Annotated in this window: 55 protein-coding genes (1 of these 55 running past the window's edge); 33 read left to right on the top strand and 22 right to left on the bottom strand. The window is 69.2% G+C overall.

What is annotated here, in order from left to right:
• On the bottom strand, nt 1–242 hold the 5' end (the start) of the coding sequence (locus EOINJALH_RS30280; RefSeq protein ID WP_088287313.1) for a TlpA disulfide reductase family protein. 331 nt of this gene lie to the left of the window's left edge; the window shows 242 of its 573 coding nt (coding positions 1–242); the start codon lies at nt 240–242; its stop codon lies off the left edge, out of view.
• A gap of 207 nt (nt 243–449) precedes the next feature.
• On the opposite strand from EOINJALH_RS30280, the gene EOINJALH_RS30275 reads away from it, so the two are divergent.
• The 8 genes from EOINJALH_RS30275 (at nt 450) to EOINJALH_RS30240 (ending at nt 6,541) form a co-directional block, all read left to right on the top strand.
• Nucleotides 450–2,015, top strand: coding sequence for a DUF4331 domain-containing protein (locus tag EOINJALH_RS30275; protein ID WP_088287311.1), 1,566 nt, complete (start codon nt 450–452; stop codon nt 2,013–2,015).
• 11 nt (nt 2,016–2,026) lie between these two features.
• Entirely contained in the window at nt 2,027–2,656 is a 630-nt protein-coding gene (locus EOINJALH_RS30270; RefSeq protein WP_144290229.1) for a hypothetical protein, read from the top strand.
• Between the two features lie 79 nt (nt 2,657–2,735).
• The gene (locus EOINJALH_RS30265) at nt 2,736–3,044 is read left to right on the top strand and encodes a hypothetical protein (protein ID WP_088287307.1); all 309 of its coding nucleotides are present in this window, start codon (nt 2,736–2,738) and stop codon (nt 3,042–3,044) included.
• A 252-nt stretch (nt 3,045–3,296) separates the two neighbouring features.
• Entirely contained in the window at nt 3,297–3,746 is a 450-nt protein-coding gene (locus tag EOINJALH_RS30260; RefSeq protein ID WP_088287305.1) for a hypothetical protein, read from the top strand.
• A 133-nt stretch (nt 3,747–3,879) separates the two neighbouring features.
• Nucleotides 3,880–4,158 (top strand): TIGR02450 family Trp-rich protein, encoded by a 279-nt coding sequence (locus EOINJALH_RS30255; protein ID WP_088287303.1) that lies wholly within the window; start codon nt 3,880–3,882, stop codon nt 4,156–4,158.
• Nucleotides 4,159–4,172: 14 nt separating this feature from the next.
• Nucleotides 4,173–4,508 (top strand): hypothetical protein, encoded by a 336-nt coding sequence (locus tag EOINJALH_RS30250; RefSeq protein WP_088287301.1) that lies wholly within the window; start codon nt 4,173–4,175, stop codon nt 4,506–4,508.
• A 288-nt stretch (nt 4,509–4,796) separates the two neighbouring features.
• Complete coding sequence (locus EOINJALH_RS30245) at nt 4,797–5,537, top strand: NAD(P)H-dependent oxidoreductase (RefSeq protein WP_088287299.1); 741 nt, start codon at nt 4,797–4,799, stop codon at nt 5,535–5,537.
• 2 nt (nt 5,538–5,539) lie between these two features.
• Nucleotides 5,540–6,541: a C-GCAxxG-C-C family protein gene (locus tag EOINJALH_RS30240; protein WP_088287297.1), complete on the top strand. Its 1,002-nt coding sequence runs from the start codon at nt 5,540–5,542 to the stop codon at nt 6,539–6,541.
• Nucleotides 6,542–6,584: 43 nt separating this feature from the next.
• On the opposite strand, the gene EOINJALH_RS30235 is transcribed toward EOINJALH_RS30240, so the two are convergent.
• Both EOINJALH_RS30235 and EOINJALH_RS32450 read right to left on the bottom strand, forming a co-directional pair.
• Nucleotides 6,585–6,773 (bottom strand): hypothetical protein, encoded by a 189-nt coding sequence (locus EOINJALH_RS30235; protein WP_088287296.1) that lies wholly within the window; start codon nt 6,771–6,773, stop codon nt 6,585–6,587.
• A 232-nt stretch (nt 6,774–7,005) separates the two neighbouring features.
• The gene (locus EOINJALH_RS32450) at nt 7,006–7,647 is read right to left on the bottom strand and encodes a hypothetical protein (protein ID WP_088287294.1); all 642 of its coding nucleotides are present in this window, start codon (nt 7,645–7,647) and stop codon (nt 7,006–7,008) included.
• 124 nt (nt 7,648–7,771) lie between these two features.
• Between EOINJALH_RS32450 and EOINJALH_RS33090 the strand changes: the two genes are divergently transcribed.
• Both EOINJALH_RS33090 and EOINJALH_RS30220 read left to right on the top strand, forming a co-directional pair.
• On the top strand, nt 7,772–10,402 hold the full coding sequence (locus tag EOINJALH_RS33090) for an AAA family ATPase (protein WP_234414112.1): 2,631 nt from the start codon (nt 7,772–7,774) through the stop codon (nt 10,400–10,402).
• Entirely contained in the window at nt 10,399–11,742 is a 1,344-nt protein-coding gene (locus tag EOINJALH_RS30220; RefSeq protein ID WP_088287292.1) for an McrC family protein, read from the top strand. The genes EOINJALH_RS33090 and EOINJALH_RS30220 overlap by 4 nt, the downstream gene beginning before the upstream one ends.
• A gap of 121 nt (nt 11,743–11,863) precedes the next feature.
• Here the strand turns inward: EOINJALH_RS30220 and gyrB are convergent, their stop codons facing one another.
• The 3 genes from gyrB to dnaA all read right to left on the bottom strand — a co-directional run bounded on the left by gyrB (nt 11,864) and on the right by dnaA (nt 17,327).
• Nucleotides 11,864–14,446: a DNA topoisomerase (ATP-hydrolyzing) subunit B gene (gene gyrB, locus EOINJALH_RS30215; protein ID WP_088287290.1), complete on the bottom strand. Its 2,583-nt coding sequence runs from the start codon at nt 14,444–14,446 to the stop codon at nt 11,864–11,866.
• 119 nt (nt 14,447–14,565) lie between these two features.
• Nucleotides 14,566–15,672: a DNA polymerase III subunit beta gene (gene dnaN / locus EOINJALH_RS30210; RefSeq protein ID WP_088287288.1), complete on the bottom strand. Its 1,107-nt coding sequence runs from the start codon at nt 15,670–15,672 to the stop codon at nt 14,566–14,568.
• Between the two features lie 230 nt (nt 15,673–15,902).
• Nucleotides 15,903–17,327 (bottom strand): chromosomal replication initiator protein DnaA, encoded by a 1,425-nt coding sequence (gene dnaA / locus EOINJALH_RS30205; RefSeq protein WP_088287286.1) that lies wholly within the window; start codon nt 17,325–17,327, stop codon nt 15,903–15,905.
• A gap of 267 nt (nt 17,328–17,594) precedes the next feature.
• Between dnaA and rpmH the strand changes: the two genes are divergently transcribed.
• From rpmH to EOINJALH_RS30175, 6 genes are all read left to right on the top strand, one after another.
• On the top strand, nt 17,595–17,732 hold the full coding sequence (rpmH, locus tag EOINJALH_RS30200; RefSeq protein ID WP_088287284.1) for a 50S ribosomal protein L34: 138 nt from the start codon (nt 17,595–17,597) through the stop codon (nt 17,730–17,732).
• 35 nt (nt 17,733–17,767) lie between these two features.
• Complete coding sequence (locus tag EOINJALH_RS30195; protein WP_088287282.1) at nt 17,768–18,241, top strand: ribonuclease P protein component; 474 nt, start codon at nt 17,768–17,770, stop codon at nt 18,239–18,241.
• Complete coding sequence (yidD, locus tag EOINJALH_RS30190) at nt 18,238–18,519, top strand: membrane protein insertion efficiency factor YidD (RefSeq protein ID WP_088287280.1); 282 nt, start codon at nt 18,238–18,240, stop codon at nt 18,517–18,519. Before EOINJALH_RS30195 ends, yidD begins: the two co-directional genes overlap by 4 nt.
• Nucleotides 18,516–20,198: a membrane protein insertase YidC gene (gene yidC / locus EOINJALH_RS30185; RefSeq protein ID WP_088287278.1), complete on the top strand. Its 1,683-nt coding sequence runs from the start codon at nt 18,516–18,518 to the stop codon at nt 20,196–20,198. The genes yidD and yidC overlap by 4 nt, the downstream gene beginning before the upstream one ends.
• Before the next feature lie 271 nt (nt 20,199–20,469).
• Complete coding sequence (mnmE, locus tag EOINJALH_RS30180; protein ID WP_088287276.1) at nt 20,470–21,888, top strand: tRNA uridine-5-carboxymethylaminomethyl(34) synthesis GTPase MnmE; 1,419 nt, start codon at nt 20,470–20,472, stop codon at nt 21,886–21,888.
• A gap of 33 nt (nt 21,889–21,921) precedes the next feature.
• Nucleotides 21,922–22,689, top strand: a complete 768-nt coding sequence (locus tag EOINJALH_RS30175; protein WP_088287274.1) for a hypothetical protein — start codon at nt 21,922–21,924, stop codon at nt 22,687–22,689.
• Between the two features lie 84 nt (nt 22,690–22,773).
• On the opposite strand, the gene EOINJALH_RS30170 is transcribed toward EOINJALH_RS30175, so the two are convergent.
• From EOINJALH_RS30170 to EOINJALH_RS30155, 4 genes are all read right to left on the bottom strand, one after another.
• The gene (locus EOINJALH_RS30170) at nt 22,774–23,310 is read right to left on the bottom strand and encodes a hypothetical protein (protein ID WP_088287272.1); all 537 of its coding nucleotides are present in this window, start codon (nt 23,308–23,310) and stop codon (nt 22,774–22,776) included.
• Between the two features lie 231 nt (nt 23,311–23,541).
• Nucleotides 23,542–24,978, bottom strand: a complete 1,437-nt coding sequence (locus tag EOINJALH_RS30165) for an NAD(P)(+) transhydrogenase (Re/Si-specific) subunit beta (RefSeq protein WP_088287270.1) — start codon at nt 24,976–24,978, stop codon at nt 23,542–23,544.
• Complete coding sequence (locus EOINJALH_RS30160; protein ID WP_088287268.1) at nt 24,975–25,295, bottom strand: NAD(P) transhydrogenase subunit alpha; 321 nt, start codon at nt 25,293–25,295, stop codon at nt 24,975–24,977. Before EOINJALH_RS30160 ends, EOINJALH_RS30165 begins: the two co-directional genes overlap by 4 nt.
• Before the next feature lie 5 nt (nt 25,296–25,300).
• A complete protein-coding gene (locus tag EOINJALH_RS30155) occupies nt 25,301–26,416 on the bottom strand; it encodes a Re/Si-specific NAD(P)(+) transhydrogenase subunit alpha (protein WP_088287266.1) in 1,116 nt (371 codons plus the stop codon).
• A 117-nt stretch (nt 26,417–26,533) separates the two neighbouring features.
• Between EOINJALH_RS30155 and EOINJALH_RS30150 the strand changes: the two genes are divergently transcribed.
• From EOINJALH_RS30150 to mnmA, 3 genes are all read left to right on the top strand, one after another.
• On the top strand, nt 26,534–27,040 hold the full coding sequence (locus EOINJALH_RS30150; RefSeq protein ID WP_088287264.1) for an NUDIX hydrolase: 507 nt from the start codon (nt 26,534–26,536) through the stop codon (nt 27,038–27,040).
• A gap of 70 nt (nt 27,041–27,110) precedes the next feature.
• The gene (locus tag EOINJALH_RS30145; protein WP_088287262.1) at nt 27,111–27,350 is read left to right on the top strand and encodes a CDGSH iron-sulfur domain-containing protein; all 240 of its coding nucleotides are present in this window, start codon (nt 27,111–27,113) and stop codon (nt 27,348–27,350) included.
• An 87-nt stretch (nt 27,351–27,437) separates the two neighbouring features.
• The gene (gene mnmA / locus EOINJALH_RS30140) at nt 27,438–28,541 is read left to right on the top strand and encodes a tRNA 2-thiouridine(34) synthase MnmA (RefSeq protein ID WP_088287260.1); all 1,104 of its coding nucleotides are present in this window, start codon (nt 27,438–27,440) and stop codon (nt 28,539–28,541) included.
• A 9-nt stretch (nt 28,542–28,550) separates the two neighbouring features.
• On the opposite strand, the gene EOINJALH_RS30135 is transcribed toward mnmA, so the two are convergent.
• The 4 genes from EOINJALH_RS30135 to EOINJALH_RS30120 all read right to left on the bottom strand — a co-directional run bounded on the left by EOINJALH_RS30135 (nt 28,551) and on the right by EOINJALH_RS30120 (nt 31,492).
• Complete coding sequence (locus tag EOINJALH_RS30135; protein WP_088287258.1) at nt 28,551–29,264, bottom strand: alpha/beta fold hydrolase; 714 nt, start codon at nt 29,262–29,264, stop codon at nt 28,551–28,553.
• Between the two features lie 67 nt (nt 29,265–29,331).
• A complete protein-coding gene (locus EOINJALH_RS30130; RefSeq protein ID WP_088287256.1) occupies nt 29,332–30,279 on the bottom strand; it encodes a DNA-binding domain-containing protein in 948 nt (315 codons plus the stop codon).
• The gene (locus EOINJALH_RS30125; RefSeq protein WP_234414110.1) at nt 30,276–31,178 is read right to left on the bottom strand and encodes a DUF692 domain-containing protein; all 903 of its coding nucleotides are present in this window, start codon (nt 31,176–31,178) and stop codon (nt 30,276–30,278) included. Before EOINJALH_RS30125 ends, EOINJALH_RS30130 begins: the two co-directional genes overlap by 4 nt.
• 17 nt (nt 31,179–31,195) lie before the next feature.
• A complete protein-coding gene (locus EOINJALH_RS30120) occupies nt 31,196–31,492 on the bottom strand; it encodes a DUF2282 domain-containing protein (RefSeq protein WP_088287252.1) in 297 nt (98 codons plus the stop codon).
• Between the two features lie 141 nt (nt 31,493–31,633).
• Here EOINJALH_RS30120 and EOINJALH_RS30115 point away from each other — a divergent pair, with 141 nt between their 5' ends.
• From EOINJALH_RS30115 to EOINJALH_RS30100, 4 genes are all read left to right on the top strand, one after another.
• A complete protein-coding gene (locus EOINJALH_RS30115) occupies nt 31,634–33,286 on the top strand; it encodes a phospholipase D family protein (protein ID WP_234414109.1) in 1,653 nt (550 codons plus the stop codon).
• Between the two features lie 154 nt (nt 33,287–33,440).
• Entirely contained in the window at nt 33,441–34,397 is a 957-nt protein-coding gene (locus EOINJALH_RS30110) for a CysB family HTH-type transcriptional regulator (RefSeq protein WP_088287250.1), read from the top strand.
• A gap of 255 nt (nt 34,398–34,652) precedes the next feature.
• Nucleotides 34,653–35,267: a cytochrome b gene (locus tag EOINJALH_RS30105; RefSeq protein WP_088287336.1), complete on the top strand. Its 615-nt coding sequence runs from the start codon at nt 34,653–34,655 to the stop codon at nt 35,265–35,267.
• Nucleotides 35,268–35,440: 173 nt separating this feature from the next.
• Nucleotides 35,441–36,418: an NF038132 family protein gene (locus EOINJALH_RS30100; RefSeq protein ID WP_088287248.1), complete on the top strand. Its 978-nt coding sequence runs from the start codon at nt 35,441–35,443 to the stop codon at nt 36,416–36,418.
• 45 nt (nt 36,419–36,463) lie between these two features.
• Here the strand turns inward: EOINJALH_RS30100 and EOINJALH_RS30095 are convergent, their stop codons facing one another.
• From EOINJALH_RS30095 to EOINJALH_RS32080, 5 genes are all read right to left on the bottom strand, one after another.
• On the bottom strand, nt 36,464–37,528 hold the full coding sequence (locus tag EOINJALH_RS30095) for a sulfate/molybdate ABC transporter ATP-binding protein (RefSeq protein ID WP_088287246.1): 1,065 nt from the start codon (nt 37,526–37,528) through the stop codon (nt 36,464–36,466).
• 19 nt (nt 37,529–37,547) lie between these two features.
• Complete coding sequence (gene cysW / locus EOINJALH_RS30090; protein ID WP_199873516.1) at nt 37,548–38,486, bottom strand: sulfate ABC transporter permease subunit CysW; 939 nt, start codon at nt 38,484–38,486, stop codon at nt 37,548–37,550.
• A 5-nt stretch (nt 38,487–38,491) separates the two neighbouring features.
• Nucleotides 38,492–39,325 (bottom strand): sulfate ABC transporter permease subunit CysT, encoded by an 834-nt coding sequence (gene cysT / locus EOINJALH_RS30085; protein WP_088287244.1) that lies wholly within the window; start codon nt 39,323–39,325, stop codon nt 38,492–38,494.
• A gap of 253 nt (nt 39,326–39,578) precedes the next feature.
• Complete coding sequence (locus EOINJALH_RS30080; RefSeq protein WP_088287243.1) at nt 39,579–40,601, bottom strand: sulfate ABC transporter substrate-binding protein; 1,023 nt, start codon at nt 40,599–40,601, stop codon at nt 39,579–39,581.
• Between the two features lie 89 nt (nt 40,602–40,690).
• Complete coding sequence (locus EOINJALH_RS32080; RefSeq protein WP_158219955.1) at nt 40,691–40,846, bottom strand: hypothetical protein; 156 nt, start codon at nt 40,844–40,846, stop codon at nt 40,691–40,693.
• 206 nt (nt 40,847–41,052) lie between these two features.
• Here EOINJALH_RS32080 and EOINJALH_RS33085 point away from each other — a divergent pair, with 206 nt between their 5' ends.
• The 3 genes from EOINJALH_RS33085 to EOINJALH_RS30065 all read left to right on the top strand — a co-directional run bounded on the left by EOINJALH_RS33085 (nt 41,053) and on the right by EOINJALH_RS30065 (nt 42,830).
• A complete protein-coding gene (locus EOINJALH_RS33085) occupies nt 41,053–41,397 on the top strand; it encodes a BON domain-containing protein (protein ID WP_234414108.1) in 345 nt (114 codons plus the stop codon).
• Between the two features lie 141 nt (nt 41,398–41,538).
• Nucleotides 41,539–42,483 (top strand): alpha/beta hydrolase, encoded by a 945-nt coding sequence (locus tag EOINJALH_RS30070; protein WP_158219954.1) that lies wholly within the window; start codon nt 41,539–41,541, stop codon nt 42,481–42,483.
• A gap of 77 nt (nt 42,484–42,560) precedes the next feature.
• On the top strand, nt 42,561–42,830 hold the full coding sequence (locus EOINJALH_RS30065; protein ID WP_088287239.1) for a hypothetical protein: 270 nt from the start codon (nt 42,561–42,563) through the stop codon (nt 42,828–42,830).
• Between the two features lie 29 nt (nt 42,831–42,859).
• Here EOINJALH_RS30065 and EOINJALH_RS30060 read toward each other — a convergent pair whose 3' ends face one another.
• Nucleotides 42,860–43,786: a transglycosylase SLT domain-containing protein gene (locus tag EOINJALH_RS30060; protein ID WP_234414107.1), complete on the bottom strand. Its 927-nt coding sequence runs from the start codon at nt 43,784–43,786 to the stop codon at nt 42,860–42,862.
• A gap of 432 nt (nt 43,787–44,218) precedes the next feature.
• On the opposite strand from EOINJALH_RS30060, the gene EOINJALH_RS30055 reads away from it, so the two are divergent.
• The 5 genes from EOINJALH_RS30055 to EOINJALH_RS30035 all read left to right on the top strand — a co-directional run bounded on the left by EOINJALH_RS30055 (nt 44,219) and on the right by EOINJALH_RS30035 (nt 48,288).
• The gene (locus tag EOINJALH_RS30055) at nt 44,219–45,511 is read left to right on the top strand and encodes an O-acetylhomoserine aminocarboxypropyltransferase/cysteine synthase family protein (RefSeq protein WP_088287236.1); all 1,293 of its coding nucleotides are present in this window, start codon (nt 44,219–44,221) and stop codon (nt 45,509–45,511) included.
• Nucleotides 45,512–45,596: 85 nt separating this feature from the next.
• Nucleotides 45,597–46,256: a histidine phosphatase family protein gene (locus EOINJALH_RS30050; RefSeq protein WP_088287234.1), complete on the top strand. Its 660-nt coding sequence runs from the start codon at nt 45,597–45,599 to the stop codon at nt 46,254–46,256.
• Between the two features lie 115 nt (nt 46,257–46,371).
• Nucleotides 46,372–46,794 carry a CopG family transcriptional regulator gene (locus EOINJALH_RS30045; protein ID WP_088287232.1) on the top strand — a complete coding sequence of 141 codons (423 nt, stop codon included), beginning with the start codon at nt 46,372–46,374 and terminating at the stop codon, nt 46,792–46,794.
• Between the two features lie 19 nt (nt 46,795–46,813).
• Nucleotides 46,814–47,908, top strand: a complete 1,095-nt coding sequence (locus EOINJALH_RS30040; protein ID WP_088287230.1) for a PHB depolymerase family esterase — start codon at nt 46,814–46,816, stop codon at nt 47,906–47,908.
• Between the two features lie 53 nt (nt 47,909–47,961).
• On the top strand, nt 47,962–48,288 hold the full coding sequence (locus EOINJALH_RS30035; protein WP_088287228.1) for an H-NS family nucleoid-associated regulatory protein: 327 nt from the start codon (nt 47,962–47,964) through the stop codon (nt 48,286–48,288).
• Nucleotides 48,289–48,370: 82 nt separating this feature from the next.
• Here EOINJALH_RS30035 and EOINJALH_RS30030 read toward each other — a convergent pair whose 3' ends face one another.
• Together EOINJALH_RS30030 and EOINJALH_RS30025 are read right to left on the bottom strand one after the other, a co-directional pair.
• The gene (locus tag EOINJALH_RS30030; RefSeq protein WP_088287226.1) at nt 48,371–49,714 is read right to left on the bottom strand and encodes a tetratricopeptide repeat protein; all 1,344 of its coding nucleotides are present in this window, start codon (nt 49,712–49,714) and stop codon (nt 48,371–48,373) included.
• Nucleotides 49,715–49,718: 4 nt separating this feature from the next.
• Nucleotides 49,719–51,218, bottom strand: a complete 1,500-nt coding sequence (locus tag EOINJALH_RS30025) for an ABC transporter substrate-binding protein (protein ID WP_088287224.1) — start codon at nt 51,216–51,218, stop codon at nt 49,719–49,721.
• A gap of 112 nt (nt 51,219–51,330) precedes the next feature.
• Between EOINJALH_RS30025 and EOINJALH_RS30020 the strand changes: the two genes are divergently transcribed.
• Nucleotides 51,331–52,689: a DUF3422 family protein gene (locus EOINJALH_RS30020; RefSeq protein WP_088287222.1), complete on the top strand. Its 1,359-nt coding sequence runs from the start codon at nt 51,331–51,333 to the stop codon at nt 52,687–52,689.
• A 10-nt stretch (nt 52,690–52,699) separates the two neighbouring features.
• The gene (locus EOINJALH_RS30015) at nt 52,700–53,566 is read left to right on the top strand and encodes a TlpA disulfide reductase family protein (protein WP_088287220.1); all 867 of its coding nucleotides are present in this window, start codon (nt 52,700–52,702) and stop codon (nt 53,564–53,566) included.
• Nucleotides 53,567–53,579: the final 13 nt, after the last annotated feature.

The following is a 53,579-nucleotide window of genomic DNA, read 5'->3' as shown; positions in this document are numbered from 1 at the left end:
GGGCCGCACCAGCTGGCCCACACGTTGATGATCAGCGGCCGCCCGCGGAAGTCCGACAGGCGTTTGGCCGGCCCGTTCAGGCCCTGCATCGTGGCGTCGCGCAGTACCGCGCCCACCATCACCTCGCCGGGCGTGGCCGCCCGCGCCGCGGGGCCGATGGCGGCGGCGCACAGCAGCGCCACGGCGTGGCGGCGGGTGGGTCGTGCGGTGGCGCAAGGCGGCAGGGCGTTGGCAGTGGGCATGGGGCGGTATCGGCGTGGCGGGGGCAGCACAGGGCGCCAGCGTAACCCAGCCGGCCGCCAACGGCCCGGCCGGCACGGTCGTGCATCCGGTCGCCGGTGCCCTGCGTATGTCGGCCTTGGCGGGTGCCCCGGCGGTCGGGTGCGCTGCGCCGGCCGCACCGCGCCCCGCGGGGTGCCAACACCACATCAACCCTGAGGAACCCGACCATGACCCATCCCTCCGTGCACCGCCGTTGGTGGCCGACGGCCCCGGCCGCCAGCCCCCTGTGCGCCGTCCTGGCGACGCTGGCCCTGCTGGCCGCCGCGCCGGCACAGGCCTCCAGCCACCGGGAGGCGCCGTTCATCACCACCGCGCCCAAGGTCGACGGCACCGACCTCTACCTGTTCAACAGCTACGAGCCCGGCCGCGCCGGCTACGTCACGCTGATCGCCAATTACCAGCCGCTGCAGGCGCCCTACGGCGGGCCCAACTACTTCGCGATGGACCCCAACGCGCTGTACGAGATCCACGTCGACCACAACGGCGACGCGAAGGAAGACCTGACCTTCCAGTTCCGCTTCCAGAACGCGCTGAAGGGCATTTCGCTGCCGATCGACGGCCTGAACGTGCCGATCCCGCTGATCCAGGCCGGCGGCGTCTCGACGCCCAACTCGCCCAGCCTGAACGTCAACGAGCGCTTCACCCTCAACCTGGTGCGTGGCGACCGCCGCACCGGCGCCGTTGCGCCCGTCACCAACGCCGCCAACAGCAGCGCGATGTTCGACAAGCCGGTCGACCACATAGGCGTCAAGACCGTCCCCAACTACGCCACCTACGCAGCGCAACATGTCTACAGCGTCAACATCCCCGGCTGCGCCACGCCGGGCAAGGTGTTCGTCGGCCAGCGCAAGGAGGCGTTCGCGGTGAACCTGGGCGTGATCTTCGACCTGGTCAACGCCCCGGTGTCGGTGATCACCGACCCGGCGCTGATCAACGCCGCGCCCAACACCATCGACGGCGCCAACGTCACCACGCTGGCGCTGGAGGTGCACAAGAGCTGCCTGCTGGCCCCGGGCGCCGCCGACCCGGTGATCGGCGCCTGGACCACCGCCAGCCTGCGCCAGGCCCAGACGCTGCTGCCCGTGCCGCCCAGCGGCCACCAGACGTCGGCCGCCGTCGGCGGCGCCTGGGTGCAGGTGTCGCGGCTGGGCATGCCGCTGGTCAACGAGGTGGTGATCGGCCTGCCCGACAAGGACCGCTTCAACGCGTCGAAGCCCGGCGGCGACGCCCAGTTCATCAACTACGTCACCAACCCCACCCTGCCCAAGCTGCTGGAGATCGCGCTGGCGCTGCCCGGCGTGTCCCCCACCAACTTCCCGCGCAACGACCTCGTCACCACCTTCCTGACCGGCATCCCCGGCGTCAACCGGCCGATCAACGTCACCCCGTCGGAGATGCTGCGGCTGAACACGTCGATCGCCGCGGTGCCCTTCGCGTCGCAGAACCGGCTGGGCATCGTCGGCAGCCTGCTCAGCGGCGGCACCGACTTTGCGGGCTACCCCAACGGCCGCCGGCCCAAGGACGACGTGGTCGACATCTCGCTGGTGGCCATGATGGGCGGCCTGTGCCGCGCCAACGCCGGCAACACGCTGGGCTTCGGTGCCGCCTGCCATCCGGGCGTGGTGCCGCTGGGCGACACCGCCTTCAAGCTGCACGACGCGGTCGACCAGGCGGTGGTGCCGCTGCTGCCGGGCTTCCCGTACCTCTTCACGCCCACCGCGGGCTCCAACTGAGGGACATGGCCATGCACAGGATCCTTTCCACGCTGGCCCTGGCGGCCACGCTCGGGCTGGCCGGCGCGGCCCAGGCCGCGGTCGTCACCTTCGAGCCCGACGACTTCGTGCTGGTGCTCGGCGACGGCGACACCCACTCGGTCGAGGGCTTCGACTTCACCCTGCAAAGCGGCCGCGCCGATGCGTCGTTCTTCGTCTCGGGCCTGCAGGACCCGGCCTACGTGGGCAACGGCAGCCGGACGCTGGTGGCCGCCAACCAGGCCAACCTGCGGGTGGCCACGTCGTCGGGGCAGGGCTTCGACCTGCTGTCGTTCGACCTGGGCGGCAGCTTCGTCGACTTCACCGAGGCCTGGGCCGAGTCGGTCACCGTGATCGGCCACACCGCCGCTGGCGACCTGAGCCTCACCGTCGACCTGCCGGACCTCGCCACGATGGCCACGGTGACGCTGAACTGGCTGGGCCTGAGCTCGTTCGAACTGCGACCCAACGGCACGCCGGTGAACGACTTCGGCCCCGACTTCAGCATCGACAACCTGCGCGTCAACGTGGTGCCCGAGCCGGCCAGCCTGGCTGTGGTGGCGCTGGCCCTGGCGCTGGCCGCCGGGGTCGGTCGACGGGGGGCGCGCCCGCGGTCGGGCTGAGGTGCATCAAGCCCTTCGGCACCCGCGCTGGCGCGCCGGCGCCGAAGGGCGCAAGATGGGCCATGCAAGGAGACCGACCATGACCCCCGACGACACCCCCCGCGAAGGCGAGCTCAGCAAGTTGATCGACGAACAGCTCGAGCTGGCCGCCGCCAAGCTGCCGGCGCTGGAACCCGCCGTGGTGCATCCCTCGCCGGTGGACCACGAGGAGCGACCGGCCCCCCACCCCACCTTCGAGGACGTGATGCTGGGCACCGCCCAGCCCACGCCCGAGATGCTGGAGGAGCTGGCTGCGCTGCAGGCCGCGCCCGAGCTGAGCGAGGAAGAGCTGGCGCGGCAGGCGCTGGCCGATGGCGGGGCGGACGCCGACCCAGGGACGCCGGAATAGTCCGTTAGGGATTAGGGCCCCACCGCACGCGCAGGCGTGCGCGATGTCGCGCGCGCGGTGTCGCGGCTGGACGCTTCGAACGGGTGCCAGGGTTTTCTCGGAGCCCTGTATCTCCGTGCCGGATGGCCCCTCTGTCGGGGCCAAGCCGCAGGGTGGCCGCTCCAACGCGCCGCCAGGTTGCACGAAGTTCGCATGCATCCACACAAGACCCGTCGCGCCCTGCGACGACACGTGGAACCTGGAGGAGCCGTCATGTCCCACCTGTTCACACCCGTCATCTCGTGCCTTGCCGCCGCCTGCCTGGCCGTGCCCATCGGCGCGCTGGCGGCCGACAACACGGCCGTCGCCTGCAGCGTGATGGTCGACTACTCGAAGAACAACGTCCTCGTAGAGCGCTACCTGCGCGACTTCGTGGTCACGCCCGACACGCCCTTCGTCGACGACTTCGGCACCCGGCTGCGGCTGAAGCAGTTCACCGCCACGGTGACCCGCGCGTCGGGCACGGCGGTGGTGTCGTTCGACTACTTCAACGACGTCGGCGTCTTCCATGCCGTCGCCTTCAACGGCAGCCTGAGCGTGCGCGGCGGCGGTGACGCGCAGTCCACATCCGGCAGCCACTCGTTCTTTGCCGCCAACGGCTCGACGGGCCCGGTGGGCGGCGCCCACCTGACGAGCTACACGGTGTCCTGCCGCAAGGCCTGAGGCCGGCGTCGCGGCGGCCGGCCTCGGCGGCCGGCCCCGGCAGGGCCGCCACCCGCGACGGCTGGGCGCCTTGGCCCAGGTGCCAAGGCCCGGGCGCCCGCACGGCGGAACAACCCGGGCATCATCGGGCCCCATGACACGCCCCGCCGATCGCCTTGCGCGCCCACCGGAGCCCGAGGCCAGGGCGCGGCGCAACCCACTGAGCCCGAAGAAGCTGCTGCTCACCAAGTGGACGGCCGCCGCGCCGCGCGACAAGGAAAAGCACTTCGTGGTCGTCCGGGTGGTCGTGCCCGACCCGCCCGCCACGCGCATCGACCAGGTCGAGCTGGAGGCCGTGCACTCGCGGCGGATCGTCGTGCTGCCCTGGCGCGATCTCACCGACGGCCGCCAATGGCGACAAGGCTGGCTCTGACGAAAGCCGGCGCCATGCCGCGCACCCGGCGAGGGCATCACCACCATGTGTACGTGGTGGAACTGTCGGACCGGGTGTGGAACGAAGCCCGCTTCCGCAAGGCCAACCCCGACCACCAGCTGGGCAAGCCCTTCGTCTATGTCGGCATGACCGGGCTCGACCCCGATCTGCGCTTCGACAAGCACAAGGCCGGCATCCAGGCCAATCGCTTCGTCTTCGAGTACGGGCTGCGCCTGCTGCCGGCGCTGTACGAGGTCTACAACCCGATGCCCTACCAGGCCGCCTGCGAGATGGAGGTGGAACTGGCCATCGGCCTGCGCGAGGCGGGGTATGGGGTGTGGCAGGCCTGAACGTCGCGCCGAAAGCGCTGCAAGTCCCGTTCGTGGCACCGACCGAGGCCGAGGTTTCGGTGCTGGCCGCATCGGCCACTTCCGGCCGGCCGTGTCGGGCCCGGTGTCGCCGGCGGTCGGCCCTCGGCCCGAGCTCCTCCCTTGAGTGGAGTCAATCCGACCACGTGGGATCGGTGGACGATGGCACCATCATTTCGCGGCGACCTGGCGTCAGGGGCTGTGCATGGGCATCGGCGATGCCGATCGCCATGACGAGGCCGTCCGCGCGTCGATCGCGAGGATTGGCACATGAGGGTGCTCACCATCTACGCACACCACAACCCGCAGTCGTTCTGCCATGCGGTGCTGGAGCGTTTCACCGAAGGACTGCGCGATGCCGGCCACGAGAACGAGGTGGTCGATCTGCATGCGATCCACTTCGACCCGGTGCTCCACGACCGGGACGGGCCCGGCTGGGTCGACGACAGCGTGCCCGACGACGTGCTGGCGCATTGGCGGTTCGGGACCTCGCTGCTGGCGCGCGAGCGCAATCCGTTGCGCAAGGTGCTGGTCAAGCGCTGGATCGGCAAGTCCGATGACCGCGAGCTGGTTCGCAGGGTGCATGCGCTGGGGCCGCCCCGCGACGTGGCCGAACAGCAGGCCAAGGTGGCACGGGCCGATGCGCTGGCCTTCATCGCGCCGGTCTACTTCGTGGGCTTCCCGGCCATCCTGAAGGGCTGGGTCGAGCGCGTCTTCAGCCTGGGCTTCGCGTTCGGCATGACGGCGGACGCCTGGCGCGGCGACCTCGTAGCCCGCGTCCCGCTGCTCAGGCACCAGAAGGCACTGATCATGCAGACGACGATCTGGGACGAGGCCTCCTACGACGCTGGCCTGAAGGCGGCGATGAAGCTGCTGGTCGACGAGTACGCGTTGCGCTTCCCTGGCATCCAGCGGGTGGAGCACGAGTACTTCCATGCGGTGCACGGGGCGGACGACGCCAGGCGCGCCGCCTACCTGGACCGCGCCTACCAGTTGGGCCGCGAGTTCTGATCATGTCGGCCCGGTCGGGCGGGCCCGCGCCCCCCATCCTGGAGGTGACGGCCCGCACCGCGCGCACATGGCGCAGGAACGGCGCGGCCAACCTGCTGCGCATGGGCCACTGCGCCCCCACGGTGATGCAGACGCTGCTCGACGCGTCCGGAACCGAAGCGCCTTGGCTCGTCAAGCTCACCGCGGGTCTGCCCGGCGGCATCGGCAACACCGGCGGCGAATGCGGCGGTGTCACCGCACCCTTGGTCCTGATCGGCCTTCGCCACGGGCTCGAACCCGATGACGACGGGCTGCCGACGGTCGTTGCCAAGGGCCGCGATCTGCTGCGGCAATTCGCAGCCCTGGAGGGCACCACGGCCTGCCGCGACATCCGCCGCGACGCACGGATTCCGCTGCGTTGCATCGGCGTCGTCCGGGAGGCGCCGGTGCTGTGCGCGAAGTGCCTGTGCGGCGACGGCGCCGGTGCGCTGACCGCCGAGCAACGCCGTGCCCACGGTCGGCTCTTTGCCGACTGGCACGCCAAGGACTTCCACTGTGCGCGGTCGGTGCTTCGCCATCTGGACAGCGCAGTGGCGGTCGACGAGCAGGTGCTGGCCGCCGGCTCCGCATTCATGGGCGGAACCGTCTTCACCGGCATGACCTGCAGTGCCCTGACCGCCGGCGTGATGGCGCTGGGCCTAGCCACGGGCGCGATCGAGAACAGCCGCCTGCGCGTGCTGCGCATGATCGCCACGATGGCCGTCGGCGGAGACGCTTTCGCCGACAGACTCAACGCGTTCAACCGCACGATGAACCTGGGGCACCGGCTATCACAGTGGTTTGCCGCCGAGTTCGGCAGCACGCAGTGCCGCGCCATCACAGGGTGCGACTTCTCCAGGCTGGACGACGTCGACCGCTACCTCGACGGCGGGGGCACCACGCGTTGTCAGGTGCTGGCCCAGCGGGTGGCCACACGGGTGCAAGCCATGGTGACCGGCGTCAACGGTCTTGGCCGGCCACAGTAACTGTCGCCAACCATCAGCAAGCCAGCGTCGTCGGTGCCTCCCTTTAGAAACAAGTCCCGAACACCCGTGACGAGCGCGTGCCTCTTCGGGCGTAGGGCCACGCCAGGCCCTTCAGCTCAGCCAGCTTTCGACCGGCGGTCACGGCCTTCTTCAGCACCGCCGGGGTTTCGAACAGCGCAGGCTGCAGCCGGGTGAGCGGCTGCAGCGGTGGCAGGGCCGGCGCGGCGGTCATGTGCTTTGGACCGGGCGGCCAACTGCCCGGTTGATGTGCATGGGAAATGTCGATGGGCTATGCATGTTGGCCATGACGCGTATAGGATTACAACTTTTTCTATACACGTTGACCGACGTCTGCACAGGCCCGGCCCGTCAGGCTGGCGCTTTGAGTGAGTCGCCCAGACCGGCCAGGTTCTGGCGGATGGCGGCATCCAGTCGGGCGGCCAGCCACCAAGCGTCCACCCGGATCACTTCAGCAGCTCGCGCACGACACCGGCCAGGTCGCCCAACGCCTTGTCTGGCCAGGCAATGCCGACCGTCACGGCGCCGCCCTTGATGTCCAGGCGGATCTCGGTCTTCGCCTGCGGCCCGTCAGGGGGCAGGTCAGTGCAAGCGGCACGAACGCCGCCGGCTGTGCGTCCAATGGCTGCGCGCCCGAGACGGCTTGCAGCGCGAACTGATGCTGCCGCGCCAGTTGCCGCCAGCGGTGCACGACGTTGTCGCTGATGCCGTGCGACATCGCCACCAGCGCCACCGACAGGCACCTGCACGCAACCCACCCACGCCGGCGCGTTCCGCACGATGGCCCTGCCGGCGCTGGCACCGATCCTCGGCCTGGCGTTCATCGTCGCCGCCCCCTTTTCGCCGGCCTGGCCGCCTCGGTCTAGACCGCCCCGCAGGCCCTGGTGCACAGCCCCAAGGCACTGCAAACACTGCGCAACGTCGCCCTGTTCTTCGCGGCGCCCTTCATCGGCCTGGTCTACGCGGTGTTGATGCCCTTCCGTGCCCACCTTGTGCTCGCGCAGGATGCCGATCTCCGCGAGCTCCTTGAGGTAGATGCTCGCGGTCTGGCGCTTGGCCACGCTGCTTTCATCTGGGAGGTCCTCCACCGCGGGTCCTCGTATGAATACATGAACTACCCTCCAGGTAGTCCAAGTAATCGTCCGCACTCCCGACCGGTCAAGATTCGGTCGGCGCCAACAGCCGCAGATCGAAAGTCATAGGATCAATCGCATGAGCTACTCGCCGAACGAGAAGTTTCAGGAACTGCTCAAACTGCTGAAGGGCGGTACCTTCAGCCTGGGCCTACGCACCGGTGACGACGCCAAGCACCAAGCCTTTCTCGAAGCATTTCCTGCCACCAGCTTGGCAGACCTATCGCTTGCGCAGTACGTTGTCGGTTCTAAATCGCAGTCCTTTTGTTGGTGGCTTGAGCGGGGCCTCGAACCAGTCCTGGGCCGATACATGCCGGGCACTTCTCGTGGGCACATCATCTATCAACTCGAAGATGGCAGCTACTATAAGAACCGCCACCTGAAGAACCTGAGCGATGTTGACGCGCTGCGATACACGCTGAAGTTGCAGCAACTCGTCGCTAGCGCGGACCCAAAACAAGACATCTGCTGGATCGACAGTGATGCCGAGCTATACAAGCGCGCCGGCGTGGAACCACGCGTGACAATGGGCGATGGTCGGAAGCTGCGGCTTCTGAGCATGTATCACCCTGACGATGTGATCCCGATATCGTCTTCAGACCACCTTCGGCACTTCTTGCTGCAGTTCGGAATGCCGCCAGAAGACATCGAGCCGAAGCGCAAGCCGGTTGCGCGAATGAGGCAGCTGGATCAGATATACGGTGCCGCCAAGCAGGAAGCGCCGGCCCTGACGCCATACGACTTCATGAGGGCACTTTACGGCCCAGATCTGGCCATCGCACCAGTCAAGGACCCGGAGGCGGATGAGCCCGCCGAGCCCACGGAGGAGGACTTGCCGCCGAACCCGAAGCCAGCCTTGAACACGATCCTCTATGGCCCGCCTGGGACCGGCAAGACGTATCGCACGATCGACAAGGCGCTCGAAGTCCTTGACCCGGACTACCTAGTCAAGCACGCCGACGACAGAGGCGCAATCAAGGCTCGCTTCGATGAATTGGTCGCAGCGGGCAACGTCCGCTTTGTGACCTTCCATCAGAGCTTCAGCTATGAGGACTTCGTCGAGGGTCTACGCGCGACCACAGATGACACCGGTGCGCTGCGATACGAGGTGGTCGACGGCGTATTCAAGTCACTTTGCACCGCTGCTTCTGCGCAGGTCTCCCATGACACACCGGCAGCTGTCGATGTGAAGGGCCGTCGAATTTGGAAGATGTCCCTCGGCAACAGTCAGGGCGTCGATTCGTACATCTACGACGAGTGCATAGAGGCCGGGTACGCGCTGCTGGGCTACGGGGGGTTGATCGACTTCAGCGGCTGCTCGAATCGTGCAGATGTTCGCAAGCGCTTCGAAGAGAACGGGAAGGCCGTCGGCGATGACGACTATGGCGTCACAGCGGTCACCATCTTCCTGACGCGATTGAAGATCGGCGACCTTCTGGTGGTGACCGACGGCAACTTCAAGTTCCGAGCGATCGGTGAAGTGACGGGTGAGTACAAGCGCCTGGGCCGCGAAGAACAAGGCGACGACTACGGTCAGAGCCGCAAGGTCAAGTGGCATCGCGTCTACTCGCCATCTTTGCCCTTCGATCAGCTGATGAACAACCAGTTCAGCCAGATGACGCTCTACGAGCTGAAGTCCGGCTCGATCGATATCACCAAGCTCTCCAGCCTTCTGGGAGCAGCGCCGGGGTCTGTCCCAACCAACGGCGACCCCTTTGTGCCGGGCCAGGCGCTGGGCAACAGCTACAAGATCGGCAAGGTGACAGCGGAAGTCATTGAAGTAGACAAGAAGGGTGGTACTGCCGTACCCATCACTCGAAAGCTGCTCACTGATCTGGTTGCACTTGTGAAGGCGGGCAAGATCACCGTGGAGGACATTTGGGAGAAGCGCGTCTACGACAAGGTGCCCGACTTCAGTGCCGACAAGTACATCGTCAATGGATACCAGAACATCTTGCGGCCGTTGGTCGAGCGCCTGCTGAAAAGTCCGGGCTCATTGCCCAGCGCGGCATTGGCCGCTTCTGGCGCTGTGGGTTCCCCGAAAGTGCTCATCATTGACGAGATCAACCGGGGCAACGTTTCCCGCGTTTTCGGTGAGCTGATTACTTTGATCGAGCCCACAAAGCGGGCCGGAAACGCCGAGGCGTTGCAGGTCACGCTTCCATACTCGAAGAAGCCCTTCACCGTGCCGAACAACGTGTACCTGATTGGCACCATGAACACCGCCGATCGCTCACTGTCCGGTATCGACATCGCGTTGCGTCGACGCTTCACCTTCGTATCCGTGCCTCCTCGTCCTGACCTATTGACGGAAACTGAGGTTGAAGGCATGAGCGTGGGTAACCTCCTTCGTGCGATGAACGACCGAATCGAAGTGCTGCTCGATCGCGACCACTGCATCGGCCACGCGTATTTCCTCCCTCTCAAGAAAACGCCCACACTCACGGCGCTAGCGACCATCTTCCGGCAGGAGGTTCTGCCTTTGCTGCAGGAATACTTCTTCGAGGACTGGGAACGGATTCGCTGGGTGCTAAACGACCACCAAAAGGTTGACCCCGAAGACTGCTTCATTGTTCGCCCTTCGAAGAAGCTTGATGAACTCTTTGGGTCGTCGCCCATGGCGGGCGTACAAGACAACCGGTGGATGATCAACGACGCGGCGTTTAGCGCCATCAGCAGCTTCGCCGGCGTGATCGGGGCGAAGCCGTGATCGACATCGCCGTGCGTGAATTCGCACGGCTGACGACGGCTCAAGTGTTGCCTTCACTTGACCAGCACACAGTCACCCAATCAGCGTTTGAGTACCTCTGCGACTTGGCTGCGCGAACTGGTTCAGGTGGCGCAAAGCTCGTTCAACTGGAGGACCGCGTCTCTCTTCGTTTGGACAACTTTGTTGGCGTAGTCCAAACCCCATGCGGAACCAGGCTTGAGATCTTGCCGAAGCACGTTGACCACGCGCGAGATGCAGAGTGGTCACGTGTCCTTCTCAAGAAGATGCTGCTGTCGGCCCTGAAGCTGACAACACGCGACGTGGGTCAAGCCTCGATTGAACTGTTGAAGAGCCCTCTTTCCGAGTGGGTGATGCATCAGTTCTTACAGCAGTTGGACCGGCTGGTGAAGCGTGGGCTGCGCTTCGACTACCAGCGCATCCAAGAGGAGCAACGCTTCCTCCGTGGCCGTTTGGACGTCGACAAGCAACTTCGGCAGCCTCCAGGACGAAGCCACCTCTTCCAGATCGAGCACGATGTGTTCTTGCCCAACAGGCCAGAGAACCGGCTACTCAGAAGCGCGCTGGCTCGGGTCTGCGAGTCTGCACAGACTCAAGGGAACTGGCGTCTGGCCCATGAACTTGCGGTGGTACTCGCGGAGGTTCCACAGTCCACGCAGATCGAAGCCGACTTCAAGTGCTGGCGCACCGATCGCCTGATGGCCCACTATCAACCTGTTCGTCCGTGGTGCGAACTGGTTCTGGGCGAACACATGCCAACGGCGTTGAAGGGGCTCTCGCTCGGCATCAGCCTCTTGTTCCCCATGGAGAAGCTCTTCCAGGAGCACGTGGCCAACGTCCTGTCGCAGAGACTGCAACCCAAGACACGACTCGATCGACAAGTGGCTTCAAAGCATCTTTGTCTGCACGAGAGCAAAGGTTTCTTCCGTCTTCAGCCCGACTTGGTCATGACACGCGCCAACGAGACCTGGGTGCTCGACACAAAGTGGAAGATCCTGAGCGCTCCATCCACTGTTGACGATGGGTCGAGCCCATCTCGATACGGCTTGAGCCAGTCCGACTTCTACCAGCTGTTCGCCTACGGCCACAAATATCTCAACGGAACCGGGGACCTGTTCCTCGTCTACCCGAAGACGAAAGCATTCGCCGAGGTTTTGCCGCCGTTCCAGTTCACCGACGGACTCACCTTGTGGGTTGTTCCGTTTGATCTGGAACTGGATCTGTTGGTTGCCTCCCCAGGAGGCTTACCGGTTGGTTCGGGCGCAGACGCAATCTGTGGCAACGACGTGACTTTCGCCCTAGTCGAGGAGGCCGCGCCGTAACCAACCTTTTGGTGCTTCGGCTCAGGAAGTCCGTAGCTCGCCTACTTCCGACGCCTCGAAGGGTCTGTTACATATTCTCGAGTTCTGAGAAAGTTCTCAGGACTTCTGAGAACCTACACAGCTACACGTCAATATTCGCCGCCCGCAACGCATTGCTCTCGATGAAATCCCGGCGCGGTTCCACCTCGTCGCCCATCAGCATCGTGAACACGCGGTCGGCCTCGATGGCGTCGTCGATCTGCACGCGCAGCAGGCGGCGCACGGTGGGGTCCATCGTGGTTTCCCACAGCTGCTCGGGGTTCATCTCGCCCAGGCCCTTGTAGCGCTGGCGGCCCACGGCGTTCTCGGCCTGGCCCATCAGCCAGGCCATCGCGGCGCGGAAGTCGGCCACCTTGTGTTCCTTCATGCGCTCGCCTTCGCCTCGGCGCACCACGGCGTCGGGGCCCAGCAGGTCCTTGAAGGTGACGCCGGCCTCCCTCAGCGCAGCGTAGTCGGCGCCGTGCACGAAGTCCTGCGTGATGACGCTGCTCTTCACGTTGCCGTGGTGGCGGCGGCTGATGCGCAGCAGGTGCTTGTCGGTGCGGGTGTCGAACTGCGATTCCACCTGCGCGTCGTGCACCGCGGCCTGCAGCGCGGCGGCGCTGGCCTCGGCCGCGGCGGTGCTGTCCAGGTCCAGCAGCAGGCCATTGGCCAGCGCGCGCAGGGCCTGCAGGTCCATCCAGTTGGCCAGGCGGTCCATCACGTGGTTGGCCACCACGTACTTGCGGGCCAGTTCTTCCAGTGCGCTGCCGGTCAGGGCCGGGCGCGTGGCGCCCGTGGTGGTGGCCACGCCGTCGGGCAGCACCATGGCGCCGTCCAGCGCCACCTTCAGCAAAAAGCCGTCGAGCTCGAGCCCGTCCTTCAGGTACTGCTCGTGCTTGCCCACCTTCACCTTGTACAGCGGCGGCTGCGCGATGTAGATGTGGCCGCGCTCCACCAGCACCGGCATCTGCCGGTAGAAGAAGGTGAGCAGCAGCGTGCGGATGTGGGCGCCGTCCACATCGGCGTCGGTCATGATGATGATGCGGTGGTAGCGCAGCTTGTCGATGTTGAACTCTTCGCTGCCGATGCTGGTGCCCAGCGCAGTGATCAGCGTGACGATGCTGTCGCTGGACAGCAGCTTTTCATAACGCGCTTTCTCCACGTTCAGGATCTTGCCGCGCAGCGGCAGAATGGCCTGGAACTTCCGGTCGCGGCCCTGCTTGGCGCTGCCGCCGGCAGAGTCGCCCTCGACGATGTAGATCTCGCACATCGCCGGGTCTTTCTCCTGGCAATCGGCCAGCTTGCCGGGCAGGCCCATGCCGTCGAGCACGCCCTTGCGGCGCGTCATCTCGCGGGCCTTGCGCGCCGCTTCGCGCGCACGGGCGGCGTCGACGATCTTGCCGCAGATGATCTTGGCGTCGATCGGGTTCTCGAGCAGCCAGTCGGTCAGCAGCTTGGAGACGATCTCTTCCACTGGGCCACGCACTTCGCTCGATACGAGCTTGTCCTTGGTCTGGCTGCTGAACTTGGGCTCGGGCACCTTGACGCTGACGATGCAGGCCAGGCCCTCGCGCATGTCGTCGCCGGCCACTTCTACCTTGGCCTTCTTGGCGATCTCGTTCTCTTCGATGTACTTGTTGATCACCCGCGTCATCGCCGCGCGCAGGCCGGTGAGGTGGGTGCCCCCGTCGCGCTGCGGGATGTTGTTGGTGAAGCACAGCACGTTCTCGCTGTATCCGTCGTTCCACTGCATGGCCACTTCGACACCGACGTTGGTGTTGTTGTCGCTCATCTTGTCGGCCATGGCGTGGAAGATGTTGGGGTGCAGCACCTTCTTGCCCTGGTTGATGAACTCGACGAAGCCCTTCACGCCGCCGGCGTAGGCAAAGTTGTCTTCCTTGGCGTTGCGCTCGTCGACCAGGCGGATCTTCACGCCGTTGTTCAAGAAGCTCAGCTCGCGCAGGCGCTTGGCCAGCACGTCGTAGTGGAAGTCGATGTTGCTGAAGATGGTGTCGTCGGGCAGGAAGTGCACCTCGGTGCCGCGCTTCTCGGTCTCGCCGATGATCTTCATCGGGCTCACCTCGAAGCCGTCGCGCATCTCCAGCAGGCGGTCTTGCGGCACGCCCATCGCAAAGTCGATCGAGTGCACCTTGCCGTCGCGCCGCACGATCAGCCGCAGCCACTTGCTCAGGCCATTGACGCAGCTCACGCCCACGCCGTGCAGGCCGCCCGACACCTTGTAGCTGTTCTGGTTGAACTTGCCGCCGGCGTGCAGTTCGGTCAATGCGATTTCGGCGGCCGAGCGCTTGGGCTCGTGCTTGTCGTCCATCTTCACGCCGGTGGGAATGCCACGGCCGTTGTCGATGACGCTGATGCTGTTGTCGCTGTGGATGGTGACGATGATGTCGTCGCAGTGCCCGGCCAGCGCCTCGTCGATCGAGTTGTCCACCACCTCGAACACCAGGTGGTGCAGGCCGGTGCCGTCGCTGGTGTCGCCGATGTACATGCCGGGGCGCTTGCGCACGGCCTCCAGGCCTTCGAGGATCTGGATGCTGTCCGACCCATAGGCCACCGACGCTTCGTCGCCCGTGGACGCCACGAAGCCCTCTGCCGTGGGCACGGCCCGCTGGGTGACGCCGTGGGCATCGGGTTTCGGGGTGTTGGTTGGCTTCGGGTCGGTCATGACATCGTCTCGGGTGCGGGCGGCCGGTGTTCTGGCGGCCTCTTGAAAACGCGCAAGCGGGCACTGGGGCCCGCTGCAGTTGGTTGGCTGGCCCCGAAGGGCAGCCGATGCAGGCGGCGCTAGATGCGCATCGGCATCACCACGTACTTGAAGCCGGCCTGCTCGGGCACGGTGATCAGGGCGCTGGCGTTGCCGTCCTGCAGCTCGAGCTTGACCATGTCGTGCGGGATGTTGGACAGCGCATCCATCAGGTAGGTGACGTTGAAGCCGATCTCGATGGCGTCGCCGCCGTAGTCGACCTCGAGCTCTTCCTTGGCCTCTTCCTGCTCGGCGTTGCTGGACGCGATGCGCAGCAGGCCGGGTTCGAGGTTGACGCGCACGCCCTTGAACTTCTCGCTGGTCAGGATGGCGGCGCGCTGCAGGCTGGCCAGCAGCGGCGCACGGCCCAGGGTGACCGAGTTCTTGTGGTTCTTGGGGATGACGCGGTTGTAGTCGGGGAACTTGCCCTCGACCAGCTTGGTGACGAACTCCATGCCCGAGAACGCGAACTTGGCCTGGTTGCCAGCAAAGCGCATCTCGATGTCGGTGTCCTCGTCCTTCAGCAGCCGCTGCAGCTCGAGCACCGTCTTGCGGGGCAGGATCACCTCCTGCTTCGGGATGTCGTTGGCCAGCTGCGCCTGCGCCAGGCCCAGGCGGTGGCCGTCGGTGGCCACCAGCGTGAGCGTCTTGCCTTCGGCGACGAACAGGATGCCGTTGAGGTAATAACGGATGTCGTGCACGGCCATCGCGAAGTGCACCTGGTTGATCAGGGTCTTCAGCGTCTTCTGCGGCACGGCAAACGCTGGGCCGAAGTCGACCGCCTCGTTGACCAGCGGAAAGTCGTCGGCCGGCAGGGTCTGCAGCGTGAAGCGGCTCTTGCCGCCGGTGAGCGTGAGCTTGTTCTGCGCCGAGGTGAGCGTCACCACCTGGTCGGCCGGCAGCGTGCGCAGGATGTCGATCATCTTGCGCGCGCCCACGGTGGTGGCAAAGCTGCCGGCGTCGCCGCCGAGTTCGGCGTGGGTGCGCACCTGGATCTCGAGATCGCTGGTGGTGAACTCGATGTCATCGCCGGTCTTGCGCATCAGCACGTTGGCCAGGATGGGCAGCGTGTGGCGCCGCTCGACGATGCCGGCCACCGATTGCAGGGCCTCGAGCAGTTTTTGTTGTGCGGCTTTTAATACGATCATGTCTTCCTCTTTGAACTTGGTAGTTCTAGTAGGGGGCAGGGAAAACTGTGGAGAAGGGCATTTTCGCCTGTCTTTTCAACGGTTTAGGCAGGCATGAACCCTGTGGGCGGCTGGCACGGAGCCTGGCGCGCAACAGACAACAACTTTGGCGCGCGGCCCGGGCCTGTGGACAGGGTGCCGGTTGCCAGGATCTTGTCCACAGCCTTGTGCCTTGACAGCGGGGCCAAGCATCACCCCTTCAGCGTCTGTTCGAGCACGTGCAGTTGCTGGTTCAGTTCGCTGTCCTTGCTGCGGTCGCCGCCGATCTTGCGCACCGCGTGCAGCACCGTGGTGTGGTCGCGGCCCCCGAACAGCTCGCCGATCTCGGGCAGGCTCTTCTGCGTCATTTCCTTGGCCAGGTACATGGCGATCTGGCGCGGCTTGGCGATGCTGGCCGGGCGCTTCTTGCTGTACATGTCGGCGATCTTGATCTTGTAGAAGTCGGCCACCGTCTTCTGGATGTTCTCGACGCTGATCTGGCGGTTCTGGATGGACAGCAGGTCTTTCAGTGCCTCGCGCGCCAGCGTGATGTTGATGTCCTTGTGGCTGAAGCGGCTGTAGGCCAGCACCTTGCGCAGCGCGCCTTCGAGCTCGCGCACGTTGGCGCGCACGTTCTTGGCGATGAAGAAGGCCACGTCCTCGGGCATCTCGGTGCCCTCGTTCAGCGACTTGCGGATCAGGATGGCCACGCGCATCTCGAGCTCGGGCGGCTCGATGGCCACGGTGAGGCCGGCGTCGAAGCGGCTGGTGAGCCGTTCGTCGATGTCCACCAGCCCCTTGGGGTAGGTGTCGCTGGTCATGATGATGTGCGCGCGCTTGGCCAGCAGGGCTTCGAAGGCGTTGAAGAACTCCTCCTGCGTGCGGTCCTTGCCGGCGAAGAACTGCACGTCGTCGATCAGCAGCAGGTCGAGGTTGTGGTACTTGGCCTTCAGCTCGTCGAAGGTCTTGCGCTGGTAGTTCTTGACCACGTCGGAGATGAACTGCTCGGCGTGCAGGTACAGCACGCGGGCATCGGGGCGGTCGCGCAGCAGCGCGTTGCCCACGGCGTGGATCAGGTGGGTCTTGCCCAGGCCCACGCCACCGTAGATGAACAGCGGGTTGTACATGACCCCCGGCGCGCCGGCCACATGCAGCGCGGCGGTGCGGGCCATCTGGTTGGCTCGGCCGGCCACCAGCGTGTCGAAGGTGAGCGCCGTGTTGAGCTTGTGGCTGTTGGACGCCGGCGGCGCATGCAGGCCATGGCCCGGCGGCTGCGACATCGGTCGCACGCTGGTGCTGGGCGCCAGCGCCTGGCCGTTGAGCAGGGCGGCGGCGCGCACCGGCTGGTTGGCCGGCATGGCGGGGCGTGTGGGTGCGGCCTCGCGCGGGGCCAGGGCCAGGTCGAGCCGGGCCGGCTTGCCGGCGATTTCGGTCAGCAAGGCCTCGATGCGGCTGGCGTACTGCGAGCGGATCCAGTCGAGCTTGAATCGATTGGGCACGCGCACCGACACCACGATGCCGTCGCCGTCGTCGGTGACGTCGGCCGGCGGCAGCGGGCGGATCCAGGTGTTGAATTGCTGTTCAGGCAGTTCGAGCGCCAATTGCTCGCAACCACGCTGCCAGAGGTCTAGGCTCATTGTGGACAACTTCTTCTCAGAGCGGCCGGATTGTAGGCCCCCTCGGCCCCGGCGAGGCATGGTTATCCACAGTTTTGGGCGCGGGGTCAATCCCCCCGCACAGCCGCATGTTGTGGTGCAAGTGTTTGACCGGTAAGGGGGTTTTTGCTCTAATCGTGGGTTTCCCCAACGCGAGAAGAGACCGCGCGCAGGGTTTGCCGGCAACACCGCAGGCAAGCCACCGTCGCAGCGCGGCCGTCGGGGAGCCAATCCCCGAAGGATCCAGCCATGAAGCGCACCTATCAGCCTTCCAAAGTCCGCCGCGCCCGCACGCACGGTTTCCTCGTCCGCATGAAGACCCGGGGCGGCCGTGCCGTCATCGCTGCGCGCCGCGCCAAGGGCCGCAAGCGTCTGTCGCAGGTCTGACGTCCCGGCCTGCGGTTCAACCGTCGAACCCAGCCATGGTCGGGCGCATCGTGCGAACGGCCGATTTCGAGCGGGTGCTGGGACAAGCACCCCGTTCACGCAGTGCTCACTTCGCCGTGCATCACGTGGCGGCGCGGCCTGCAGCGCCCTCCAAGGGCCGCTCCGGGGCCGTCGAGCCAAAGTTATCCACAGGCGATGCACTCACTTGCCCACCGCCTGTGGATGACTTGCCCACAGACTGCTGGCTGGGCACCGTGGTGCCCAAGCGCCATGCCCGTCGTTCGGTGACCCGCAATCTGCTCAAGCGGCAGATGCGCGAGGTCATGCAGCGCGAGGCGGCGGCACTGCCGGGCGGCCTGTGGGTGCTGCGGCTGAAGTCGCCATTCGACCCGCGCCAGTTCAGCAGCCCGGCCTCGGTGCCGCTGCGCCAGGCCGCGCGAGACGAACTCACCGTGCTGCTGCAGCGGGCTGCCAAGGCGCCGCCTGCCGGGCCGGCGCGGCCGAGATGATGGCCGGCGTGTCGTCGTTGCCCGCCAAGGCGCTGATGGCGCTGGTGCGCGGCTATCGCTTCTTCCTCAAGCCCTGGCTGGGCAATGCCTGCCGATTCGAGCCCACCTGCTCGGCTTATGCGCTGCAGGCGATCGACCGGCACGGCGCGGCCGCGGGCGCTTACCTGGCCACGCGGCGCATCCTGCGATGCCACCCCTGGTGCGACGGCGGTTGCGACGCCGTGCCCGATGCCCCACCGCCCCTGTTCACCCGCTTTCTGTCGAAGACCCGCCCATGAACGATATGCGTCGCACCATCCTGTGGGTGGTGTTCTCGGTTTCACTGGTCATGCTGTGGGATGCGTGGCAGCGCCACAACGGCCACCCCTCGATGTTCGGGCCCACGGCGGCCCGGCCCGCGGCGGCCGGCGCGGCCCCGACCCCGGCATCGGCGGGTGTGCCCACCGCAGCCGCCGTCGGCACCGCAGGGGTGCCGGCCACGGCCGCCGCACCGGTGGCGGTGGCGGCCAGCGGCGTCGCCGCAGTGGCGGGTGAAAAGATCACCGTCACCACCGACGTGCTCGAGGCCACCCTCGACACCACCGGCGGCAGCCTCGTCAGGCTGAAGCTGTCCAAGTACAGCGATGCGGTCGACGCCACACAGAAGGTGGTGCTGTTCGACCAGAGCGCGCAGCGCGTGTACGTGGCGCAGACGGGCCTGATCACCACGCAGGCCGGCCTGTCGCTGCCCAATCACCTGACGGCGATGTCGGTGCAGCCCGGCGAGCGCGCGCTGAAGGACGGTGCCAACGAACTGAACGTGGTGTTCGAGTCGCCCGAGGCCAACGGCCTGAAGCTCGTCAAGACCTACACCTTCCGTCGCGGCGACTACGTGGTCGGCGTCAAGCACGAACTGCGCAACGCGTCGGCCGCGCCGGTGTCGGCCCAGCTGTACCTGCAGCTGGCCCGCGACGGCAACCCACCCGCCGGCGAATCGAGCTTCTATTCCACCTTCACCGGCCCGGCGCTGTACACCGACGCGAGCAAGTTCCGGAAGATCGACTTCGCCGACATCGCGAAGGGCAAGGCCGAGCACGACAAGACCGCCGACAACGGCTGGGTCGGCATGGTGCAGCACTACTTTGCGTCGGCCTGGCTCGTCACCGACAAGGCGCCGCGCGAGTTCCGCACCGCCAAGGTCAGCGACAACCTGTACTCCATCGCGATGGTCATGCCGATGGGCGAGCTGGCCCCGGGTGCCAGCAAGGCGCTCGAGGCCAAGCTGTTTGCCGGCCCGCAGGAAGAGAAGAAGCTCGAAGCCCTGGCGCCCGGCCTCGAACTGGTCAAGGACTATGGCTTCCTCACCATGCTGTCCAAGCCGCTGTACTGGCTGCTCGACCAGTTGCACCAGGTGCTGGGCAACTGGGGCTGGGCCATCGTCGCGCTGGTGGTGCTGCTGAAGATCGCGTTCTACTGGCTCAACGCCAGCGCCTACAAGTCGATGGCCAAGATGAAGGCCATCAACCCCAAGGTGATGGAGATGCGCGAGCGCTACAAGGACAAGCCGCAGCAGATGCAGCAGGAGATGATGCGCATCTACCGCGAAGAGAAGGTCAACCCGCTCGGCGGCTGCCTGCCCATCTTCGTGCAGATGCCGTTCTTCATCGCGCTGTACTGGGTGCTGCTGTCGACCGTGGAAATGCGCAACGCGCCCTGGATCGGCTGGATCCACGACCTGTCCACGAAAGACCCGTTCTTCATCCTGCCGCTGCTGATGACCGCGTCGACGATGTTCCAGACCTGGCTCAACCCCACGCCGCCCGATCCGGTCCAGGCCAAGATGATGTGGATCATGCCGCTGGTGTTCTCGGTGATGTTCTTCTTCTTCCCCGCCGGCCTGGTGCTGTACTGGCTGACCAACAACATCCTGGGCATCGCCCAGCAGTGGTTCATCAACCGGCAACTCGGCGTCAAGTAGCGCACAGGCTGTGACAAGCCTCACATTGCTGCGCTGCGATGCCCTGTATCGGGGGTTCAAGTCGTTGCTCTGTCTACCGAAGATCAAGTGACGGTGACCCCTCTGGCCAGCCTTTCAGGCGGCCGCGTCGGCACCTTCGGTCAAAGCGGGGCGATGCCGCACGCACGTGGTGACGGCCCTGGGGCGTAAGTAGCAGTCTCCTCACGCGAGGAGCCTGGCGCTCCACCCCGCGCCATACGCGCGGCAGGCACCGGCAGGACACAATCCGCCGGTGCCCCCACCGTCCGCCCTCGCGCGCCACCACGACCCCATCGCTGCCATCGCCACGGCCCCCGGGCGCGGGGCGGTCGGCATCGTGCGCGTGTCTGGCCAGGGCCTCGGCCCGCTGGCCGCGGCCCTGTGCGGCCGAGCGCTGGCGCCGCGCCACGCCACCTACACGCCCTTCCTCGACGCCGGCGGCCGCGCCATCGACCAGGGCCTGGGCCTGTACTTCCCCGCGCCACACAGCTACACCGGCGAGGACGTGATCGAACTGCAGGCCCACGGCGGCCCGGTGGTGCTGCAATTGCTGCTGGCGCGCTGCCTGCAGGCCGCCGCCGAAGCCGACCCCGCCACCGGCCGTCCGCGCCTGCCCGGCCTGCGCCTGGCCGAGCCGGGCGAGTTCACCGAGCGGGCCTTCCTCAACGACAAGATCGACCTGGCCCAGGCCGAGGCCGTGGCCGACCTCATCGAGGCCAGCACCGAGGCCGCGGCGCGCTCGGCCGGCCGCTCGCTGTCGGGCGAGTTCTCGCGCGAGATCGACCTGCTGCGCCAGCGCATCGTCAACCTGCGCCTGCTGGTCGAGGCCACGCTCGACTTCCCGGAAGAAGAGATCGACTTCCTGCAGAAGGCCGACGCGCGCGGCCAGCTGACGGCCATCCTGAGCGGCCTTGCCAACGTGCTCGACCGGGCCCACCAGGGCGCGCTGCTGCGCGAAGGCCTGCAGGTGGTGCTGGCCGGGCAGCCCAACGTGGGCAAGAGCTCGCTGCTGAACGCGCTGGCCGGCGCCGAGCTGGCCATCGTGACGCCGATCCCGGGCACCACGCGCGACAAGGTCAGCGAGACGATCCAGATCGAGGGCGTGCCGCTGCACATCGTCGACACGGCCGGCCTGCGCAGCGGCGAGGTCGACGAGGTCGAGCGCATCGGCATCGCGCGCAGCTGGCAGGCCATCGGCGAGGCCGACGCGGTGATCTTCCTGCACGACCTCACCCGCCGCGGCGAGCCCGGCTACGAGGCCGCCGAGGACGAGATCGCCGATCGCCTGGCCCCCGCGGCCGACGGCGCACGGCTGATCCACGTGCACAACAAGGCCGATGCGGCGGGCACGGCGCCCGGCGATGGCCTGGCCATTTCGGCCCGCACCGGCGCCGGGCTGGACGCGCTGCGCGCCGCGCTGCTGCAGCGCGCCGGCTGGCACGCCAACCCCGAGGGCGTGTACACCGCGCGCAAGCGCCACGTGCAGGCGCTGCAGCGCTGCCAGGCGCACCTGCAGGCCGCGGCCGACCACGCCGACCAGCAGGACGCCGCGCTCGACCTCTTCGCCGAGGAACTGCGCCTGGCCCACGACGCACTGGCCGAGATCACCGGCGCCTTCACCAGCGATGATTTGCTGGGCGAGATCTTCGGGCGGTTCTGCATTGGCAAGTGAGGCCGAGGACCCCGTGCCCTCATCCGCCGTCGCATGAAGCTGGAGTACACCGCCACCTGCAGGAAATGCGGGCACGAGCACCAGGGGCCGGGCCCGCGGGTGCCGGACGACGCGGCTTGCCCGGCCTGCGGCGCCGTCTATGCCAAGGTGGACGCCACCCTCGCCGCCAGGGAGTCCCTGGCGACGCGGCAGGCGGCCCCGAAGGTGCCGCTGACCTGGGCCCGGATGGCCATGGCCGTCCCGTTCGGTCTGTGTGCCGTGGTGGTCTGGTTCATCGATCCGAGCCCGCTGCAACTCCAGCTTCGATCGTCGCGGCCCGACATCGTCAACGGACTGGTCCAGGGGCTCGGGCTCAGCGGCGCACGGTGGGCGATCTCGCTGGCGTTCGGCGTGCTGTGCATCGCCATCCTCGTGATGCGCCCGTCGACCGCCGACACGCCGCAGGACGATGGGATCGGCTGGCCGCGGCGACCCAAGGCGCAGGGCGGCGTGCGCCACAGCGGCGTGGACGGCGAGTGGAACGCGTCGGCAATGGCGGGCATCTGGTCGCTGGCGGGTGTGGGCCTGATGATCAGTCTGCTGACGCTGAACCTGGGCGTTGCGATGTGGATCATCGGCGTGGCCCTTGCGCTGTTGCTGGGGTTGCTGGCGGTGGGCCTGCTGCTGTCCTTGAAGGAGCGTGCGCTGTTCTTCGACCCGGAGTCCACCTGGCAGGATCGACCGTTCTCGTTTGCCATCGGCTGGCTGGTGGCGGCCGGCCTGCTGGCGGCCGCTTGGTTTGCCTTCAGCCGGTCGTCGTGAGAACCCCCGGTTGGTCATCGGCAAAGGGGGCCGAAGCCCCCTTGCTGCCGACCTCAACGGTCGGGTGACTTCCAGGCCGAGGCCTCAGAAGTTCATGCCGACCTTCAGGCCGACGGCGGTGTTGTCGTACTCGATGCCGTTCTTCTGGCGAACGTCGTGCCAGCGCACGTCGGCGCCCACGTAGTAGGCGCCCGAGCGCCAGTCGACACCGGCGGCCAGGCCGGCACCGTACAGCGTCTTCGACACGCCGGGGGCGCTGACGCGCACCGCGGTGAGGCTGGGGCCGGCGCCGGCCGACAGGCCGCCGCCCAGCGGCAGCATGTAGCGCGGCGACAGTTCGAAGGTGGTGGCCTTCAGGCCGTCCTCGCTGGAGCGGTGCAGCTTGCTGTAGGTGCGGATGCGGTTGTCGGGCGACTGGATCAGCCCGCAGTTGAAGTTGAACTCCAGGCCGTAGCCGGTGGCGTCGCGGGCGCCGTCCGGGTTCACCGAATCGACCGTCAGCGCCAGGGTGGGCTGGGCCTTGTAGCCCGGGTCGGTGAACAGCGGCAGGAAGCGCCACGACTGGGCGCTGGCCAGCGTGGCCGTGGTGAGCAGGACGAGGGTGAGTGCAGTCTTCTTCATTGGGGGGTGCTTCGGGTGAGGGATCGTGGGGGGCGGCGGAGGCCCGTCGCCATGCCCTGCAATCTATCGACCGAGGCGCCGGGGCTCGGTGACTGCGGTCACCGAAGGCGGTCTGGTTGTCGCCGAGCGGGCGGCACTGTGGTGCCGATGCCCCAAGAAGAAGGGCGCCTCGCGGCGCCCCTGTGCGAACCGGCGGGCGGCGAGGTCGTCACCGACCCGCCGCGCCGAAGCTCACTCGATGGCCTTGACCATGTCCTCGACCACCTTCTTGGCGTCGCCGAAGACCATCATCGTCTTGTCCATGTAGAACAGCTCGTTGTCCAGGCCGGCGTAGCCGGCGGCCATCGAGCGCTTGTTGACGATCACGGTCTTGGCCTTGTAGGCCTCGAGGATGGGCATGCCGTAGATCACGCTGCCCTTCTGCAGCGCGGCCGGGTTCACCACGTCGTTGGCGCCCAGGATGATGGCCACGTCGGCCTGGCCGAACTCGCCGTTGATGTCTTCCATCTCGAACACCTGGTCGTAGGGCACCTCGGCCTCGGCCAGCAGCACGTTCATGTGGCCTGGCATGCGGCCGGCCACCGGGTGGATGGCGTACTTGACGGTGACGCCCTTGGCGGTGAGCTTGGCGGCCAGTTCCTTCACCGCGTGCTGCGCGCGCGCCACGGCCAGGCCGTAGCCGGGCACGATGATCACGGTCTCGGCGTTGCCCATGATGAAGGCCGCGTCGTCGGCGCTGCCGCTCTTGACGCTGCGCTGCTGCTGCGCGCCCTGTGCCGGCCCGCCCGCCTCGCCGCCGAAGCCGCCCAGGATGACGTTGAAGAACGAGCGGTTCATCGCCTTGCACATGATGTAGCTGAGGATCGCGCCCGAGCTGCCCACCAGGCTGCCGGCGATGATTAGCATGCTGTTGTTCAGGCTGAAGCCGATGCCCGCCGCCGCCCAGCCCGAGTAGCTGTTGAGCATGCTCACCACCACCGGCATGTCGGCGCCGCCGATCGGGATGATGATGGTGACGCCCACCACGAAGCTCAGGGCCAGCATCGCGAAGAAGGCCGGCCAGCTTTCGGTGAAGGCGAAGTACAGGCCCAGCGCCATGGTGGCGATGCCCAGCACCAGGTTGAGCTTGTGCTGCCCGGCGAAGGTGACCGGCGCGCCCTGGAACAGGCGGAACTTGTAGGTGCCGCTGAGCTTGCCGAAGGCGATGACCGAGCCCGAGAAGGTGATCGCGCCGATGGCCGCGCCCAGGAACAGCTCGAAGCGGTTGCCTGTGGGGATGGGCTGGCCCTTGGTGACGATGCCGAAGGCGTGCGGCTCGGCCACCGCGGCCACGGCGATGAACACCGCCGCCAGGCCGATCATGCTGTGGAAGAAGGCCACCAGCTCGGGCATCTTGGTCATCTCGACCGTCTTGGCGCGGTAGGCGCCGTAGGCACCGCCGGCCAGCAGGCCCAGCAGCACCCAGCCCAGCCCGATGACGCCCGACTGGCCTGCGGTGGCCGCCAGCTTGACGATCAGCGCCGCGGTGGTGAGCGCGGCGATGGTCATGCCGACCATGCCGAACAGATTGCCGCGGATCGACGTGGTGGGGTGGCTCAGGCCCTTGAGCGCCTGGATGAAGCAGACGCTGGCCACCAGGTAAAGCAGCGTGACGAGGTTCATGCTCATGGCTTGGCCTCCGCGGCGGTGGTCTTCTTCTCTTTCTTCTTGAACATCTCCAGCATGCGCCTCGTGACGAGGAAGCCGCCAAAGACGTTCACCGCGGCCAGCGCCACGGCCAGCACGCCCATGCTCTTGCCCAGCGTGGTTTCGGTGAGGGCCGCGGCCAGCATGGCGCCGACGATGACGATGGCCGAGATGGCGTTGGTCACCGCCATCAGCGGGGTGTGCAGCGCGGGGGTGACGGTCCAGACCACGTGGTAGCCCACGTAGATGGCCAGCACGAAGATGATCAGGTTGGTGATGGTGGGGCTCAGGATGTCCATGGCGTTCACTTCCTCTTCACTTCGCCAGACTGCGTCATCAGGCAGGCGGCGACGATGTCGTCGTCCATCGGCACATTGAAGGCGCCGTCCTTGGGCAGCACCAGCTTCAGGAAGTCGAGCACGTTGCGCGCGTACAGGCTGCTCGAATCCGCGGCCACCAGCGCCGGCAGGTTGGTCTCGCCGACGATCGTGACGCCGTGCTTGACGACCGTGCGGCCTGCTTCGGTCAGCGGGCAGTTGCCGCCGGCCGGTGCGGCCATGTCGACGATCACCGAGCCGGGCTTCATGCTCTTGACCATGTCCTCGGTCACCAGCACTGGGGCGGCGCGGCCGGGGATCAGCGCGGTGCTGATCACGATGTCGGCGGCCGCCACCTTCTTGGCCACTTCGACCTTCTGCCGGTCCATCCAGCTCTGCGGCATGGGCTTGGCGTAGCCGCCCACGCCCACGGCGGCTTCCTTTTCCTCCGGCGTGTCGTAGGACACGTCGATGAACTTGGCGCCCAGCGATTCGACCTGTTCCTTCACGGAGGGCCGCACGTCCGACGCTTCGATCACCGCGCCCAGCCGCTTGGCGGTGGCGATGGCCTGCAGGCCGGCCACGCCGACGCCCAGGATCACCACGCGCGCGGCCTTGATGGTGCCGGCGGCGGTCATCATCATCGGGAACAGGCGCTGGTACCTGTCGGCCGCGATCATCACGGCCTTGTAGCCGCCGATGTTGGCCTGGCTGGACAGCACGTCCATGCTCTGCGCGCGCGTGGTGCGCGGCGCGGCCTCGAGCGCGAAGCTCGTGACGCCGGCCGCGGCGATGCGCGCCAGCCCGTCCTTGTCGAACGGGTTGAGCATGCCGACCAGGGCCGTGCCGGGTTTCATCAGGCTCAGCTCGTCGGCATCGGGCGCGCGCACCTTGAGCACCAGCTCGGCGCCGAAGGCGCCTGCGCGGTCGGTGATCTCGGCACCGGCGGCGGCATAGGCCTCGTCGGTGGCGCTGGCGGCCACGCCGGCGCCGGACTGAACCCGCACCGTGTGGCCCTGGGCCTTGAGCTTCTTGGCCGTCTCGGGTGTGACGGCCACGCGGGTTTCACCCGCCACCGTCTCGAGCGGTACTCCGATCAACATGCTGTCTCCTCACTCGCTGCCTTGCGAAGGGGCAGCCTCTGCAAGAAGCTTACCCGAGTTCGCTGAAAAACCGCTTGGATTCCACGGCCCATGCGGCCTTGATTACCATGCCTGCACATGAGCACAACGCGCTGGACCCCGAGCGTCACCGTGGCGGCGATCATCGAACGCGATGGACGCTTCCTGCTTGTCGAGGAACAAACGCAGGAGGGACTGAGGCTCAACAACCCCGCCGGCCACCTCGACCCTGGGGAATCCACGCTGCAGGCCGCGGTGCGCGAGTGCCTCGAAGAGACAGCCTGTCACTTTGTGCCACAGGCGCTGCTCGGCGTGTACCAGTCGCGCTTCCACCGGCCGGCGCGCCCGGGACATGCGGCGGAGGACATCACCTACCTGCGCTTCGCCTACGCCGGCACGGTGGGTGAGCCCGAGCCCGGCCGCGCGCTCGACGAGCCCATCGTGCGCACGCTGTGGCTCACGCCCGACGAGATCCGTGCGTCGAAGGCCCGCCACCGCAGCCCGTTGCTGCTGGCCTGCATCGAAGACCACCTGGCGGGTCGCCGCCACCCGCTCGGGCTGGTGACGGTGGATCCGTCGGTGTTCGTGCCGGGTGGGGCGGCCTGACCCGGCCCGCGGGTGCATGATCGCGTCATGACCGCGGCCGTCTCGTGCCGCAAATCCAGGAGCAGACCCCGTGACCCAACCCACCATCGCCCAGAAGGCCCCGTACCCTGTCGCCGTCGAGGCCGGCAAGGACTACTTCTGGTGCGCCTGCGGCAACAGCAAGACCCAGCCCTTCTGCGACGGCTCGCACAAGGGCGGGCCGTTCGTGCCGATGAAGTTCACGGCCACTGAATCGAAGACCGTGTACTTCTGCGGCTGCAAGGCCAGCACCCACCAGCCGCTGTGCGACGGCACGCACAAGTCGTTGTGACCTGAGCGCCGCGCTGCGCGCGCGCAGCGGCGGGCCCGAGGGTGCCCACGTTCGGGCAGGGCAGGCGTTCGCACGGACAATCGGGGCATGGCCAAGCAACGCATCGTCGTCGGGTTGTCCGGCGGCGTCGATTCGGCCGTCACCGCGTGGCTGCTCCAGCAGCAGGGCCACGAGGTGATTGGCCTCTTCATGAAGAACTGGGAAGACGACGACGACAGCGAATACTGCTCGTCGAACGTCGACTTTGTCGACGCCGCGGCGGTGGCCGACGTCATCGGCATCGAGATCGAGCACGTCAACTTCGCGGCCGACTACAAGGACCGCGTCTTCGCCGAGTTCCTGCGCGAGCACCAGGCCGGCCGCACGCCCAACCCCGACGTGCTGTGCAACGCCGAGATCAAGTTCAAGGCCTTCCTCGACCACGCGATGCGGCTGGGCGCCGCGAAGATCGCCACCGGCCACTACGCCCGCGTGCGCGAGCGCGACGGGGCGTTCGAGCTGCTCAAGGGCCTGGACGAGGCCAAGGACCAGAGCTACTTCCTGCACCGGCTGAACCAGGCGCAGCTGTCGCGCACGCTGTTCCCGGTGGGCGAACTGCGCAAGACCGAGGTGCGCCGCCTTGCCGCCGAGATCGGCCTGCCCAATGCCAAGAAGAAGGACTCCACCGGCATCTGCTTCATCGGCGAGCGCCCGTTCCGCGAGTTCCTGGCGCGCTACCTGAGCCACGCACCCGGCCCGATCCGCGACGACCGCGGCCGCCTGCTCGGCCAGCACGTGGGCCTGTCGTTCTACACGCTGGGCCAGCGCCAGGGCCTGGGCATCGGCGGCGTGAAGGAGCGCGGCGCCCCGCGCGGCGGCGGCGAGCATGCGCCGTGGTTCGTGGCGCGCAAGGAACTCGACACCAACACGCTGCGCGTGGTGCAGGGCCACGACCACCCCTGGCTGCTGTCGCGAGCGCTGCGCTTCGACGACGCGGCCTGGGTGGCGGGCCAGCCGCCGGCACCCGGTGTCTGCGCGGCCAAGACACGGTACCGCCAGGCCGACGCGGCGTGCCGCCTGCAGCCGTTGGACAATGGCCGCTTCGAGCTCGATTTCGATGAGCCGCAATGGGCGGTGACGCCGGGTCAGTCGGCCGTTCTCTACGACGGCGAGGTCTGTCTGGGGGGCGGGGTGATCGCGTCGGCCGGTTGATCCCGCGCCTCACCGAGGCGCCGCCAGGCGGGCCAGCCAGTCGAGCAACAGGCTCGTCACGGCCTCGGGCTGTTCCCATGTGAGCATGTGCCCACACTTCGGCAGCACATGCAGCCGCGCGCCGGCGATGCCCTCGGCCAACTCGCGCGAGCACTCGGGCGGGGTCAGCTGGTCGGCCTCGCCGCAGACCACCAGCGTGGGGCAGGCGATGCCGGCCAGCATCGGCCGCCGGTCGGCCCGGGCCATCACCGCCCGGTTTTGCCGGATCAACTGCTCGGGCCCGGCCCGGCCGACCATCGCCAGGTAGTCGGCGGCCAGCGAGGTGCCGCGCAGGCTGTCGGGGTGGAAGGCGAAGACCAGGTTGGCGCGTAGCACCTCGTCCATGCGGCCCGCCGCGAACAGCGTGCAGGCCTGGGTGCGCAGCGCGATCAGCTCGGGCGTGTCGGCGCGGGCCGAGGTGCCCAGCAGGGCCAGCCCGGCCACCCGATGCGGCGCCTGCCGCCAGACCTCCAGCGCCACGATGCCGCCCATCGAGGTGCCCGCCAGCGCCAGCGGCCCCGGCACCTCGGCCAGCAGGGCGGCCGCCATGTCGGCCAACGTGGCATGTCGGGCGTGCACATCGGCCACCCGCAGCAGGCGGCTGCCGGCGGCCAGCACCGGCTGCTGGTCGCGCCACAGCGCAGCGTCGCTGGCCAGGCCGGGCAGGAGCACCAGGGTCGTCATGCGGGGCAGTGTGACATCGGCGGTGATGTCGGCCCGCCGACGGGATGGGTGGGCCGGCGCACGACGGTCATCCGTCGGCGAGGTCGACGCCGACCAGCCAGGCCTGCGTCAGCGCCTGTCGCAGCCAGGCTTCGAACGAGAAGCCGGTGCCCGCGCTGTCCAGCGCCGCGCCGAGCGTGGCACCCTGCAGCAGCGAGCGCGTGAAGTCCGCCGCCGGCCGGCCCACCACGCACGCGGTGGGCCGCCAGCCGTCGCGGAACACCAGGGCCGATTCGGCCCGCCCCGCGGCCAGGGCCGCGCGCGCCGCCGCGAACCGATCGCCACCGTCGCCATCGACATCGCCATCTCCGGGCTGGTGCGCCTGCCAGATCGTGACGATCGGGTGCTCCGAGTCGACGATGGCCGTGCCTGGCCGCAGGCACAGGCGAAGTCGGGCCGGGTCGTGGGTGCCCAGGCGTTCGAGCCCGGGCGGGCCGAGGGGGCCGCCCTGCCCGTCCTGTCCGTGCGGCGCGTCCGCCGCGTGCTGCGCCAGGTGCAGGGCCCATTCGAGGCGGGCGATGTCGGCGAGGTACGGTTCGGCGGCCAGCTCGGCGCGGTCGACGACGACGGCGGACAGCGCCTGGCCCCAGTGCGCCAGGTCGCCGCGCGTGGGCGCATGCTGCTGCCAGCAATGGCGCGCCAGCGCGGCGAACGCCTCGTCGCCCAGCAACTGCTGCACCACCGGATGGGCGGCCGACAGGGCGCGCTCGGCGGTGGCCGCTGCGTTGGACTGGTAGGCCAGCAGGCCGCGCTGCTGCCGTGTGGTGTCTCCGCGCAGCCAGTGCGCCAGTTCGGCCGGGGCCTCGTCGCGCCACAGCGCGCGCAGCAGGGTCTGCTGGCGCAGCGCCTCGCGCTCGCGGGAGGCGCTTCGTGCCGAGCAGGCCGGCATCGGCCCTTCGGGCGGCCGGGCCGGCTCATGTCTTCCGCCATCGCACTCGGCCGCGGACGCGCCAGGGTCGGCTGCCGCATCGGTCATCGCGTCACCCGCGCAGCAGCGGCCGCCTGCAGCCTGAGCCCGGCCTGCCCTGCCTCGTCGAGCAGCACGTCGAGCGCGGGCAGGTCGGTGTCCCACTCGACCAGCGTGGGCACGGCGCCGACATGCCGCAGCGCATGCTCGTACACCTGCCACACCGGGCCGCGCACGCGGCTGCCATGGTCGTCGATGACGATGTCGCCGCAATCCTTGTAGCCGGCCAGGTGGATCTCGCCGACGATGGCCGGATCGAGGGCATCGATCCAGGCGCAGGCCGCGGCCACCGCGTCGACACCGTCGTTCAGGGCATTCACCACCAGGTTGTTGACGTCGAGGAGCAGGCCGCAGCCGCTGCGGCGGGCCAGTCGGTTGAAGAACTCGGGTTCGGCCAGGCCCTCGTCGGCCCAGGCCAGGTAGGCCGACAGGTGTTCCACCAGCAGCGGCCGGCGCAGCCGCTCCTGCACGCGCTGCACGTTGTCCACCATCAGTTGCAGCGCTGCCGGCGTGGTGGCGATCGGCAACAGGTCGCTGGCGTGATGCACCGGGCCGTTGGCGCGGCGCGGCGCGCGCGCGAACGAGGCATGGTCGCTGACGCGCACCGGCTCGATGCGGTCCACCAGCCGCGCCAGCCGCGCCAGGTGCCACTCGTCCAGGCCAACGGCCGACCCCAGCGCCAGCCCCACGCCATGCAGGCTCACCGGCACCTGCTCTCGCACCTCGTGCAGCACGGCCAGCGCAGCACCGCCGTCGGCAAAGTAGTTCTCGGAGTGCACCTCGACGAAGCCCAGCGGCGGGCGGCGCGCGACGAACTCGGCGCAATGCGGCTGGCGCAGGCCGATGCCCACAGGCGCCGCCGGCTGCGCGGCGCCCACGGAGGCCGCCGCGGCCGCGTCCGATGCCACCGAGGCGCTGGGTCGGCTCAGGACTTGGCGTCCTTCTTGGGCTCGGCCGGCGCGTCGAGCTCTTCGGCCGTCTTGCCCTTGAGGGCCTTGCAGGTGCCCTTGGGCACGTACTTCCAGTCGTTCAGGCTCATGTCGACCTTCGACTGACCGGCGCAGGTGTGGGTGCCGGCGCGGTTGCCGCAGTCGTTCTGGCCCGCCTTGGCGATGCCGTAGCACTTTTCCTTGGCCTTCTTGTCCTGCGCCGCGGCCGGGCTGGCCAGGCCGAGCGCGAGCACCGACGCCAGGGCCGACGAAACGATCGAGCGTTGATTCATGGGGCGCACCTCTGTCGTGTGGGGATGGGGAACGATGATGCCAGTGTCCGGCCCGAGGCCGGGTCGCGGCGGGGGCAGGGTTTCTTACACTGCGGCCCATGCGGTTCGGGTTGTTCGCCGCGTCACGCCCCAGGAGTCAGCATGCAGGAACCCGCAATGCGTCGTGCCCGGTCGGCCGGGCAGGCGTCGGCACCGTTCGGCGCGGCCGACGTGCCATTCGTGCGCGGGATGTCGTGGGGGCTGCTCCTGATCGTGCTCCTGGCCGCGCTCGGCGGCTGCAGCACCTTGCCGCAGGTCGACCGCCAGGCCATCGCCAGCGAGGCCGTGCTCATCTCCCCGAAGACCACGCTCGGCCGCATCGCCGGCAGCTACCGCCCGGCCCCCGACCAGTCGGGCTTCCGCCTGATGCCGCTGGGCAAGTTCGCGCTCGACACGCGGGTGCAGCTGGCGCAGCGCGCCGAGGCCACGCTCGACGTGCAGTACTACCACCTCGAGAACGACGAGACCGGCCGCTGGCTGCTGCGCGCGCTGCGCGACGCCGCCCAGCGCGGGGTGCGCGTGCGGCTGCTCATCGACGATTTCTACACCGGCGGCGAGGACGAGCTGTTCCTGGCCTTTGCCGCCCACGAAAACGTCGAGGTGCGGCTGTTCAACCCCTTCATGCGCGCCCGCGCCCATGGCCAGGCCACGCGCTTCCTGGCCGACCCGGGCGAATGGAAGCGCCTGAACCACCGCATGCACAACAAGCTGTTCATCGCCGATGGCGCGATGGCGGTGATCGGCGGGCGCAACGTGGCCAACGAGTACTTCCTGCGCAGTGCGTCGGAGAATTTCATCGATGTGGACGCCTTCACGGTGGGCTTCATCATCGAGCCGCTGCAGGCGCTGTTCGACCGCTACTGGAACGCCGACGCCGTCTACCCGCTGCAGGCCATCACGCGCAGCGCGCTCGACGCCGACGCGCTGAGGCGCCAGTTCGACGCGTGGACGGGTCCGCAGGCGACGCCGCCGCCTGGCCCGCTGCCGCCGTCCGACATCCTGGGCTATGGCCCCATCTCCGAAGACCTGGACGCCGGCCGGCTGGGCCTGATCTGGGGCAACGCCTATGTGTTCGCCGACCATCCCGACAAGCCCTTCGATGGCGAGGCTGGCGGCGAGCTGCAGGAAACCAGCGTCACCTACAACGTGTTCGAGGCGCTGCGCAAGGCGCAGACCGAACTCGTCGTCTCCTCGCCCTACCTGGTGCCGGGCAAGGACGGCATGGGCCTGCTGCGCGAGCTGCGCGCGCGCAAGGTGCGCACGGTGATGATGACCAACTCGCTCGGCTCGACCGACGAGCCCATCGTCCACATCGGCTACAAGGCCTACCGTGAACCGATGCTCGAGCTCGGCATCGACCTGTACGAGATCAGCGCGTCGCGCGTCAAGCGCAACCTGCGCACGAGCCTGTTCGGTGCCTCGCTCGGCCGCCTGCACGCCAAGCTGGCGGTGGTCGACCGCAAGACCCTGTTCGTCGGGTCGATGAACCTCGACCCGCGCTCGGCCACCATCAACACCGAACTGGGCGCCGTGATCGACAGCCCGCCCCTGGCGCGCGAGATGATCCGCATCATCGACATCGACCGGCTGCAAAGCGCCTACCGCGTGCGGCTGTCGGCCGATGGAAGCAGCTGCGAATGGCTGGGCATGGACGATGAGAAGGAGGTGGTGCTCACCGAGGAGCCCGATTCCTCGCTCTGGCAACGCGTGAAGGTGTGGCTGCTCAGGCCCTTCGTGCCCGAATCGCTGCTCTGACACGCTGCCGTCCCGGCGCGCGACTCGCCGGGGAGGCCCGGCCCCGCCCGCCGGCCCCTTATGCACGGACCGAGGAAGCTCAGCACCAAATAGTCGTTCCATGCCACCAGGGTCGCCATCAAAATTCGCTTTTCGCATAAGCGGCCGGCTTCCCGTGAACTTCCAGCAACTGCGCTCCGTGCGCGAAACCGTCCGCCAGGGCTTCAACCTCACCGAGGTGGCCGCGGTGCTGCACACCTCGCAGCCGGGTGTCAGCCGCCAGATCCGCGAGCTGGAAGACGAGCTGGGCATCGACATCTTCGTGCGCGTGGGCAAGCGCCTCACCGGCCTCACCCCGCCGGGCGAGACGGTGCTGCCGATCGTCGAGCGCCTGCTGCAGGAGGCCGGCAACCTGCAGCGCGCCGGGGCCGATTTCGCCCAGGCCGGCCAGGGCACGCTGACCATCGCCGCCACCCATTCGCAGGCCCGCTACGCGCTGCCGGGCGCGGTGCGCGATTTCCGCGAGCGCCACCCGCAGGTGCAACTGCACCTACACCAGGGCACGCCGCAGCAGGTGGCCCGCATGCTGCTGGACGGCGAGGCCGACATCGGCATCGCCACCGAGGCGCTGGCGCAGTACGACGCGCTGCTGGCGCTGCCCTGCTACCGCTGGACGCACACCGTGGTGGTGCCGCCGGGCCACCCGCTGGCCGAGGAGGCGGCCGCCGGCCAGGCCTTGACCCTGCAGCGGCTGGCGACCTTCCCGCTCATCACCTACGAGAGCGGCTACACCGGCCGCGCCCACATCGACGAGGCCTTTGCGAAGGTGGGCCTGGCGCCCGAGATCGTGCTGGTGGCGATGGACGCCGACGTCATCAAGACCTATGTCGAACTGGGCATGGGCGTGGGCATCGTCGCGGCGATCGCCTTTGACGAGGAGCGCGACCGCCACCTCCGCGCGATCGATGGCCGGCACCTGTTCGCCGCCAACATGACCCGCCTGGGCATCAAGCGCGGCAGCTGGCTGCGCGACTATGTCTACGAGTTCATCGCCACCTTTGCCGCGCCGTTGACCCGCGCGGTGGTGCAGCAGGCGCTGCAGGGCGTGCCGGGCGAGCCGCTGCACGAGTGACGCGGGTGGACGCTGTGTTTGGATGCTGCTTCGTCGTGGCAGGCGCAGTGTCTGCTCAGGCGGCGTCGGGTTCGCTGTCCCGATGAAGTCGAAGGGGCCGTCGGCGTTGCCGCCGGGTGGTGCATTGCCGCGGTAGGCTGGCGGGCCTGGGCGTGCAGAGCGGCGAACACTCTTTTACAGCGTTAGCAACTGACCTTAAGGCTCAGTTAAGACGTGCTTTTCAGAATCGGCCCTTGTTCTGCAATGGAGATTCCGATGGGCCTGAAGCCAACGACCGAGCGTTACCACCTGGCCACTGTGTCGCTGCACTGGCTGATGCTGGCCTTGTTCGTGGGGGTGTACGCGAGCATCGAGTTGCGCGTGCTGTTCGAGAAGGGCACGGCGGCGCGCGACGCGATGAAGAACCTGCACTTCACGCTCGGCCTGCTCATGTTCGCGCTGGTGCTGGTGCGCATCGCGATGCGCATCAGGCATCCTGCGCCGGCGGCGCTGGCCTCCATCGCGCCCTGGCAGGGCGTCGCCGCCAAGCTGGGCCATCTGGCGCTGTATGCCCTCATGATCGGCATGCCCCTGGCCGGCTGGCTGCTGCTCAGCGCGGCCGGCAAGCCCATCCCGTTCTTCGGCCTGGAGCTGCCCGCGCTGCTGGCCAAGAACAAGGAGCTCGCCGACCAGATCAAGCAGGTCCATGAGTTCGTCGGCACGGCCGGCTACTGGCTGATCGGCGGCCATGCCGCCGCCGCACTGTTCCACCACTACATCCTGCGAGATGCGACGCTGCAACGGATGTCGCCCGCGGGTTGGCTGACGGGCCGCTCGCGTGGCGCTCGACGCAATCCCATGGAGGCGGCCGGATCCCCCCGCGTCGGATAGGCACACCTGCCCCCTGAAATCGGGGGGTGTCGACCGCCCCGGACGTATCAGGCGCGGATCTGCCTGCTCTGATGGCCGCCACCGCCCGCCCGCGTGACCGACGCAGCAGGGCCTGGCGGCCTCGGCGTGGCAGATGACGCGGGGCACGATGTCACCGCCCCGAAGGACCGCCCATGTCGTACCGCCCCCCCCACCGCCTGATGCTCGGCACCCTGGTTGCCCTGTCCGCCCTGTCGGCGCCGCTGGCGCAGGCGGCGGATGTCTCGCTGGCCGGGGTCACCTGGACGGGCACCGGCAACACCGGCCTGATCAGTGGCACCTACAACGCCACCGGCACCGACGCCCTGCTCGGCCATGCCGGCACGGGCAGCCCGATGGTCGGGTTCGTGTCCACGTTCCACGAGGTCATCGACTTCGACCAGCCCTATGTGAACCCGTCGCCGTTGAACCTGGTGCCCACGGTCAACGACTTCGGCAGCTACAACCAGACCAACGGGTCGATGGCGCAGTCCAGCGCCTTCACGGTCAACCAGAACGACCGGCTGGTGCTGCACTTCAACTACGTGTCCACCGATGGGCGCGATTACGAGGACTACGCCTGGGCCCGCCTGGTCAACGCCGGCACGCACAAGACGGCCGCCTGGCTGTTCACCGCGCGCAGCGGCAACGCGCCTGACGGCGACGGCACCAGCGACTACATCCAGGGCCATGTGCTGAGTGATCAGGTCGGGTTCGGCAACCTCGATTCCAAGGATCCCGACCGGCAACTGGCGGTGACGCTGCCCATCGTGCCGGGCATCAACGGCAACACCCAGTGGGCGCCGCTGGGCCCGTCGGCAGGCCAGTGCTGGGACGAGGGCACCAGCTGCGGCTACACCGGCTGGGTCGAGTCGTCGTTCCTGGCCAGCGACAAGGATTTCGCCTCCGGCAGCTACTACCTGCAGATCGGCGTGGTCAACTGGGGCGACACCGCGCTGCAGTCGGCGGTGGCTTTCGACTTCTCGGGCCTGTCGCAGGCCAGTTTCGTCAACCCCACCCAGGTGTTCGATGCGGCGGCGCCGGTGCCCGAGCCGGAAGGCTGGGCGATGCTGCTGGTGGGCCTGGGCGTGATCGGCTTCCTGGCGCGCCGGCGAGGCGCAAGCGCCGCCTGACGGCGCCCCCAGGCCGGTCGCGCGGCGCCGGCCCGCGGGCCGGGCTCAGATCGCCGCCGCCGGGTCGTCCACCAACGCGGCCTCGCCGCCGACCACGAAGCGGGTGACGCGGCGCGGGCGCAGGTGGGCCCGCTGGCCGGGCGCCAGGCCCAGGGTGTCGCGCAGCGTCTGCCAGCGCGTGCGCGGCAGCTCGACGTCGACGAAGCTGCCGTCGTCACGCTGGAACTCCAGCCGCGTCAGCGCGCCCAAGGTGAGCACTTGCGACAGCGTGGCGCCCCAGGTGCCGTCGCCGGCCTCGCCGACGATGTCCAGCTCATGTGGCCGCACATAACTCACCTCCTGACCATCCGCCCCACCCGGCGCATGGCCGAGCCGGCCGTGGAACAGGTTCACGTCACCCAGGAACTGCAGCACGAAGGGTGTGGCCGGGTGGTCGTAGACCTCGTCGGGCGATCCCTGCTGCTCGATGCGGCCCTGGTTCATCACCACCACGCGGTCGGCCACCTCCATCGCCTCGTCCTGGTCGTGGGTGACGAACACGCTGGTCACGTGCATCTCGTCGTGCAGGCGGCGCAGCCAGCGGCGCAGTTCCTTGCGCACCTTGGCGTCGAGCGCGCCGAAGGGCTCGTCGAGCAGCAGCACGCGCGGCTCCACCGCCAGGGCGCGGGCCAGCGCGATGCGCTGGCGCTGGCCGCCGGAGAGCTGGTGCGGGAAGCGGTCGGCCACCCAGTCGAGCTGCACCATCTTCAGCAGCGCGGTCACCTTCGAGCGGATCTCGCGCTCGGTCGGCCGCGTCGCCTTCGGCCGCACCCGCAGGCCAAAGGCCACGTTCTCGAAGATCGACAGGTGCGCGAACAGCGCGTAATGCTGGAAGACGAAGCCCACCTGGCGCTCGCGCACGTCGGTGCGGGTGGCATCTTCGCCGTGGAACAGCACGCTGCCCGAATCGGGCACCTCGAGCCCGGCGATGATGCGCAGCAGCGTGGTCTTGCCCGAGCCCGACGGGCCGAGCAGCGCCACCAGTTCACCGTCGGGGATGACCAGGTCGAGCTGGTCGCACACCACGGTGGCGCCGAAGCGCTTGTTGAGTTGGCGGACTTCGATGCTCATGTGGGGCCTGCCTTGGGGTTCATTCGCCGCGGCCGCCGGCCGCCCGCTTCTCGTGCTTCACGCGCTGTTCGACGGCGTACTTCAGCGCCAGCGTCACCAGCGCCAGCAGCGCCAGCAGCGAGGCCACCGCAAAGGCGGCGGCGAACTGGTACTCGTTGTAGAGGATCTCGATGTGCAGCGGCATCGTGTTGGTCTGGCCGCGGATGTGGCCCGAGACCACGCTGACCGCGCCGAACTCGCCCATCGCCCGCGCATTGCACAGGATCACGCCGTACAGCAGTGCCCACTTCACGTTGGGCAGGGTCACGCGCCAGAGGATGTCCCAGCCGCCGGCGCCCAGCACGCGGGCGGCCTCTTCCTGCTCCACGCCCTGGGCCTGCATCAGCGGGATGAGCTCGCGGGCGACGAACGGGAAGGTCACGAAGGTGGTGGCCAGCACGATGCCGGGCACCGCGAAGATGACCTTCAGGTCGTGGTCGCGCAGCCACTCGCCCCACCAGCCCTGCAGGCCGAAGATCAGCACGAAGACCAGCCCCGAGATCACCGGGCTCACCGAAAACGGCAGGTCGATCAGCGTCAGCAGCACGTTCTTGCCGCGGAACTCGAACTTGGCGATGCACCAGGCGGCGGCCACGCCGAACACCAGGTTCATCGGCACCGAGATCAGCGCGGCGATCAGCGTCAGCTTCACCGCCGACAGCGCATCGGGCTCGACGATGGCCGCCAGGTAGACGTCGACACCCTTCTTGAAGGCCTCGGCGAAGACGATGGCCAGCGGCACGAACAGGAAGACGGTGAGGAAGGCCAGGGCCACGCCGATCAGCGATCGGCGCACCCAGGCGGGCTCGGAGGTGGCCGAGCGCAGCGCCGGCGGCGCCATGGCGGCCGAGGCCCGCAGGGCTGGAAGACGCGGCGCCGTCGGCGACGGGCCGGCCGTGGTCGATGCGCTGGCGGCCATGGCCATCACCGCCCCTGCCGCGCGCGGGCCCAGGCCTGCAGTGCATTGATGCCCAGCAGCAGCGCGAAAGCGGCCACCAGCATCACCACCGCGAGGGCCGTGGCGCCGGTGTAGTCGTACTGCTCGAGCTTGGTGATGATCAACAGCGGTGTGATCTCGCTGATCATCGGCATGTTGCCGGCGATGAAGATCACCGAGCCGTACTCGCCCAGCGCGCGGGCGAAGGCCAGCGCGAAGCCGGTGAGCAGCGGCGGCGTCAGGATCGGCAACAGCACGCGGCGGAAGGTCTGCCAGCGGTTGGCGCCCAGTGTGGCCGCGGCCTCCTCGATCTCGTGGTGCATGTCTTCCATCACCGGCTGCAGCGTGCGCACGACGAAGGGCAGGCCGATGAAGGTGAGCGCCACGAACACGCCCAGCGGCGTGAAGGCCACCTTGAACGGCAGCAGTTGGCCGATCCAGCCGTTCTCGGCGTACAGCGCGGTCAGTGCGATGCCGGCCACCGCCGTGGGCAGCGCGAAGGGCAGGTCGACCAGCGCGTCGACGAGGCGCTTGAACGGAAAGTCATAACGCACCAGCACCCAGGCCACCACCAGGCCGAATGCGGCGTTGATCAGCGCGGCGGCGAACGAGGCGCCGAAGGTCAGCCGGTACGAGGCCATCACGCGGGGCGAGGTCACCGTGTCCCAGAACGCCGGCCAGGTCATCGTGGCCGTCTTCAGGAAGGCCGCCGACAGCGGGATCAGCACGATGAAGCTCAGGTACAGCAGCGTGAACCCGAGCGCCAGGTCGAAGCCGGGCAGCACCGAGTGACGCCGCAGCAGGCGGCGCATCAGGACCATGGCTGCTCCCTATTTGCCTGCGCGGCGGTCGAACCACCAGGCGGCCAGCGGCAGGGCCAGCAGCAGGGCCAGGCGCAGCAGGTCGGCGATCAGCGGGTCGGAGGTCATGGGGGTGGCTCGGCAGGATTCGAGAGGCAAGGGCACGATGCTAGGCAGGGTGCGCCGTGCCGTGAACGACCGAAATCGTGGTTCGATATGCGCAAAGCGAGGAAGTCCGCCGGGCCTTCGGCACCCGGCGGCCGACTTCAGCCGTTCACTTGTTGAGGTAGATCTGGTCGAACACGCCGCCATCGGCGAAATGCGCCTTCTGTGCCCTGGCCCAGCCACCGAACACCGCATCGATGGTGAACAACTGCACCTTGGCGAACTGCTTGTCGAACCTGGCCGCCACCTTCGGGTAGGTCGGTCGGTAGTGGTGCTTCGCGGCGATGGCCTGGCCTTCGGGGGTGTACAGGTAGCGCAGGTAGGCGTTGGCCACCTCGCGCGTGCCGCGCTTGTCGGCCACCTTGTCGATCACGGTCACCGGCGGCTCGGCCAGGATCGACAGCGAGGGCACGACGATCTCGAACCTGTCCGGGCCCAGTTCCTTCACCGCCAGATGGGCCTCGTTCTCCCACGAGATGAACACGTCGCCCACGCCGCGTTCGACGAAGGTGACGGTGGCGCCGCGCGCGCCGGAATCGAGCACCGGCACGTTCTTGAACAGGGTGGCGACGAAGGCCTGCGCCTTGGCCTCGGAGTTGCCGAACTTCTTCAGCGCGTAGCCCCAGGCGGCCAGGTAGTTCCAGCGGGCGCCGCCCGAGGTCTTGGGGTTGGGCGTGATCACCGAGACGCCGGGCTTGACCAGGTCGTCCCAGTCCTTGATGCCCTTGGGGTTGCCCTTGCGCACCAGGAACACGATGGTCGACGTGTAGGGCGCGCTGTTGTGCGGCAGGCGCGCCTGCCAGTCGGCGGGGATCAGCTTGCCCTTGGCGGAGAGTTCGTCCACGTCGTAGGCCAGCGCCAGCGTCACCACGTCGGCGTCCAGCCCGTCGATCACCGATCGGGCCTGCTTGCCCGAGCCGCCGTGCGACTGCTTGACGGTGACCGTGTCGCCGGTCTTGGCCTTCCAGTGCGCGCCGAAGGCCTTGTTGAAGTCGGCGTAGAACTCGCGCGTCGGGTCGTACGACACGTTGAGCAGGGTGATGTCCTTGGCGGCGGTGCCCAGCGCGGCCGCCCCCAGCGCCAGGGCCAGCAGGGCGGTTCGGGTGCGGCGGATGAAGGGGCGGTGCGGCATGGCGAAGGGTCCTGGATGGGGGGCGCTGAAGGAATGGGCGGATGCTAGGCAGCCGCCCTCATCCGCAGAACGAAGCGATGCGAGCTTCCTTATGTGATCGGCGAATAAGCTGCCGCGCCATGGGGGTGGCCGGTGTCACCCCGGTTGACCGGCGGGCTGTTCCAGCGCTGGGCGCAGTGGCGCGCCCTGGCGATCTTCAGCCCGGGCAGCACCAGCCATCGGGCGGGCGGGTCGACCGGGTTCATGGACGCGTGCTTTAGGTGCTGTGGTTGCAGGGTGCCGCTGTGGGCACCACCGGCGCTGGGGCGAACGAAGGAAAGCGACGCAGCACATGACGACGCTGGCGCGCCGGGCCACCGGGTGGTCCGGCGCACAGACGGTGTGGCGGACAAGCGCCATAAGGACGGCGAGGGGCGCCGTCCGGTGTCCCCTGGTCATCGGGAGCATTCGAATGAACTCACAAGCGATCTGGCGGCGTCTGGGCCTCACACTGGGCGGCGCGGCCCTGGTCTGGAGCGTCGGCTGCGCCAAGCTCGACGATGCCCCGCTGGTGGTGGCCGGCAGCCCCGCCGTCTCGGCCGAGGTGGCCGACATCGACATCACCACGAACGTGAGGATGGCCTTGCAGCAGGACGATTCCGTCAAGGACTTCAACATCGAGGTCCACACCACCAAGGGTGACGTTCGGCTGACCGGTGCCGTGGACACCCAGTTGCAGGCCGATCAGGTCGATCGGCTGGCGCGTGCGGCGACCGGCGTGCACGCGATCCACAACGAGGTGACCGTGCGTCCCTGAACGCCGGGGCCCGACCGCGCCCGGCCCGCGAACCGGCGGGATGGCGCCCACCCCCGCGACACGGCATGATCGCGCCCTGGAAATGCGCGGTGGTCGTCCAACCCGTCGGTCGGGTGGAGCCGCGATGCGTTGGGGGATGTCGTGCGCTGGTTGTCCTGGGTGTTGTTGGTGTCGGTGCTCGCCACGGGCGGCCTGGCCGCTGCGCTGTGGTGGGGCCAGGAGCGGCTGATCTTCCAGCCGGTGGCCCTGCCGGCCGACCACCGCTTCTCGCTGCCGCCCGATGTGCACGAGGTGGACATCGAGGTGCCCGGCGCGCGCCTGCACGCCCTGCACCTGCGCGTGCCCGATCCCAAGGGCGTGGTGTTCTACCTGCATGGCAACGCGGGCAACCTGTCCACCTGGTTCGTCAACCCCGAGTTCTGGCGCTCGATGAACGTCGACCTGTTCATGGTCGACTACCGCGGCTACGGCAAGAGCACCGGGCGCATCGCCAGCGAGGCGCAGCTGCTCGACGACGTGCACGCAGCCTGGCGGTCGATCGCGCCGGCCTACGTTGGCCGGCGGGCGGTGTTCCTCGGCCGGTCGCTGGGCACCGGGCTGGCCTCGCAGCTGGCCGCGGGGCTCGAGCCGACGCAGCGCCCCGACCTGCTGGTGCTGGTGTCGCCCTACCAGAGCCTCGACGCGCTCGCCGCTGAACATTACCCGTGGGCGCCGACCTCGCTGTTGCGCTACCGCCTGCGCAGCGACGAGGCGCTGGCCCGCATCGCATCGAGCTGCCTGTCGCTCGGCCAGTCCGCCACCACCGGCGAGACGCGCCGCGACATGGCCGTGCTGCTGCTGCACGGCGAGCGCGACACGCTGATCCCGCCGCACCACAGCCACGCCCTGGCGGAGCACCTGCCCGGGGGCATGCTCGGCGCCGTGTCCGGCCTGCGCGCGGACGACGTGCACGCCCTGCACGATCTGGCCGATCGGCTGCCGGGCGGCGCGCTGATCACCATCGCCGGGGCTGGCCACAACGACCTGCAGGAGTTTCCGGCCTACCTGAACGCGCTTCGGCAGGCCATCGGCGCCGTCATGCGCTGAGCGGCTGCGGGGCGGCCGAACCGGCCCGGCGCTGCTGCGGGCGACAATGCGGGTCCATTGCCCCCCGATCGCCTGCCATGAGCATGAAGAAGACCGACCTCGCCCGCCGCCTGGAACAGAAGCTCGAGGGCGCGCGCAAGGGCGCGTCCGTGCCAGGGCGGTTTGCCGCCACGGCACTGCCCGATCGCCGCGAACAGCGCCGCATCGATGCCGCGGCCGGCCTGGTGCCGTTCGCCTGCAAGCTGCCCGCCGAACTGACCGACACGCTGCGCGAGCGCGCGGCCGCGCATGACGGTGGCATCAACGGCCTGGTGGCCGAACTGCTGCGTCGCGCGCTGGCGGCTTGAATACCGGCGCTTGAGGCGCACGGTGCCGCTCAGCCGTTGCCGCGGCCCTGGCGCAGGTGCGGTGACGGCCGCGTGACGCGTGCGTCGAAGGGCAGCACCAGGTCGCCGATGAAGCGGCGGATGCGCTCGATGTAGGCCTGCGTCTCGGCGAACGGCGGCACGCCCTTGTAGCGCTCGACCGTGCCCTCGCCGGCGTTGTAGGCGGCGGCCACCAGCGTGACGTCGCCTTCGAAGTAGGCCATCAGCCAGCGCAGGTAGGCCATACCGCCCTTGATGCTCTGTGTCGGATCGAACGGATCCTGCACATTGAAGCGCGCCGCCGTGTCGGGGATCAGTTGCATCAGGCCCTGCGCGTTCTTCGGCGACACCACCGTCGGGTCGAAATTCGACTCGGCGGCCATGATGGCCAGCACCAAGTGCGGCTCGAGGCGGTACTGCGGCGCGAGCTTCTTCACCAGGTCGACGATGGACTTGGGCGCCTGCGGCGGCACGCTGCGGGCCACGGCGTGGAACACCGGCGGCGGATCGTCGTCCACCACCGCCACGGGCGGGGCCGGCGGCGGCTCGGGCGGGCGCAGGCAGTCGGGCACCTCGGCCGCGGCCGGGCCCAGCGTGGCCAGCATGCGGCGCGACGGGCCGTCGCCCAGTGCCGCCGCGGCAGCGAAGAACCACGCCGCCTGCGCATCGTCGCGCGGCACGCCGCGGCCGTGGGCATGCATCCAGCCCAGGCTGTACAGCGAGGCCGTGTCGCCCAGGCGCGCCGCCTGGCAGTACAGCGCAGCCGCGCGGGCGCCGTCGCGCGCCACGCCTTCGCCGTGCTCGTGCGCGGTGGCGTCGGCCCGCAGCCGCAGCACCTCGATCGCCAGGGCCGGCGCCACCAGTTGCGGCGTCACCGCGGCCAGTGGCGCCAGCGCCGACTGGGCTGTGGCCAGGCCACACAGGCTGCCGAGGACCAAGGCCAGCGTCCACGCCCCCCTGCGCCGGGCGCCGCGCGCACGACCTTGCCGCGCCGACACAGACGGGCAAGTCGGCGCAGGATCGGCGGCGTGCGGCAAGGGCTGGGTGGGCTGGGGCATGGAGAGGGTTTACCCGCGGTTGGCTGCGGGACCTGCACTCTAGCGCTGACGGCGACCGTGCGCCTGCCGACCCACCACGACCGAGGGGGGTGCATCCCTAGGACGTGGGCCGGGCCCATGCCGCAGTTCACGCCCGCGGCTGCCTGGCAGCCAGCGGTCGCGCGAGAAACGGCACAGCGGTACTGGCCCATCGGCCGCAACGAAGTGGCCCGGACCGGATCTGGCGCCCGCCGACGCGGGCCCAGGCGTTCGCTGCCTTCGACCGGGCGGTCGTAGACTGCCCGCTCCCTTCTACCCCACCCCAGGCAAGACATGAGCGGCAACCCCGGCGATTGGCGTTTCGAAACCAAATCCGTGCACAGCGGCTACACGCCCGAGCCCACCACCCACGCGGTCGCGGTGCCCATCTACCAGACGGCGGCCTATTCGTTCGACAGCGCGCAGCACGGCGCCGACCTGTTCGACCTGAAGGTGCCGGGCAACATCTACACGCGGATCATGAATCCGACCAACGACGTGCTGGAGCAGCGGCTCGCGGCACTCGAGGGCGGCATCGCCGCGCTGGCACTGGCGTCGGGCCAGGCGGCGGTCACCTACGCCATCCAGACCATCTGCGAGGCCGGCGACAACATCGTGGCCAGCAGCGCGCTGTACGGCGGCACCATCAACCTGTTCGCACACACGCTGCCGCAGTACGGCATCACCACGCGCTTCGCCGACTACCGCAACCCGGCCAGCTTCGAGCCGCTGATCGACGAGCGCACCAAGGCCATCTTCGTCGAGTCGCTGGGCAACCCGCAGGGCAACATCACCGACTTCGCGCCGCTGGCCGAGATCGCCCACCGCCACGGCGTGCCGCTGATCGTCGACAACACCGTGCCCAGCCCCTACCTGTGCCGCCCCTTCGAGCACGGCGCCGACATCGTGGTGCACTCGCTCACCAAGTACCTGGGCGGCCACGGCACCAGCATCGGCGGGGCCATCGTCGATTCGGGCAAGTTCCCGTGGGCCCAGCACAAGGCCCGCTTCCGGCGCCTGAACGAGCCCGACGTCAGCTACCACGGCGTGGTCTACACCGAGGCCCTGGGCCCGGCGGCCTACATCGGCCGCGCCCGCGTGGTGCCGCTGCGCAACATGGGCGCGGCGCTGTCGCCGTTCAACGCCTTCCTGATCCTGCAGGGCATCGAGACGCTGGCGCTGCGCATGGAGCGCATCAGCGACAACGCGCTGGCGCTGGCGCGCTTCCTGAAGTCGCACCCCAAGGTGGGCTGGGTCAACTACGCCGGCCTCGAAGACCACCCCGACCATGCGCTGATGCACAAGTACCTGGGCGGCCGCGCCTCGGGCCTGTTCACCTTCGGCGTGCAGGGCGGGCGCGCCGCCGGCGAGCGCTTCCTCGACGCGCTGAAGCTCTTCACCCGGCTGGTCAACATCGGCGACGCCAAGTCGCTGGCCACGCACCCGGCGTCGACCACGCACCGGCAGCTGTCGCCCGCCGAGCTGGCCACCTCGGGCGTCACCGAGGACACGGTGCGGCTGTCGATCGGCATCGAGCATGTCGACGACCTGAAGGCCGACCTCGATGCGGCGCTGGCCGCCGCATGACCCCGCACCGCGGCGCTTGCCGCCGCGTGAACTTGCACCGCGCCGCGTCAAGCCCCCGGGGACGGGGGCGGCCCACAATGCCCCGATGACCGAACTGATCGTCATCCGCCACGGCGAGACCGACTGGAACCGGCAGCACCGCTTCCAGGGCCAGATCGACGTGCCGCTCAACGCCATCGGCCTGCAGCAGGCCGAGCGGCTGGCCGAGCGGCTGGTGGACGAACCGATCGAGGTGCTGGTGGCCAGCGACCTGCAGCGCGCGCAGGCCACCGCCGCGCCGCTGGCTCAGCACCGCGTGCCGCAGGTGCTGGTGGAGCCGCTGTGGCGCGAGCAGTCCTTCGGCGTGCTCGAGGGGCTGGACGTGCCCACCATCCGCTCGACGCACCCCGACCTGTGGGCGCAGTGGACGCGCCACGAGGCCGACTACGCCCTGCCCGGTGGCGCCGAGAGCAACACCGCCTTCTATGCCCGCATCGAGCAGGCGCTGGCAGCGCTGCTGGCGGCCCATGCCGGCCGGCGCGTGGCCGTGGTCACCCACGGCGGCGTGCTCGACATGCTGTGGCGCCGCGTGCAGGGCCAGCCGCTGCACGGGCCGCGCACCTGCGACATCCCCAACACCGGCATCAACCGCCTGCGCTGGCACGATGGCGGGCTGCAGATCGTGCAGTGGGCCGACGCCGCGCACCTGCAGGGCCTGCCCGAGCAGCCGAGCACGGCGCAGCAGGCGGCGGCCACCGGGCGCTGAGGCTGGGCGCACTGGTCCGGCGGCCCCCGGGCGCCGGGTCGGCGCCCTGCCAGACCGTCCAGCGCCGCACGCAACCGGTCTAAACCATCCAAGTGGATGGTGATAGGATGGCGGAATGCCACCTCGCAGCACCTCCGCCCTGGTCGCGGCCAAGCCGACCGACGAGAAGATCACCATCAACCTGGGCTATGTCGACCTGGGCCAGATCGACCTGCTGGTGCAGGACGGCTTCTACGCCAACCGCACCGACCTGATCCGCACGGCCATCCGCAACCAGCTGGCGGTGCATGCCGACGCGGTGAAGCAATCGGTGGCGCGCAAGACGCTGGTGCTGGGCATCCAGCACTTCAGCGCCGCCGACCTGCGCGCGGTGGTCGCGGCCGGCGAGGCGCTGCAGATCCGCGTGCTCGGCCTGGCCTCGATCGCACCCGATGTGACGCCCGAACTGGCGCTGGACGCCATCGAGTCGGTGGTGGTGCTGGGGGCCTTGCACGCCAGCCCGGCCGTCAAGGCCGCGCTGGCCGGCCGCATCCGTTGAAACCTTTGTCAGGACCTCCATGAACCCCACCTTTCAACGCTGGATGGCCCGGGCGACCGAGCTCACCCGCGACGGCAAGCTGCAGCGCGCCACCGAGGCCATCCAGGCCGCGCTGGCCGGCGTGGCCGCGCGCGTCGGCCCGCGTGACGCCGACGTCATCGACGTGCCGGCCCGCGAGGTGACGCCCGGTGGCGTTGCCGGCGCGGCGCCCGATGTGACGACACCGCCGCGCCCGGCGCCCGCCCCCGGCCAGTTCATCGACGGCCACCACGCCGATGCGGCGGCTGGCAGCCGCGACTTCAAGCTCTACGTCCCGCCCGGCGGGCCGGTGCAGGCGCTGCCGCTGGTGGTGATGCTGCACGGCTGCACCCAGGACGCGGCCGATTTCGCGGCCGGCACCGGCATGAACGACGCCGCGCAGGCGCGCGGCTTCTTCGTGCTGTACCCCGAGCAGTCGCGCAGCGCCAACCCGCAACGCTGCTGGAACTGGTTCAAGCACAGCCACCAGCAGCGCGGCCGTGGCGAGCCCGCGCTGCTGGCCGGCATGGTGCGCGAGGTGGTCCAGCGCCACGGCATCGACCCGCGCCGCGTCTACGTCGCCGGCCTGTCGGCGGGCGGGGCGATGGCGGCGATCCTCGGCGACGCCTACCCCGAGCTGTTCGCCGCGGTGGGCGTGCACTCGGGCCTGGCCACCGGCGCTGCCAAGGACCTGGGCTCGGCCCTGCAGGCCATGCGCGCCGGCGCGCCGGCCGCGGGCCCCGCGGCGGGGCGTCCGCCCACCATCGTCTTCCACGGCGACCGCGACACCACCGTGCACCCGGCGAATGGCGAACACGTGCGCGTGGCGGTGTCGAGCGGCGATGCGTCGCACACCGAGCGCGCCCGCCAGGGCGATGGGCACGACCACACGCGGCAGGTCTACCGCGACGACAATGGGCGCGTGGTGGCGGAACACTGGGTGGTGCATGGCGCGGGCCATGCCTGGTCTGGTGGCCGCGCGGCAGGCTCGTTCACCGATGCCAGCGGCCCCGACGCCACCGACGCGATGCTGCGCTTCTTCTTCTCGAACTCGCTGCCGGCCGCCGATGCCACGCAGCCCGGGGCGCCGGCCTGAGCACCGGCCGGGCCACGCGAACACGGTGACGGCGCCACGCACGCCAAGGGGCCATGGAATCACGACGTGACCGCAGCCTGAGCCGCGCCCAGCGCGCGGCGCTGGCCCGCATCGAGGGCCTGATGGAGTACTGGCAGATCGGCCTGCACGAGCTGGGTGATCTGCCGCTGGTGCCGCCGCCACCGCCCGCGCCGCCGGTGAAGTACCGCCACCCCAAGACCGGCGACACCTGGGACGGCCTGGGGCCCCACCCCGACTGGCTGCGCCACGCGCTGCTGAAGGAGGGCTACACGGTGGCCGAGCTCAGCCCGGCGAACCAGGCCCCGGCGGAAGCGCCGGCCGCCGCTGAACCGCCGACGCGGCTCGATTCGCCGGACTGAGCTCGCCGGACAGATCGCCGCCGCCAATCGCCGTCGCCGATAGCCCGCCGGCGCCGCGCCGGCTGACGCTGCACCGGCCCCGTCAGGCGCCGTGGTGCGCCAGCGCCGGCAGCCCCAGGGCGGCGTACACCCCGTGCAACTGCCGCCGCAGCCGCTCGGACTGCGGCTGGGCATTGGCGCGCGGCTGCAGCAGGTTCTGCGCGCCGGCCAGCCCGCCCGAGCGCCACAGCGCGTCGAGGTGGATCTGCTCGAACAGGTCGCGCTGCGCGTGGCTGCCGCCGATCGACACCAGCCGCGGCAAGGCCAGCGCCAGCGCGTCGGCGGCCTCGGCCCAGCGCCCGCGCGCATGGGCCAGCAGCCCGCGGCAGGCCGGCACCGCCACGCGCTGCCAGGCCTCGCGCGAGGCCTCGGGGGCCTGCGGGGCGAAGCGCTCCACCTGCGCCATCAGCGTGTCGGCCTCGGGCCGGCCCGCGCGGGCCAGTCCGTAGAGGTACTGCATGTCGAGGAAGGGCTGCACCTGGTCGGCGGTGCGGCCGACGAGCCACGGCGCCAGCGCCTCCCAACGGCCTCCCACCGCCACCCCGGCCAGTTCCAGCCGAGCCAGCAGCGACACCGCGCCCACCTGGTCCTGCGAGTAGGCCTTGTCCACGCCCCACACCTGCTCGTCGTGCAGGCGCAAGGCCGCGGCGTCGTCGCCCAGCTCCAGCAGGAACACCGCCAGGTGCCACCAGTTGTGCGTGCGCATGAAGGACGTGAGCCCGGCCCAGCCGCCGCTCGAATCCTGCAGGAAGGCCGCACCCTCGCGCAGCCGCCCGTCGGTCAGCATCACGTGGGCCAGCGCGTGCTGGGCCCAGGGCTCGTCCGGGCGCATGGCCAGCGCGCGCCGGGCCGACACCTCGGCCTCGTGCAGCCGGTGGCACTGTTCCCACGCGAAGGCGGCCATACCGTGCACCCAGGCCACGTCGGCGGAAGCCGGCAGGGCCTTCAGCGCCAGACGCAGCATGGTCGGCGAGTCGCCCAGGTTGAAGGCGTGGTACTGGCCAAGCTTGAGCGCGGCCAGGTCGCGCGGGTGCCGCTCGGCCAGCGCCTCGTGCGTGGCCAGTGCGCCGCGCAGGTCGCCGGCCACCCAATGCGCCACGGCCTGGGCGAAAAGCCGCTCACGTTCGGTGCAAGGCAGCGCGGCGCGCTCGGCGCGGGCCAGGTGCCCGCGTGCCGCCGGTGGGCCGCCCGGCGATTCCGAGAACATCCACAGCGCCGCGGCGCAGGCCTGCACGATGACGCTCTCGTCCTGCCCGGCCGCGGCCAGCACGTCCAGGATGCGCGGCGTGTAGCCGAGGAAGCCCTCGACGAAGCCGGCCACCGCGGCGGCGCTGGCCGCGTGCTGCAGGCTCAGCGGGTTGCCGAACGGATCGTGCGCCGCGGCCATGCGCTCAGCCCCAGCTGAGCAGCGACAGGTCGTTGACGAACAGCGGCATGTCGCGGGGCACGCCCTTGACCCCGGCCTTGGCCACCGTGATCCAGGTGGGCTGGTACAGGTAGGCCAGCACCGCGTCGTCGGCCACCAGGCGCTGGGCCTCGGCCACCAGCTTCAGGCGCGTGGCGCTGTCGGCGGTGGCGTTGATGCGGTTCCACAGGTCGTTGAAGCGCGCGGACTCGTAGTTCCAGTAGTAGCCCGGCCGCGCGAAGTTGCCGAGGTCCAGCGGCTCGACGTGGCTGATGATGGTCAGGTCGTAGGCCTTCTGGCCGTACACGCCCGACAGCCACTGCGCCCACTCGACGTTTTCCTGCTTGGCCACGATGCCCACCTTGGCCAGCATCGCGGCGATGACCTCGCCGCCCTGGCGTGCATAGGGCGTGGGCGGCAGCTTCAGCGACAGCTCCAGCGGTGTCGTCACGCCGGCCTCTTTCAGCAGCGCCTTGGCCCGCTCCGGGTTGTAGGCGTTCACCGCCGTGAGGTCGACATAGCCCGGCGCGCCCGGCACGTAGAAGCTGCCGATCGGCGTGCCGAAGCCGTCGGCCGCGCCCTCGACCACTTGCTTGCGGTCGATGGCCATGGCGATGGCGCGGCGCACGCGCACGTCGTCCAGCGGCTTGCGGCGGTTGTTGATGGCCACCACGGTCTTGGCGCGAGAACCGCCGATCAGCACCTGGAAGCGCTTGTCGGCCTTGAACTGCGCCAGGCTCTTGGCCGCGGCCACGCGGGGGAACACGTCCACGTCGCCGGCCAGCATCGCCGCCACCTGCGCCGCGGCGTCGCTGATGAAGCGCATCGTCACCCGGCGCAGCTTGATCGCCTTGGCGTCGCGGTGGCCGTCCCAGCGCGCCAGCACCACGGCCGATCCCTTGGCCCAGTTCTCGAGCTTGTAGGGGCCGGTGCCCACCGGCTGGGTGGCGTTGGTGGCCACGCTCTTCGGCTCGACGATGATGGACGTGGCCTGGCCCAACTGGAACAGGAAGTCGGGGTTCGGGTTCTTCAGCGTCAGCACCGCCGTCAGCTCGTCGGTGAGCGCGATGTTGACGATGTTGGCGAAGACCGCCTTGTCCTTGTTGGTCGAGTCGGCCGCCGCGGCGCGCTCGAAGGCGTACTTCACCGCCTTCGCGGTGCAGGGCTCGCCGTTGTGGAATGCCACGCCGGGCCGGAGCTTGAAGGCCCAGGTCTTGTTGTCGGGCGTGACCGTCCAGCTCTGCGCCAGCAGCGGCGTGATGGACGAGTCGGCGTGGACCTTGGTCAGCGTCTCGAAGACGTTGTACAGCACCACCTCGGCGATGGCCGACGCCGCGCCGGCCGTGGGGTCCAGGCCCGGCGGCTCCAGCGTCATGGCCAGCACCAGCGTGTCCTTCTTCGACTGGGCCTGGGCCAGCCAGGGTGCGAGCCCCAGCGTGGCGCCGAGTGCGGCGGGCAGGGTCAGCGCGGTGCGGCGGCGGATCATGGCGGGGGCTCCTGGGGGGCACGTCGTGAGACGACAACGGACAAATGCTAGCCGCAACGGCGCGGCGACCATCGGGCCGCGCCTGGGGCCCAGCCTCGGGCTACCATGGCGCATGACCGGCGCACACAACGCCCCCGCCCTGCCGCCCGATGACCCGCTGCGCGAGGAACTGCACAACGAGGTCCACGCCCGGCCGTCGCCGCGCATCCGCCTGCCGGCGCTGGTGGTCTACGTGGCCGTGCTCAACGAGGGTGTCAGCCGCGAGGCCGAGTGCGAGCACCTGCGCCGCCTGCCCGGGCAACAGCACCTGTCGATGGCCGACCTGCAGCGCAACTTCCTGCGCTTGCGCTGGGGCACGCACACCGTCAAGTGGGAGCGGCACAGCGAGTTCACGCGCTACTCCATCGTGCAGGCCCTGCCCGAGGGCGCCGACCTGGGTGCCGGCGAGCCCGAGCTGCTGCCCTCGCTGATCGTCGATGCGGCCTGGCTGCGCGAGATCCCCGGCCGCACCGTGGCCGCGATCAAGCTGGTGATGGTGCACGGCTCGCTGGACGACGCGCCCGCCACGCTGGCCCAGGCACGGCAGTGGTTCGGCGGCGGCGTGGTCGTGGCCTCGCGGCTGGGGGCCGGTGGCATCGGCGGCGGCGGCCACCCGGCGGACGGGCACTCGCTGGCCGTCACCGATTTCCGCCTGCGGCGCAACGGGTTCGAGCGGGTGCTCGTCATCGCGCCGCCAGGCACCACCGACAGCCGCGCCGGCCGCGTCTCGCAGCGCCTGCTCGAGCTCGAGACCTACCGCCTGATGGCCCTGCGCGGCCTGCCGGTGGCCAAGTCGCTGGGGCCGATGCTGGCCGAATCCGAGCGCGCCCTGGCCGACATCACCGCACGGCTGGAAGACGCCCGCAGTTCCGACCAGGCGCTGATGGACACACTGATCGCGCTGGCCGCCCGCGTCGAGCGCGCCACCGCCGAGCATGGCTACCGCTTCTCGGCCACCCAGGCCTACGACACCCTGGTGCGCCAGCGCATCGCCGAGCTGCGCGAGCGCGCCATCCCCGGCACGCAGACGCTGGGCGAGTTCATGCAGCACCGGCTCTCGCCGGCCATCGCCACGGTGGCCGCCACGGCGCATCGCCTGGGCTCGCTGTCGCAGCGCGTCGAGCGCACCAGCGCCCTGCTGCGCACGCGCGTGGACATCGCCACCGAGGCGCAGAACCAGCTGCTGCTGGCCAAGCTGACGCGCGGCCAGGAATTGCAGCTGCGCCTGCAGTCCACGGTGGAGGGCCTGTCCATCGCGGCCATCTCGTACTACGTGATCAGCCTGGTGCTGTACGGCGGCAAGGCGGCCAAGGCGGCGGGCCTGCCACTGAACCCCGAGGTGGTGGCCGGCGCGGCGATCCCGCTGGTGCTGTGGGGCGTGTGGTCGGCCACCCGCCGCATCCACCGGCGCCTGCACAGCGGGCCGCCCTGAGGGCGGCGCGATGCTGTCGGTCTCGATCGGCCCCGTGGCCCTGCCGGTGGCGCCGCTGCTGTGGGGCGCGGCCCTGTGGACGGCCCATGCGCTGGCGGTGCGCCTGGCCGGCCCCGACGGCCCGGCCGCCGGCCGCGCGGTGGGCTGGGCGGCGGCGATCGGCCTGCTGGCCGCGCGCCTCGGCTTCGTGCTCGGCGCGCCGGCGGGCTATCTGGCCTCGCCGCTGCTGTTGCTCGACCTGCGCGATGGCGGCTGGTCGCCGGCCGTCGGCGTGGCGGCGGTGGTCGCGGTGCTGGCCGGCTGGGCCTGGCGCACGCCGCCGCTGCGGCGGCCCATGGCGGCCGGGCTGGCCGGCGCCGCCGCGGTGTGGGGCGTGCTGTCCGTTGCCGTCGGCGTGCTCGGGCCGTCGCGCCAGGAGGCCACGCTGGCCGAGCTGTCGGCGCCGCCCGCGCCGGCGCTGACCGACCTGAGCGGCCGGCCGGCCGACCTGGCGGTGCTGGGCCGGGGCCTGCCCACGGTGGTCAACCTGTGGGCCACCTGGTGCGGCCCCTGCCGCGCCGAGATGCCGATGCTGGCGAGCGCGCAAGCGCAGGCGCCGGGCGTGCGCTTCGTCTTCGTCAACCAGGGCGAGGACGCGGTGCAGGTGAACCGCTGGCTGCTGGCGCAGGGCTTCTCGCTGCAGCACGTGCTGCTCGACCCCGGGTCGAGCCTCGGCGTGCGGGTGGGCTCGTCGGGGCTGCCGACCACGCTGTTCTACGACGCCAGCGGCCGTTTCGTCGCCGGCCACATGGGCCTGCTCAGCTCGGCCTCGCTCGCCGCCCGCCTGGCGGCGCTGGCACCCACACCCCCGCAACCCGCCACCGGCAGCCCACGATGACCGCTCCCAAACC

The organism is Ideonella sp. A 288, from assembly GCF_002198735.1.
Lineage (GTDB): Bacteria > Pseudomonadota > Gammaproteobacteria > Burkholderiales > Burkholderiaceae_C > Pseudaquabacterium.
This window is presented reverse-complemented; position numbering and strand designations above follow the sequence as displayed.

What these genes read in the sequence shown, in the direction of transcription:
- EOINJALH_RS30100 (WP_088287248.1), top strand. Translation starts at nt 35,441, where the DNA reads ATGTCGTACCGCCCCCCCCACCGCCTGATGCTCGGCACCCTGGTTGCC.
- EOINJALH_RS30095 (WP_088287246.1), bottom strand. Translation starts at nt 37,528, where the DNA reads ATGAGCATCGAAGTCCGCCAACTCAACAAGCGCTTCGGCGCCACCGTG.
- EOINJALH_RS30020 (WP_088287222.1), top strand. Translation starts at nt 51,331, where the DNA reads ATGACCGGCGCACACAACGCCCCCGCCCTGCCGCCCGATGACCCGCTG.
- EOINJALH_RS30260 (WP_088287305.1), top strand. Translation starts at nt 3,297, where the DNA reads ATGTCCCACCTGTTCACACCCGTCATCTCGTGCCTTGCCGCCGCCTGC.
- gyrB (WP_088287290.1), bottom strand. Translation starts at nt 14,446, where the DNA reads ATGACCGACCCGAAGCCAACCAACACCCCGAAACCCGATGCCCACGGC.
- cysT (WP_088287244.1), bottom strand. Translation starts at nt 39,325, where the DNA reads ATGGTCCTGATGCGCCGCCTGCTGCGGCGTCACTCGGTGCTGCCCGGC.
- EOINJALH_RS30120 (WP_088287252.1), bottom strand. Translation starts at nt 31,492, where the DNA reads ATGAATCAACGCTCGATCGTTTCGTCGGCCCTGGCGTCGGTGCTCGCG.
- cysW (WP_199873516.1), bottom strand. Translation starts at nt 38,486, where the DNA reads ATGGCCGCCAGCGCATCGACCACGGCCGGCCCGTCGCCGACGGCGCCG.
- dnaA (WP_088287286.1), bottom strand. Translation starts at nt 17,327, where the DNA reads ATGAGCCTAGACCTCTGGCAGCGTGGTTGCGAGCAATTGGCGCTCGAA.
- EOINJALH_RS30170 (WP_088287272.1), bottom strand. Translation starts at nt 23,310, where the DNA reads ATGAAGAAGACTGCACTCACCCTCGTCCTGCTCACCACGGCCACGCTG.
- EOINJALH_RS30040 (WP_088287230.1), top strand. Translation starts at nt 46,814, where the DNA reads ATGAACCCCACCTTTCAACGCTGGATGGCCCGGGCGACCGAGCTCACC.
- EOINJALH_RS30055 (WP_088287236.1), top strand. Translation starts at nt 44,219, where the DNA reads ATGAGCGGCAACCCCGGCGATTGGCGTTTCGAAACCAAATCCGTGCAC.
- EOINJALH_RS30135 (WP_088287258.1), bottom strand. Translation starts at nt 29,264, where the DNA reads ATGACGACCCTGGTGCTCCTGCCCGGCCTGGCCAGCGACGCTGCGCTG.
- EOINJALH_RS30195 (WP_088287282.1), top strand. Translation starts at nt 17,768, where the DNA reads ATGGTCGGGCGCATCGTGCGAACGGCCGATTTCGAGCGGGTGCTGGGA.
- EOINJALH_RS30105 (WP_088287336.1), top strand. Translation starts at nt 34,653, where the DNA reads ATGGGCCTGAAGCCAACGACCGAGCGTTACCACCTGGCCACTGTGTCG.
- EOINJALH_RS30015 (WP_088287220.1), top strand. Translation starts at nt 52,700, where the DNA reads ATGCTGTCGGTCTCGATCGGCCCCGTGGCCCTGCCGGTGGCGCCGCTG.
- EOINJALH_RS30050 (WP_088287234.1), top strand. Translation starts at nt 45,597, where the DNA reads ATGACCGAACTGATCGTCATCCGCCACGGCGAGACCGACTGGAACCGG.
- EOINJALH_RS30080 (WP_088287243.1), bottom strand. Translation starts at nt 40,601, where the DNA reads ATGCCGCACCGCCCCTTCATCCGCCGCACCCGAACCGCCCTGCTGGCC.
- yidD (WP_088287280.1), top strand. Translation starts at nt 18,238, where the DNA reads ATGATGGCCGGCGTGTCGTCGTTGCCCGCCAAGGCGCTGATGGCGCTG.
- EOINJALH_RS30030 (WP_088287226.1), bottom strand. Translation starts at nt 49,714, where the DNA reads ATGGCCGCGGCGCACGATCCGTTCGGCAACCCGCTGAGCCTGCAGCAC.
- EOINJALH_RS30130 (WP_088287256.1), bottom strand. Translation starts at nt 30,279, where the DNA reads ATGACCGATGCGGCAGCCGACCCTGGCGCGTCCGCGGCCGAGTGCGAT.
- EOINJALH_RS30265 (WP_088287307.1), top strand. Translation starts at nt 2,736, where the DNA reads ATGACCCCCGACGACACCCCCCGCGAAGGCGAGCTCAGCAAGTTGATC.
- EOINJALH_RS30235 (WP_088287296.1), bottom strand. Translation starts at nt 6,773, where the DNA reads ATGACCGCCGCGCCGGCCCTGCCACCGCTGCAGCCGCTCACCCGGCTG.
- EOINJALH_RS30160 (WP_088287268.1), bottom strand. Translation starts at nt 25,295, where the DNA reads ATGGACATCCTGAGCCCCACCATCACCAACCTGATCATCTTCGTGCTG.
- EOINJALH_RS30115 (WP_234414109.1), top strand. Translation starts at nt 31,634, where the DNA reads ATGCAGGAACCCGCAATGCGTCGTGCCCGGTCGGCCGGGCAGGCGTCG.
- rpmH (WP_088287284.1), top strand. Translation starts at nt 17,595, where the DNA reads ATGAAGCGCACCTATCAGCCTTCCAAAGTCCGCCGCGCCCGCACGCAC.
- EOINJALH_RS30065 (WP_088287239.1), top strand. Translation starts at nt 42,561, where the DNA reads ATGAGCATGAAGAAGACCGACCTCGCCCGCCGCCTGGAACAGAAGCTC.
- mnmA (WP_088287260.1), top strand. Translation starts at nt 27,438, where the DNA reads ATGGCCAAGCAACGCATCGTCGTCGGGTTGTCCGGCGGCGTCGATTCG.
- dnaN (WP_088287288.1), bottom strand. Translation starts at nt 15,672, where the DNA reads ATGATCGTATTAAAAGCCGCACAACAAAAACTGCTCGAGGCCCTGCAA.
- EOINJALH_RS30255 (WP_088287303.1), top strand. Translation starts at nt 3,880, where the DNA reads ATGACACGCCCCGCCGATCGCCTTGCGCGCCCACCGGAGCCCGAGGCC.
- EOINJALH_RS30240 (WP_088287297.1), top strand. Translation starts at nt 5,540, where the DNA reads ATGTCGGCCCGGTCGGGCGGGCCCGCGCCCCCCATCCTGGAGGTGACG.
- EOINJALH_RS30045 (WP_088287232.1), top strand. Translation starts at nt 46,372, where the DNA reads ATGCCACCTCGCAGCACCTCCGCCCTGGTCGCGGCCAAGCCGACCGAC.
- EOINJALH_RS30165 (WP_088287270.1), bottom strand. Translation starts at nt 24,978, where the DNA reads ATGAGCATGAACCTCGTCACGCTGCTTTACCTGGTGGCCAGCGTCTGC.
- yidC (WP_088287278.1), top strand. Translation starts at nt 18,516, where the DNA reads ATGAACGATATGCGTCGCACCATCCTGTGGGTGGTGTTCTCGGTTTCA.
- EOINJALH_RS30150 (WP_088287264.1), top strand. Translation starts at nt 26,534, where the DNA reads ATGAGCACAACGCGCTGGACCCCGAGCGTCACCGTGGCGGCGATCATC.
- EOINJALH_RS30155 (WP_088287266.1), bottom strand. Translation starts at nt 26,416, where the DNA reads ATGTTGATCGGAGTACCGCTCGAGACGGTGGCGGGTGAAACCCGCGTG.
- EOINJALH_RS30270 (WP_144290229.1), top strand. Translation starts at nt 2,027, where the DNA reads ATGCACAGGATCCTTTCCACGCTGGCCCTGGCGGCCACGCTCGGGCTG.
- EOINJALH_RS33090 (WP_234414112.1), top strand. Translation starts at nt 7,772, where the DNA reads ATGAGCTACTCGCCGAACGAGAAGTTTCAGGAACTGCTCAAACTGCTG.
- EOINJALH_RS30175 (WP_088287274.1), top strand. Translation starts at nt 21,922, where the DNA reads ATGAAGCTGGAGTACACCGCCACCTGCAGGAAATGCGGGCACGAGCAC.
- EOINJALH_RS30025 (WP_088287224.1), bottom strand. Translation starts at nt 51,218, where the DNA reads ATGATCCGCCGCCGCACCGCGCTGACCCTGCCCGCCGCACTCGGCGCC.
- EOINJALH_RS32080 (WP_158219955.1), bottom strand. Translation starts at nt 40,846, where the DNA reads ATGAACCCGGTCGACCCGCCCGCCCGATGGCTGGTGCTGCCCGGGCTG.
- EOINJALH_RS33085 (WP_234414108.1), top strand. Translation starts at nt 41,053, where the DNA reads ATGAACTCACAAGCGATCTGGCGGCGTCTGGGCCTCACACTGGGCGGC.
- EOINJALH_RS30245 (WP_088287299.1), top strand. Translation starts at nt 4,797, where the DNA reads ATGAGGGTGCTCACCATCTACGCACACCACAACCCGCAGTCGTTCTGC.
- EOINJALH_RS30035 (WP_088287228.1), top strand. Translation starts at nt 47,962, where the DNA reads ATGGAATCACGACGTGACCGCAGCCTGAGCCGCGCCCAGCGCGCGGCG.
- EOINJALH_RS30275 (WP_088287311.1), top strand. Translation starts at nt 450, where the DNA reads ATGACCCATCCCTCCGTGCACCGCCGTTGGTGGCCGACGGCCCCGGCC.
- EOINJALH_RS30250 (WP_088287301.1), top strand. Translation starts at nt 4,173, where the DNA reads ATGCCGCGCACCCGGCGAGGGCATCACCACCATGTGTACGTGGTGGAA.